Genomic DNA, 57,671 nt, shown 5'->3' with positions numbered 1-57,671 from the left:
CGCGTCGGCGCCGATCAGTTCGGCGTCCAAATGGTGCGAGACGCGGGCGGGCCAGCTCTCCACGCCGACCGGAAGCAGCGTGCGCGGGGCGACCAGCACGACCTCCGCGCCGAGCGTGGCCAGCAGGAAGACGTTGGACCGCGCGACCCGGCTGTGCAGGATGTCGCCGACGATGACGACCCGCTTGCCCTCGATATCGCCCAGCCGCTGCCGCAGCGTCAACGCGTCCAGCAGGGCCTGGGTCGGGTGCTCGTGTGTTCCGTCACCCGCGTTGACGACCGCCGGGCCGGAGGCGCGTCCTGCCGAGACCGCCCACTCGTCCATCCAGCGGGCGATCTGGTGGGCGGCGCCGGACGCCGGGTGTCGCACGATCAACGCGTCGGCGCCCGCGGCGTGCAAGGTCAGCGCGGTGTCGCGCAAAGACTCACCCTTGGCGACCGAGGAACTGCTCGCGCTGACGTTGATCACGTCCGCGCTCATCCACTTGCCCGCCACCTCGAACGAGACCCGGGTCCGGGTGGAGTTCTCGAAGAAGACCGTCATCACGGTGCGCCCGCGCAGCGTGGGCAGTTTGTGCACCTCGCGGCCGAGCAGGGCCTGTTCGAACCGCTCGGCCTCGTCGAGCAGTTCGGTCGCGGCGGCGCGATCCAGCGCGGCGACCGACAGCAGATGCCTCACGCGCATGCCTCCTGCCGCGAGCCGGCGTGGGGCAGTTCCATCACGCCTCCTCCTGGTGCAGGTAGACGCCGTCGCGGCCGTCGTGCTCGGACAGCAGGACCGAGATGTCCTCGGACCGGCTGGTCGGTACGTTCTTGCCCACGTAATCGGCGCGGATCGGCAGTTCCCGGTGACCGCGGTCGATCAGCACCGCCAGCTGCACCGCGCGCGGGCGGCCCAGGTCGCGCAGACCGTCGAGCGCGGAGCGGACGGTGCGACCGGAGAACAGGACGTCGTCGACCAGAACCACCAGCGCGTCCTCGATGCCTCCTTCCGGAACAGAGGTGCGTTCCAGCGGCCGGTGCGGACGGCTGCGCAGATCGTCGCGGTAGAGGGTGATGTCCAGCGAGCCCAGAGCCGGACGGACGCCGGAGAATTCCTCGATTTTCTCGGTGAGCCGCGCCGCCAGGGTGGTTCCCCTGGTGGGGATGCCGATCAGCACCAGCCGCGGCGCGTCCGGCTCACCCGCGTCCAGCGCGGTCTTCTCGATGATCTGATGCGCGATGCGCGCGACGGTCCGCCCGACATCCGAAGCCGACAACAGCTCTCGCCCCGCCGCCACCCACTCCGGGGTATGTCGCTGCGATGTCTCGGCAGCGCCGGACTTGGCGGCCCGCTCTTCGGGCACGGCCATGCCGACCTCCTTCCCCGCCTCACCGGACGGTCCGTTAAAGGATGTCTTACGGCAAGCAGCGTATCAGCGCCGTCAGCCCCGCTTTCACCAGGCATATCACGGTGTGAGCGGGGCCACTGACCGCCGCAGGCGACGCGGTCGCGGCTACCGACGGCCGCGAGAAGCAGTCCGAGATCCCGGCCGCCCAGACCCGCCGGGCGACCGAGCGGCGCCACCGGATCGTCCCAGGCCCGGCAAGTGTTCCGCCATCCGGACCCGGCGAGCTACGGGCGAGATCCGCAACACGACGCTCCGCAACCGTGGCTGAAAACCGCTAGCACATATGTTCGATCAGCGGTACGCTCGGCCGCATGTCCACACCGCTGCAGGGATCGCTGCTCGACGGATTCGGCGACACCGAATTCGCGCCGCTGCGCGATATCCGCCGTACCGTGCTCGACCACGGGGCCTGGGTGGACCTGCTGCCCGGATGGCTCTCGGGCGCGGACGCGCTGTTCGACCGGCTCGTCGACCGGGTGCCGTGGAGAGCCGAGCGCAGGCCGATGTACGACCGCGTGGTAGACGTGCCCCGGCTGCTGCGGTTCTATTCCGAGCACGAACCGCTGCCGGACCCGGCATTGGCCGACGCCCGCACGGCATTGAGCGAGCACTACCGGCACGAACTCGGCGAGCCGTTCCGCACCGCGGGCCTGTGCTACTACCGGGACGGACGCGACAGCGTCGCCTGGCACGGCGACGACATCGGCCGCGGGGCCACACACGACACCATGGTCGCGATCGTGTCGATCGGGGCGCCGCGGGCGCTGCTGCTGCGGCCGCGCGGCGGCGGCGCGAGCATCAAATACGCTGTCGGCCACGGCGATCTACTCGTGATGGGCGGCTCGTGCCAGCGCACCTGGGAACATGCGGTGCCGAAGACACGCAAACCCACCGGTCCGCGGATCAGCATTCAGTACCGCCCACGCGGCGTCCGTTGAGCGGGCCCCGGGCGCTCCGTCGCCCGTCACGTGTCGCCATGTCCGGTTAGCCTGGCAACATGAGCAATCCAGGGGCGGGGGTCTTGGCCGTGATGCCGCTGCACACGATCAGCGAGGTCTACGGCGAAGCCGGGCTGCGGGAACGACTACTACTGGAAATCGCCGAACTTCCGGACACGCAGCGCCTGGCCGCGGCGCTCGATCTCGCGGCCGACCTGCACCGTGACGACCGGTACGGCCGCGAGCCGTACCTCAGTCACCTACTGCGCGTGACGATTCGGATCATCAGCCACTACGAGGTCCGGGATCCCGATGTGGTCGCGGCGGGGCTGTTGCACGACTCGGTCGAGGACCACGCCGCCGAACTGGCCGCCGATCGCCCCGGCCCGGCCGTCGACGCCGCGCTGGACGCCCTCACCGATCGGTTCGGTGCGCGAGTGGCCGATCTCGTCGCCGCGGTGACCAATCCCGAACCGGATCCTGCGCGCGACCGGCAGGCGCAGTACCGCGAACACGTCGCGGCCAACCTGGACCGGGACCCCTGGGCCCGCGTCATCAAACTCTCCGATTTCACCGACAACGGCGTCGGCATCCTCTACGCCACCGGTCCCGCGATGACGAAGCTCGCCGCCAAATACCGCCCGCTCACCGACGTCTATCGCGACCTGGTCACCCGCCCGGACACACCGCTGGCCGACCACGTCCGGCAGCACATCCTCGACCAGCTCGACCGCGCGGACGAACGCTTCGAGGCCATCCTGTCGCGGGACTGATCGCCGCATAGCCCCGGACCGGAAGACATTGCGGCACCACGGAATCGAACATAGGGCATCCCGAGAACGGCCTTTGCGACCCGAACCCGTACCGTTCCGGCGCGGACGAACTCTTGTCGTCGCGCCGACTCGGTCCTCGGCCGCCGCCCCGGGCACACGGGGCGATCAACGCGGAGGGTTGAGCGGTCAGGGCGTGCGCAGCACCGACTCGACCAACTCCCGCACCGCCGCCAGCAACCGATCGGCCTCACCGGCCCGGACCATGGCAGGCACCAACTCGGCGCTCAACGCGCCGAGCAGCAGCCGCCCGACCACTTCCGCGTCCAGGTCCGGACGCGCTTCGCGCAGCAACGTGGTGACGTGGTTGTCCCAGAACGCGTGGAACTCGGCGGTCCGCGGATGCGGCGGCTCGGTGCGATAGGCGACCATCAGCTCGGAATTGTCGATCACCAGCCGCGCCATCGCGTCGAAGTAGGCGATCAAGCGGGCATCGGCGGGCGCACCGGGACCCAGCGGCGGTGGGCCGTTGGTGATCGCGTCCATGAGCGTGAGCGCGCTCTCGGCGACCATCTCGTGCAAGAGCCCGGCGCGGTTGCCGAAGCGATGGAAGATGGTGCCCTTGCCCACTCCGGCGGCCGCCGCGACACGGTCCATGGTGATCGCCTCGGCTCCGTGCTCCGCGAGCAGCGCGCTGGTGGCCTCCAGGATCGCCCGTCGATTACGCGCCGCGTCCGCCCGTTCTCTCGGCCGTCCGTCGCCCATCGCACCCGCCTTCTAGACAAGTTGACCAGCGGTCCATATGATCGAGTAATCAATTGGACCGTCAGTCAACTTATGGAGTTCGTGATGCAGGCAATCGTAATGACGGCAGTAGGAGACCCCGACGTGCTGGTCGCCGAGGAGGTCCCCGCGCCGCGACCGGCCGAGGACGAGGTGGTGATCCGAGCCGAGGCGATACCGGTGCTGTTCCCGGAGACAAAGCTGCGCTCCGGCGAGTTCCCGCTCGCCGCGCCACCGCCGCTGATCTTCGGTTTCCAGGCCGCGGGAATCGTCACGGAGGTCGGCGCCCGAGTCGATTCCGCGCTGCTCGGACGGCGAGTCGTAGTGGCGACCAGAGGTTTCGGTGCCTACGCCGAATTCGTGGCCGCGCCCGCTGATTCCGTGGCGCCCATTCCGGACGGCCTGTCCTTCGTCGATGCCGCCGCGGTGCTGATGAACGGATCGGTGGCGATTCCACTGCTGGAGACCGCCGCGCTGACGGGCGTCGAGACCGTCCTGATCGAGGCGGCCGCCACGGGCGTCGGCAGCGCCCTGACCCAACTGGCCGGAGAATTCGGGGCGGCTCGCGTCATCGGCACCGCGGGCAGTCCCGAGAAAGCGGCCCGGGCGCGCGAGCTGGGCGCCGACGAAGTGATCGACCACAACGATCCCGCGTGGACCACCCGGTTGCGTGAAACGCTCGGCGGCGCAACGGTGGACGTGGTGTTCGATTCGATCGGCGGTGCGAGCGCTTCCGGCCTCCTCGATCTCATGACTCCGCTGCGCGGACGGATGCTGGGCTACGGCTGGCTGTCCGGCGCACCCGCGCAGGTGTCGGCGACCGACCTGATCATGCGCGGGTTGACCTTCACCGGCTGCGCGGGGCCGGACTGGCTGAACCGAGTCGCGCGGGCGCGCGCAGCCGTGCTGGCCCGCGCGGCGGCGGGTGGGCTCGATCCGCTGGTCGAGACGGTCCTGCCGCTCGGCCAGGCGAGTCACGCGCATCGGCTGCTGGAGAACCGGGCTCCGCTGGGCAAAATCGTGTTGCGTCCGGAAGCCGCCACGTCCTGAGAGCGGCGCGAAGCCCGCGCCGCCGTGGCTAGGGTGGGTGCCGTGCGGACTTCTCTGGAATCCCATGTCGGCGCCGCCAACGCCCTCACGGCACGCTGGTGCGCGGCGGCGGGCGAGCGAGACTTCGTGGTGTCCGGCGCGGGCGTCTGGCCGCTGCTGGCCTTGCTCGCCTCCGCGGCGGACGGTCCGGCACGGGACGAACTGTCGACGGCGATCGGCGTACCCGCGGCGAACGCCCGGGAAGAAGCGCTCCGGTTGCTGCACGACCTCCAGCGCGCGGACGCGGTGTCGGCGGCACTGGGCGTGTGGGTGCGCCATGATCTTCCGCTGCACGAAGCCTGGTCGCAGGCGCTGCCCGAGGGAGTTCTCGCCCGGCTGGCCGGCCGGTCCGAGCTCGACAGCTGGGCGGCCCGGCATACCGACGGGCTCATCGAGCGGTTCCCCCTCTCGGTCGATCCCGGCACGCTGCTGGTGCTCGCCACCGCGCTGGTCGCGAAGACCCGGTGGCAGGTGCCCTTCGAGGTCGCGACGCTGACCCCGAAAGACGGTCCGTGGCAGGGGCATCGCGGCCCCGGGTTGTCCCGCGCGAGCACAGACCTGGCGAACGCCGCGATTTTGGACGCGCCGGAGCCGGTCACGCGCGTCGTCGTCGAAGGTGTGGCCGACCTCGACGTCCACCTGCTGCTCGGCACGGGCCGATCCGGGACCGTGCTCGGAACCGGCCTGGCGGCGCTGGCCGGCGCCGTGCCGGTCCGCTCCGACCTGCCGGTCGGCACCGAGGGGCCGGGCCTCGCCGTGCGCACCGAGCAGGTGCCGACCGGCACCGGTCAACTGCGAATCCGGCTGCCGCCCTTCGAGGTCCGATCCACCCATGACCTGCTCACCGCGTCCGGCTTGTTCGGCCTGACCGCCGCGGCAGACTGCACCCAGGGCCATTTCCCGGCGATCTCGCCTTTCCCGCTCTGCGTCGGTCGAGGAGCGCAGGAGGTCCTCGCCCGGTTCAGCCATGAAGGCTTCGAGGCCGCCGCCGTGACGTCCTTCGCGTTACGCGCGGCAGCGGCGGCGCTGCGACACCACCACGCACCCGTCGTCTCGGTGAACTTCGACCGTCCCTTCGGCTTCCTCGCCGTACACCGCCCGACCGGTCTCGCAGCCGTCGCGGGCTGGATCGCGACCCCGCCCGCCTCATCCCCCGACGTTCCGGCCTGAGCGCCCGCCCGGACCGCTACCGCCGGGCGAAGTGCGGAGCGTGCTCCGGCAAGACGCCGCGAGCGAGCAAGTACGGTGGCACGCTGCGGATCACGGGGACGCGGCGCAGGATCCGGACCGGCAGCGGTGCGCGGGTAGCGCTCGCGATGTCGATTCGCCCGTCCAGGGCCGGAGCGATCGCGATGGTGTGCAGGAGCCGCTGTATGCCCTGCGTCACGACGGTCGGGAATCTGCGCCGTCGCTGCACCTTCGCCAGATCCCTGATCCGCAGCGCGCCCGAGAGCAGCGGCGGGGCGAGGATTCTCGCCGCGGCGACGGAGTCCTGAACAGCCAGGTTGATGCCGACGCCACCGGCGGGTGACATGGCGTGGGCGGCGTCGCCGAGGCAGAGCAGGCCGTGGGTGTACCACTGGGTCAGCCGGTCGAGTTTCACTTCCAGCAGCTTGACCTCGTCCCAGCCGGACAAGGCGTCGACCCGGTCGTGGAGCCAGGGCGCGGCCTCGGCCAGGCCGCGCATGATGTCCTGGACCGGTCCGCGGCGGGCGGATTCGTCAGCGCCCTTGGCGATCAACGTCGCGCACTGCCAGTAGTCGCCGCGGTCGAGCAGAACCGCCACCCGCCGGGCGCTGACGATCGGCAGCGCGCCGGCGGGGTCGATCTCGGTGCGCGGCAAGCGGAACCACCAGACGTCCATCGGCGTCGACCAAGTGCGTGCCGACAACCCCGCGGCCGACCGCAGCAGGGAGCCGCGGCCGTCGCAGGCCACGGTGAGGTCGGCTTCGATCGAGCCGGTCGCACCGTCGGCGGTGCGGTAGACGACGCCACCGACCCGTCCGTCGATCCAGACCAGGTCGGTGGCCTCGGTATTCATCCGCAGGCGGAAGGTGGGCTCGGCCGCCGCGGCACGCGCGAGCAGATCCAGCAGATCCCATTGCGGCACCATGGCGACGTATTTGTGCTTGCCCGGCAGGTTCTTCAGCGTCGCGAGGGTCTGTAGGCCGCCCGCGATCGGCAACTGCACCTGATCCACCTTGCGCGCGGGAAGTTTCGCGAATTCGGCGCCGAGACCCAGTTCGTCGAGCAGATCGAGGGTGGTGGGATGCACGGTGTCGCCGCGGAAGTCACGGAGGAAATCCGTGTGCTTCTCCAGCACCGTGACCTCGACACCGGCCCTGGCCAGCAGCAGCCCGAGGAACATTCCGGCCGGTCCCCCGCCGACCACCAGGCATGTCGTGCGTTCCATCGACTGTGCCTCCTCGGTCGCCGCATCCCGCAAGGTCTCGCCTGTCGCGCAAATCCTAGTGCGGTGGGGGCGGCACCGGATCCGGATCGGCTGCGGCCGACCGGATCCGCGGCCGCCTAGCCGATGTCCCTGCGCAGGACGAAGAAGTACGGTTCGGCCATACCGCGCAAATCCATCACGCCGAGCAGGGTGTGCTCGTCGGCGCGGCGGAAGTGATCGATGATCGGCAGGTGGTCGTAGACCATCGCGGCACTCGTCACGCCGCGGTATTCGACCGCACGCAGACGCGCGGTGGGTTTGCGCGTACGCAGCGCGGGAGCGAGGGCAGGCAGCAGTTTGCGCAGGGCGCGCACGCCGGACAGCGGCACCCGCCCGGCCAGGCCGAGCGGGACGCGGCGCGGATCGATCGGGAAAACTTCGCCGCCCGAGGTGAACAGCAGCGGATGCACGCGATCGGGGCCGTCGAACTGCTTGCCGTACCAGCCCGAAGCCACCAGCACACCATCCATCGGATGGCCCGTGTGCAGTTCCTCTCCCCGCCACCGCCCCGTCGTGATCTCCTCGACCGGCGCCGCGGGGAGGCGGTCGAACAGTGCCCACGCCTCCTGCGTGGTGCGGACGTCCGTCACGGTCAGCTCGTTCGTGGCCATGTCTCCTACTTCCCTCGGCGAGGCAACGTTGCGAGAGATACCCTATCGGTCTCTCAGAACGCAACAGACCAGTAGGTCCTGGGCGTGCCTCGCCCGCGTGGTCAGTAAGTCGCCATGAGATAGATCCCGGCGATGATCATGACACAGGCGACGATGCGCTTGGAGTTCACCGCTCGCCGCGGGAAACCCATCAGCCCGAAGTGATCGATCGCGAGGGCACCGAACATCTGCCCCGCGATGATCAGGGCATTGAAGGTGCCCGCGCCCACATCGGAAGCCACCGAGATCATCGCCAGGATCGCGGCGCCGCCGAGGAGACCTCCGAACGGCGCCCACCGGGGCATGCTTCGGATGTCGAGCCGCGTCGGCCATGGCCGACGGGAGGAAACCAGCAGCGCCACGGTGAGAAAGATCGCGAAGCCGGTGAATGCCACGGCGTAGGAGATCACGCCGCACAGCCAGACATTCTTCAGTGCGAGCTTGAGGGAGTTCTGACATCCGGCTTCCACGGAGCGCAGCGCACCTCCGACCAGGATGAATGCGAAGATGAATGCCATCGTGGCGCGGGGCAGGGCGGCACGGGTCTTTTCGGCGGTCTGAACCGTCATCGAGGATCCTCGGAGGGCGCGAAGGTTGGATGGTTGGACCGGCAGCGGTGCGTGTTCTCGGGTCAGGTGACGCTGACCCTGGGCTCGCCGGCCGCGGGCTCGTCGGCCATCAGGTAGATCGCGAGCGTGATCAGCCCGCATGCCAGCAGACGGGGCAGACTGGCGGATCGCTCGTCGAATCCCATCAGTCCGAAGTGGTCCATGATCACGGCGACCACCATCTCGCCGACGATCACCAGCGCGCTGAACGTCGCCACACCGACGTATCGGGCGACGGCGATCATTCCCATCACGGCCGCGCCGCCCAGCAAGCCGCCGAACGGCGCCCACCACGGCATGTTCCGCAGGTCGTCGAGCGTCGGCCACGGCGACTTCGACGACAGTGCGAGGAAAATCGAGAAGCCGGTAAGTGCTACGGCGTAGGAGATCACGGCGCAGAGCCACATGTTCTTCATATGGTCCATCAACGTGTTCTGACAGCCCGCTTCGGCCGACCGTAGGCTGCCTCCGACCAAGATGAACAGAAAGACCAGTCCGATGGCGATGCTCATGGGCAACACATCCTTGATTCGGCGGCGGACGAGAACCGGAGTCGGCTCGGACACCACACCCCGGGCCCCCAAAACGGCCTGAATGTGTTCGAGCCGACATCCGGGCCGACCTGTGACTTGAATAACGTACCATCGGATAACGGCACGTTCAACGGGTAATGCGTGGGGTGTCGACTACACAAGCCGCCCCGGCCGAAAGGGGCGCGAACGAAGGGCTGCGATCATGGCACTCGTGCCCGACCTGGTCGATTCCTCTTCACGCAACTCGCCCTCCGCCCCGGCCACGCCGGCATCGAAGCCGCGGCTGAGCGTCCTGGACCGGGTCCGGCTCGGCTTGCTGGGGGCAGGTCTGCTGTGTGTGCTCACCGGTCTCCTGCCCCGCGCCGAAGCCGTCGCGAACATGCGCCGCGTCGGCCCGTTGCTGCTGTTCCTCGCCAGCGTGATCGTGCTGGCCGAACTGACCAGGCAGGCCAAGGTCTTCGACGTCATCGCCCATCGGCTCGCGATCCTCGGTCGCGGTCACTATCCCGCACTGTTCGGACTCTGTGTCCTGTTCGCCTCCGCCACGACCATCGTGCTGAATCTCGACACCACGGCAGTGCTGATCGCCCCGGTCATGCTGGCCCTCGCCGCGCCCGCCCGCATTCCGCCGCTTCCGCTGGCCATGACCACGCTCTGGCTGGCCAACACCGCGAGTCTGCTGTTGCCGGTCTCCAATCTCACCAATCTGCTCGCCGCCGATCGCGTGGCACTGACCGCGACCGGCTTCGCGGCGAAGATGTGGGCGCCGCAACTGGTTTCGATCGCGGCGACGATGGTGTGCCTGTGGCTGTGGTATTGGCGGCGAGGACGACGGGACGCCGATCGATATGTACCGCCCGAGCCGATTCGCCCCGCGAACTTCCGGGAGCGCTCACTGCTGCTGGCCACCGCGGGCGCCTGTTCGCTGTTCGTCATCGCGATCCCCCTCGTCGGCGACCGGATCGGTATCGCCGCGACGCTCGCCGCGCTCATCGCCGTGGCGGCATTCGCCGTCTTCGACCGCGCCGCCCTGCGGCTCTCGCTCATCCCGTGGCGGCTGCTGGTCTTCGTAGTCGGCCTGTTCCTGGTGGTGCCCACCCTGAGCCGGTTCGGCCTCGCCGACGCGATGCACGCCTTGATCGGGACCGATTCCGGTGCGTCCGGCGCGTTCCGGGCCGCCGCGGCAGGCGCCGGCCTCTCCAACATCGCGAACAACCTACCGGCCTACACCGCGGGCGAGGCGGTGATTCCCCGGCAGAACGGCGATCAGCTTCTAGGGCTGTTGATCGGTACCAATATCGGCTCGATCGTCACGCCGTGGGCCTCGCTCGCGACGCTGCTGTGCTTGGAGTTCTGCCGCATGCACGATGTGCGCGTTCCGATGAAGCGATTCGTCCTGACCGGCCTCGTCCTCGCGGTGACCGCCACCGCCGGCGCGGTCGCGGCGCTGTTGATCACGGGTTAGCCCGCCGAGACAGCGGTCGCCGATCAGTGCCTGCGACGCCCGCTTGACCTCGAGTGCGGTCGAGGTACGAGGATCGGTCGTGCTCCCGCTGGTCATCCGTACACCCACCAGCGGGAGTTCCATCTTCGAGACCGGGTCGAGGCGCTGGGCGGCGTCGGAACGACCGCAATGAAAACGGGCATCGCCTTCGGCTTCGGGCGGTGAGCGGAGCTGGACCTGCGACCGCCTATACCGGGACCGAAACGAGGATGCGGCGCCTCAGTTCGGTGTGGTGATTTCCCACTCGTAGACGGTCAGTTCCGAGGCGCCGGTGGTGTGCACGGGATCGGTGAACGCTATTTCACGTGCGGCGTCGAGATTCTCGGCGAGAATCACGTACGCGCCACCGGTGCCGTCGGTGAAGCGGCCGCTCTCCTGCAACTGCCCACGGTCGTGCAGCGACCGCAGGAACTGCCGGTGCGGCTCGGTCACGGCGGCGTCGAAGCGCGGGGTACGCATCACCAGGACGAGGTACTTGTTCACGGCTCGGGCTCCGGGCGCGGCGCCCTTGTCGCGGCCGCCGCGGCGCGCACCTGCGGCGCCACCAGGACGACCTGCCCGAGCACGCCGTTGAGGAAGGACGGGGAATCGTCGGTGGACAGCTCCTTGGCCAGCTCCACCGCCTCGTCCACGGCGACGACCGGCGGGACGTCGCTCGCGTGGAACAGTTCCCAGACCGCGATGCGCAGGATCGCGCGGTCCACGGCAGGCAGACGCGCGAGAGTCCAGTCCTGCAGGTACGACTCGATGGTGCCGTCCACCCGGTCGAGGTCGTCGGCTACGCCACCGACCAAGGTGCGGGTGTAGGGGTGCACCGGCGCGACCGACTGGTCGCGGGTGGCGAGTTCGGCGCGCTCGTCGAGCAGGTCGGCGGCGTCGACGTCTCTGGCCTCCGCCTCGAACAGCAGGTCGACCGCCCGGCGGCGGGCCTTGTGCCGTGCGCCGAGCTTCTTGTACGCGGACTTCTTGTCCACGGGCTGTTCAGCCACGGTCACATCATCCCGGATTCGCAGGCCCGGGCGCTCAGGCGTTGACCCGGCCGAGGTAACTGCCGTCGCGCGAGTCGATGCGCAGCTTGTCGCCCGTGTTGATGAACAGCGGGACCTGCACCTCGGCGCCGGTCTCCAGGGTGGCGGGCTTGGTGCCGCCGGTGGAGCGGTCACCTTGCAGGCCGATGTCGGTGTGCTGGACCACGAGCTCGATCGAGACCGGGAGCTCGACATACAGCGGCGCGCCCTCGTGCATCGCGACCTGGACGTTCATGTTCTCCAGCAGGAAGCGGGCGCCGTCGCCGATGGTGGCCTCGGAGATGGAGATCTGGTCGAAGGTCTCACCGTCCATGAAGACGTAGTCCGAGCCGTCGTGGTAGAGGTAGGTCATGTCGCGGCGGTCGACGGTGGCGGTCTCCACCTTCACACCGGCGTTGAAGGTCTTGTCGACGACCTTGCCGGACACGACGTTCTTCAGCTTGGTCCGCACGAACGCGGGGCCCTTGCCCGGCTTGACGTGCTGGAACTCGATGATCTGCTGGAGCTGACCGTCGATCTTCAGCACAAGGCCGTTCTTGAAGTCGCTGGTGTCCGCCACTGTCTTCGGATCTCCTCGTTCTACCGCTTGGTCTCGGGCAGACCGGCGTCAGGCGACGACGGTCAGGTCTTTGCTGGTGTGGGTGAGCAGCTCAGGGCCCCCTTCGCGCACCACGAGCGTGTCCTCGATTCGGACCCCGCCGCGGCCGGGAAAGTACACACCTGGTTCGACGGTCACCGCCACGCCAGACAGAAGTGTACCGGTTCCGGTTTTCGCGATTCCGGGCGCTTCGTGGATCTGCAGACCGACCCCGTGGCCGAGTCCGTGCACGAACAACTTCCCGTGCCCGGCGGCCTCGATCACTGCCCGCGACGCCGCGTCCACGTCGGCCACCGGAATCCCCGGCCGCAGCGCCTCGCACCCGGCCCGCTGCGCCGCGGCGACCAGCGCGTACACCTCGCGCTGCCAGTCGCTCGGCGTGCCGAGCACGAAAGTACGGGTCATGTCGGAGTGATAGCCGCCGACCACCGCCCCGAAGTCCAGCTTGACGAAATCACCCGCCGTCAGCACGGCATCGGTCGGACGATGGTGTGGGACAGCCGAGTTCGGGCCGGTGGCCACGATGGTCTCGAACGACACCGCTTCCGCGCCGTGCTCGAACATGGCCCATTCCAGATCCCGCGCCACCTGGCGCTCGGTGCGACCGGGCCGCAATCCGCCCCGCTCCAGCAGCGCGGCCAGACCGGCGTCGCCCGCCGCGCACGCCGCGCGCAACTGCTCCACTTCGTAGGCGTCCTTCACCATGCGCAACTGCTCCACCAGTCCGGGCGAGGCGACGAACTGCAGGCCGGTGCGCTGTTCGAGGAAACCGCGATGCTGCTCGACCGTGACGACATGGCTTTCGAAGCCCACCCGGCCGACCTGCCACTCCCCCGCCAATTGCACGATCCGCCGGGAGGTGGCCCGCGCGATCTCCGCCCGCAGGTCGGGAACCTGCTCGGCGACCTGGGTCCGGTACCGGCCGTCGGTGCCGATCACCGTGCGTTCCTCGGCGGTGCGCGTGTCCCAGGAGTGCACGAGCAACGCCGCGTTGGAGCCGGTGAACCCCGTCAGATATCTGATGTTCACCAGATCGGTGACCAGCAGGGCGTCCACCCCGTTCTCCACCAGCAGGCTGCGCAGCGCGCCACGCCGCGCCGCGTAGTCCGGCACATGACCCTGGTGATCTGCACACATACCTCAAAACTACCGCCGAGGCACCGCACGCCGACAGTCAACACGTGCTCGCCCGCCGTCCGCCGCGTTCGCCGCGTGAGGGCTTTCGCGAAAACCGCTGGCAGGCAATGTTTCTCACGATCTATGACGACTGCTGAACAACGACCTCTTCACATCCGACCATGTTGTGCACATTCCGGATCGGCCCAGCGTTCCCGCGCCTGTGCCGGGTGAAGGTGGAGGCATGACCCTTCTCGCATGCGCCGTCCTCACCGTGTGGTGCGCGGTTCTGACAGTGTTCGACATGCGCGAACGCCGCCTACCGAACGGACTGACCGGTACGGGCGCGCTGATCGTCCTCGGATACGCCGTGCTCACAGGGCAATTCACCACGGCACTGCTGGGCGCACTACTGCTGTCCACGCCGTACCTGCTGGTACATCTCGCCGCACCCGCCGCGCTGGGTGCCGGCGACGTCAAGCTCGCGGTGATGCTGGGCGGGGCTGCCGCACTCGGCGGTGCGCGGCCGTGGATGTGGGCGACACTCGGAGCACCGGTGCTCACCGCGTGTGCCGCGCTCGGCGCATCGGCCTGCCGGAGCGTACTCACCTCTCGTGCCGCCGGGCCGGGCAACCGCGCGGTCACCGTGCCACACGGTCCCGCGATGTGCCTGGCGACTTTGCTGGCCTTGCTGTCGTCGGCCCTGGATTCGACCTGAGTTCGTCCGCCACTGGCGTCGGCGCGTCGCCACACCACACAGCCCGCTATCACGAAGCCAGCAAATACACCGCAATTCATCGGTAGCATCAGTCGCGGGCAACGACTTTCCGAGCAGCCACCGCGGCGGCATTCGTGGGGGCCGGCAGTTCGGCGAGTCGCCCGGTCTGAGTCGCCAGGACAGCGGAAGCGGCGTCGGGAAGGAGCCACCCAGTGCATCCGAGGCATTCGTCGCGGAGACCGATCGTGGTGGGGACCGACGGTTCGGACCCATCGATCGTCGCGGTCCGCTGGGCGGCGCAGACCGCCGCGCTGCACGACGCGCCCCTGCACATCGCGCTGGTCGTCGAGGCGCCGCTCGCCTCCGACGACGATGATCCGCCACGCCCGGCGGCATTGCTGCGGGTGCGTGAAGCGGACGAGGCGATCGAGCGCGCCGCGAACGCCGCGGTAGCGGCCGCGCGTACCGTGCGCGACATCGCCATCGGCACCGAGATCCGCACCGCGCACATCGCCACCGCCCTGATCGAGCGTTCTCGCAGCGCGGCGATGCTCGTGGTCGGCACCCGCGGTATCGGCCGCGTCCAGCGAGTCCTGCTCGGCTCGGTCAGCACCGCCGTGGCCCGGGACGCCGATTGCCCCGTGGCAGTGGTGCCTGCCGAAACGCCGCTGTTGGACCGGGCCGGCACCGGGCCGGTGATCGTCGGGGTGGACGGCTCCGCCGCCGAGCAAGCCGCCATCGAGGTCGCGGCCACCGAAGCCTCGCTGCGCGGGGTCGAACTGGTGGCCGTGCACACCTGGGGCGAGGTCGAGCCGCTCGGCGCGATCGGCACCGACTGGACCGCGCTGCGCCGGACCGAGGAAGCGTTGCTCGCCACGAGCCTGGCCGGTTGGCAGGAGCAGTACCCGGAGCTCACCATCCGGCGCGAGGTCGTCCGCGACCGGCCGGAGCGGCAGTTGCTCGAACGCTCCCGCGACGGGCAACTGCTGGTGGTGGGCAACCGGGGCCGCGGAGCCCTGGGACGGCTGCTGTTCGGTTCGGTGGGTGACGCGCTGCTGCGCTCGGTGGATCGCCCCATCGTCATAGCCCGCTGAGGCGTCGGCGGGTGGTATCGCCCCTCCTCCGGCGTGCGCGTCGTCACGGCGGGCCACGTTCCCGAGCACCGGCGTCGACATGGGAAGATGAACGACGTGCTGCGTTGGATAACTGCTGGAGAATCCCATGGTCCCGCTCTCGTCGCCATCCTCGAGGGGATGGTGGCAGGCGTCGAGGTGACGTCGGACGAGATCTCCACGCAGCTCGCGCGCCGCAGGCTGGGCTACGGCCGCGGCGCGCGGATGAAGTTCGAGGCAGACAAGGTCACCGTCGTCGGCGGAGTGCGGCACGGGCGCACGATGGGCGGCCCGGTCGCCATCGAGGTGGCCAACTCCGAGTGGCCGAAGTGGACCACCGTGATGTCCGCCGACCCGGTCGATCCGGCCGAACTCGCCGAGCTGGCCCGCAACGCACCCCTGACCCGCCCCCGGCCCGGGCACGCCGACTACTCCGGCATGCTCAAGTACAACTTCGACGACGCCCGCAACGTGCTCGAGCGCGCCAGTGCCAGGGAGACCGCCGCGCGCGTCGCGGCGGGCACCGTCGCCCGCAACTTCCTGCGCCAGGCGTTCGGCGCGGAGGTCGTCTCGCACGTCGTGTCGATCGGCACGGCGCAGAACACCTCCGGCATCGTGCCGACCGCCGCCGATCTCGCCGCGGTGGACGAGAGCCCGGTGCGGGCGTTCGACAAGGACGCCGAAGCCGCGATGATCGCCGAGATCGAGGCGGCCAAGAAGGACGGCGACACCCTCGGCGGCGTGGTCGAGGTGGTCGTGGAGGGACTTCCGGTCGGCCTCGGCTCGTTCACCAGCGGAGAGAACCGGCTGGACGCGCGGCTCGCGGCCGCCCTCATGGGCATCCAGGCCATCAAGGGCGTCGAGGTCGGTGACGGTTTCGAGACCGCGCGCCGCCGCGGCAGCCAGGCGCACGACGAGATGCGGCCCGGCCCCGACGGCGTGCTGCGCTCCACCAATCGCGCCGGTGGCCTGGAGGGCGGCATGACCAACGGCGAGGCGCTGCGTGTGCGTGCGGCCATGAAGCCGATCTCGACGGTGCCGCGCGCGCTGTCCACCGTGGACATGACCACCGGAGACGAGGCCGTCGCCATCCACCAGCGTTCGGACGTGTGCGCCGTTCCCGCGGCGGGCGTGGTGGCCGAATCCATGGTGGCGCTGGTCGTCGCGCAGGCGGCGCTGGAGAAGTTCGGCGGCGATTCGCTCACCGAGACGGTCGAGAACATCACCAGCTACATCAAGCGCATCAGCACTCGCCCCCACGTGCCCGCGGACAGTCGGTCGCAATGATCGTGCAGACCGATCCGCGCGCCCCGCGCGTGGTGCTGGTCGGACCGCCGGGGGCGGGCAAGTCCACGATCGGCCGCAAGCTCGCCAGGGAACTCGGCGTCGAGCTGTACGACACCGATGCGGGTATCGAGCGGGAGACCGGTCGCACCATCCCGGAGATCTTCGCCGAAGACGGTGAGCCCGAATTCCGCAGGATCGAGGAGCGGGTGGTGCGCCGCGCCGTCCTCGCCGAGCGCGGTGTGGTCTCGCTGGGCGGCGGCGCCGTGCTGTCCGCCGACACCAGGGCCCTTCTGCGCGGCCGCACCGTGGTCTACCTGGAGATCAGTGTGGCCGAGGGTCTTCGGCGCACCGGCGCGAGCACCCAGCGGCCGCTGCTCAACGGCGCCGACCCCGGCGCGAAGTACCGGGAGCTGATGCGCGCCCGCAGGCCGCTCTACCGGGAGGTGGCCACCGTCCGGGTCCGCACCGACGGTCGCAGTCCGGGCCGGGTGGTACGGATGATCATGACCAAGCTCGGGATTGAGCCGGTCGAGCACGCCGAAACGGACCTCCGGCCGCCACCGAGCGGAATTCCGCAGGGCAGCAGCCGATCCCGGTCCCGGCGTCGCGCCAGGGCCAGGGCCGCGGCCCGGCGCACGACCGCCGATCAGGGCGAGAGCACCGCCACCGAAACCGGCGCCACGAAGGAATCGGCGGCGACCACCACCGCTCGATCCCGCCGTACGCGCAGGGGCCGCACGAGCGAACCCGACGCCGCGAGCGGAACGAGCGACAGCGAGACCGCGGCCGGCAACCGATCCAGGCGTGCCCGCGCACGCCGTGCCCGCGCCCGGGCGCGTCAGCAGTCGACAACAGCAACAACAGAATCGGAGCAAGCCACGTGACAGAGCCGAGTCGTCTCGAAGTCCGGACCGCCGACCCGTACCCGGTGATCATCGGTCGCGGCTTGCTCGGCGAACTCGTCGAGTCGGTCAGCGGCGCGACCAAAGGCGTGCGCACCGTGGCCATCTTCCATCAGCCGCCACTCGCCGAGACGGCCGAAGCGGTGCGGAAGGCGCTGGCCGACACCGGCATCGACGCACATCGTGTCGAGATCCCGGACGCCGAGGCGGGCAAGGACCTGGCCGTCGCCGGGTTCTGCTGGGAGGTGCTCGGGCGCATCGGCCTGACCCGCAACGACGTCGTGGTCAGCCTCGGCGGCGGCGCGGCGACCGACCTGGCCGGGTTCGTCGCCGCCACCTGGATGCGCGGGGTGCGCATCGTGCACGTGCCCACCACACTGCTGGCCATGGTCGACGCGGCGGTCGGCGGCAAGACCGGCATCAACACCGAGGCAGGCAAGAACCTGGTCGGCTGCTTCCACGAGCCCGCCGCCGTGCTGGTCGACCTGGCCACGCTGGAGACGGTTCCGCGCAACGAGATCGTGGCGGGCATGGCCGAGATCATCAAGGCCGGTTTCATCGCCGACCCGGTGATCCTCGATCTGGTGGAGCGCGACCCCGAGGCCGCCCTCGACCCCTCCGGCGAGGTGCTGCCGGAGCTGATCCGCCGCGCGATCCAGGTGAAAGCCGACGTCGTCGCCGCCGATCTGAAGGAGTCCAGCCTCCGCGAGATCCTCAACTACGGTCACACCCTCGGGCACGCGATCGAGCGGCGGGAGCGCTACCGGTGGCGGCACGGCGCGGCGGTCTCCGTCGGGCTGGTGTTCGCCGCCGAACTCGGCCGTCTCGCGGGCCGTCTCGACGACGAAACCGCCGACCGTCATCGCGCGATCCTCACCGCCGTCGGGCTGCCGACCAGCTACGACGCCGACGCACTTCCGCAACTGCTGGACGCCATGCAGACCGACAAGAAGACTCGCTCCGGCGTGCTGCGCTTCGTCGTGCTCGATGGTCTCGCCAAGCCGGGCCGACTCGAGGGACCCGACCCCACGTTGCTGGCCGCCGCCTACTCCGCCGTGGCGCGCGAAGGCAAGCCCGACACCGGTGGCATCCTGCTGTAGAGCCATGACACGTCCGGTGCCGGACGACGTGTTCGACCGAACGAGGAACGGCGGACCCTCCAGGAGGGTCCGCCGTTTCTCGTCTCAGTGGGACGGAACCCAGAGGTCGTACCTACCACTGCCGTCGTTTCGCGGAACGCACTCCGCGTGATCGTTCCAGAGCGGCGCGTCCTTCATGCAGCTCGCCAGTGAGACGTTCGACGCCGACGACACGCATTGGAACCCCCACTTGGGTTGCGCCGAGGCGCAGCCATCGGCTTTCGCCGCCGCCTGACCGCCGAACACGAACGCGGACGCGGCGATCGCCATCGCCGCGGTAACCCCGAATCGAATCAGCACAACGCTTCCCCTCCCGTTGAAATGCATTGCACAGCAGCATAACCGGCGGCGTCGGCAGCGAAAAGGGGAGGTACGCACCGGCGCTGCCGGTCGGCTGCATCACCACCTATGGCAATGCGTCAGCAAATGACGCGGACGAGCAACTTCATGCGCGGATCACCCGCCGTCCATCCGATTGCGTCGATGCGCGAGCCGGGTCAGGCGAGGGTGGACTGTTTGCTTGCGGCGCGGTCGGCGAGAGCGCGCCCGATGCCCACGCCGATGAGGGCGAAGATGAAGATCAGCAGGACGATGAACGCCGCGGCCGCGGTGAGTTCGAAGAGCAGGCCGTTGTCTCCCAGGTCGAACTTGGGCAACCAGTCGAGCAGCCAGGCGGCGAGACCGCTGCCGACGCCGGCCACCACCGCGGCCTTCAGCCACAGCAGTGTCAGGTCGGTGCCGCGGTCGGGATCGGGCTGGGCCGCCCTGTCCTTGCGTCCGTCCAGGAAACCCCAGTACAGGGCGGCTGCGACCAGCACGATCAGTGCGAGCGCACGCATCCACGCCCCGTGGGTCGGCCAGTACACCATCGCGAACCCCAGCGCGGCGCGCAGCACGACGACCAGCGCACCGAGCACGATCGCCCGCAACACCCAAGCATTCATGCGCACCACCCTAACCCCGCGTCGCGCTCAACAAAACTAGAACCGGTATCAATTCCGGGGCCGGTGCCCCTCGTCCAGCGCCGCCGCCATCTCCGCGCGCGGCGCGGGCTGCCCGGTGAACAGCTCGACCTGCCCGTAGGCCTGGTTCAGCAGCATCTCCAAACCGCTGACCACCGTGTGCCCGGCCCTCCACACCGCCTCGGCCAGCGGTGTCGGCCATGGGTTGTAGATCGCGTCGAGCACCACCGGAGCCTCGGCCACCGCGGGGGCGACGACCGCGGCCGCCGTGGCGGGAACGGTACTGATCACAGCGCCTGCGGCCGCGCAGATCCCCTCGAGCGGCCCGGCCTCGAATGCGGCCAGCGCGGCAACCATTCCGAGCCGCTCGGCGAGTTCGAGCGCACCGCGCGCCCGGTTCGCGTCCCGCGCGACCACGGTGACCGACTTCGCGCCCAGTTCCGACAGCGCCAGCAGAGCGGGCCGTGCGGTACCGCCCGCGCCCAACACCACGCCTTCGGCCAGTTCTCCGGCCCCGGCGCCGCGCAGCGCACCGAGCACGCCGTCGACGTCGGTGCAGTCGGCCAACCAGCCTGCGCCGGTGCGGACCAAGGTGTTGGCCGATCCGACCAGCACGGCACGCTCGGTGCGCTCGTGCGCGTAGGCCAGTGCCGCTTCCTTGCCGGGCATGGTCACCGAGAGCCCCACCCATTCCGGGCCGAGCCCTTCGACGAACCCGGGCAGTTGCTCGGCCGAGCATTCGATGCGCTCGTAGCTCCAGTCCAGCCCGAGCGCGCGGTATGCGGCCAGGTGCAGCTGGGGCGATCGCGAGTGCGCGATCGGCTTACCGAGCACCGCCGCCTTGCGACTACCGGCCACCGCTGTCCTTGGAACTGTCGAGAATGCCGCTGCGCTGCGCACGTGCGATCAGGCGCAGATGCTCCTGGTAGTCGTCGGTGAACAAGGTGGTGCCCTGCTTGTCGACGGTGACGAAGTACAGCCAGGGCCCCACTTCCGGATTCTCCATCGCACGCAACGCGTTCAACGACGGCGCGGCGATCGGAGTCTTGGGCAGGCCCTGCATCGCGTAGGTGTTCCAGGCGGTTTCCTGAGCGCGGTCGGCGTCGGTGGTCGCCACCTCGGTGCGATCCAGGGTGTAGTTCACCGTCGAGTCGAACTGCAGCATCTGATCGACCCGCAGCCGGTTCACGATCACCCGTGCCACTTTGCCCATGTCCTGTGGTTTCGCCTCACGTTCCACCAGCGAGGCGGCGACCAGCGTCTCATAGGGCGTCAGTTTCGTGTCGGCGCCGGACTGCAGCAATCCGGTGGATTCATAGCTCTTCGCGCTCGCGGACACCAGTTGCCGCAGGATCTGTTCCGGTGTGCCGCTGGGATCGAAATCCCATGTGCCCGCTGCGATCAGGCCCTCCAGCTGTCTCGCCCGGTCCGGGCAGTCCTTGACACCCTGCATCGCCCACGCCGGCACCCCGAGCGAGGCCAGGTCCAGGCTCGCGCCCGCGGCATCGAGCTGTTCGTAGGTCACGCACTTCTGGTTCGCGCCGGTGCCGATGCAGCTGGCCTCGGCGATCTTGCGGTAGATGCCGTCGTACCGCCCGCCGGTGCTCATGTCGTGCTGGTCGTGCAGCAGACGTCCTTCGGAAACGACCAGGTTGCCGACCCTGGAGTCCTTGCCGACCAGCGCGGCGACCGCCTGCGCGGCGGGACTGCGGCTCGCGATCGCGTAGAAGCCCGGCTGCACCGAGTTCATGTTCGAATTCCGCACGGCCGCTTCGATGAACGCGCCGGTGCTGGCGACGACGCCCTTGTCGTGCATGGTCGCCGCGATCTGCGTCGAGGTGTCGCCGTCGTGCACTTGCACGATCACCAAGGGTCCGGGCGGACCCGCGAAGTCCTCCGGCGGGCCGAAACTGGCGACCAGCTTCATGCCCGCGAAGACGACAGCGCCGGCGAATATCAGCGCGAACACGCCGCCGACGATCCATATGGTCCGGCGGCGCCGCTTGCGCTCGGCGGCTTTGCGCGAGGCCACCCGGGATCGCTTGCCACGTCTGCCAGGGCGCTCGGAACGCTCCGGCTGCACGCGCTTCGCGCGGCGCGGCACCTGCTCGCGAGTCGCGCTCGCGCGCTGCCCGCCACGCCGCGGGGCGGGCGGAGCCGGCGTGGGCGGCTCCTCCTCCTCGTCATCGACGTAGCGGGGGATGACGGTCGTATCGTCGTCGTAGTAGTCGTCGCCGTCGTCGTGTTCGCCCCAGGCCCGGTCGTCTCTCCGATACCGCCGATCAGCTTCGCGCTGTCGGAACAGTTCCTCGGCCCGCGCCCACCGATCCGTCATGCATCGTCCCCGGGCGACGCGGGACGTCCCGCTTCCACCGACCTCAACACCGCACTCCGTTCGTCCAACCATCCTTGCAGGATCGACACGGCCGCCGCCTGATCGATCACCTGCCGCTGGCCACGCGCGCGAACTCCACTGTCCCGCAATGCACGTGCAGCTGACACCGTAGTCAAACGTTCGTCGGAAAGCCGGACCGGTACCGGCCCGACGGCAGCCCGCAATCGCTCAGCGAATGCGCTGGCCAGCGTAGCCGCAGTCCCCTTCTCCCCGCGTAATGTTCGCGGCAATCCGACGATTACCTCGACTGCCTCGTACTCCCGCACAATTTCGGCAATTCTTTCGATATCGGGTGCGGGAGCCGAACGCCGTGACGATTTCGCGCGCGGTACGGTCTCCACCGGCGTGGCGAGAATGCCGTCGGGATCGCACGCGGCGACCCCGATCCGGACACTGCCGACGTCGACGCCGATCCGCCTGCCCCGGCCGGGGTCGGTGGCGGGATCCGGCCGGTCGGCGCCGCGCTGCGCCGACCTCTCCGATTCCGCGGGCTCGCCCATCACCCGGCGAGTTCGGCCACCCGCGCGCGGACCGCGGCCAGGCCCGCCGGAATGCCGGACGGATCCGACCCCGCGCCCTGGGCCATCTCCGGCTTACCGCCGCCGCGTCCGGCGATACTCGGGCCGAAGCTGCCGACCAGATCACCCGCCTTGATGCCGAGTTCCTGCGCAGGCTTGTTCACGGCGACCACGAACGGCACCTTGCCGTCGGCGTTGCCGAGCAGCACCACCACGGCGGGCTCGCTGCCGAACCGGCCGCGGATGTCGGTGGCGAGGGTGCGCAGATCTCCCGCGGGCACGCCCTCCGGCGCGGCCACGGCGACCAGCAGCAGGCGGCCGATCCGCTCGGCTTCCTCGACGAATGTGGCCGCCGACGACAGCACGGCCGCCATCTTCGTGCGCTCGAGTTCTTTCTCGGCCACCTTGAGCCGCTCCACGAGCTGCTCGACGCGACCCGGCACCTCTTCGGAGGGCACCTTCAGCGCGGAGGCGACACCGGCCAGCAGCGCGCGCTCCTTGGCCAGGTACTTGTAGGAGTCCAGGCCGACGAACGCTTCGACGCGCCGCACACCGGAGCCGACCGACGACTCGCCGAGCACGGTGATCGGGCCGATCTGCGAGGAATGCTGCACGTGCGTACCGCCGCACAGCTCCATGGAGAACGGGCCGCCGATCTCCACGACGCGGACCTCGTTGCCGTAGTTCTCGCCGAACAGCGCCAGCGCGCCCATCTGCTTGGCCTTCGGCAGATCGGTGAGGAAAGTGTTCACCGGGAAGTCGGCGCCTACCGCGTCGTTGGACACGGCCTCGATGTCGGCCTTCTGCTGCTCGGACAGCTGGCCCTGCCAGTTGAAGTCGAAGCGCAGGTAGCCCGGCTTGTTCAGGGAACCGGCCTGCACGGCGTTCGGGCCGAGCACCTGCCGGAGGGCGGCGTGCACCATGTGCGTGCCGGAATGGCCCTGCGTGGCGCCGCGCCGCCACGCGGGATCGGCCTGGGCGAGCACGATATCGCCCTCGGTGACCTGGCCGTGCTCCACGGTGGTCTTGTGCACCCACAGCTTCTTGGCGATCTTCTGCACGTCGTTGACGCGCAGCTTCAGGCCCGAGGAGGCGGTGATGGAGCCGCGGTCGGCGATCTGGCCGCCGGACTCGGCGTAGAGCGGGCTGCGGTCCAGGATCACCTCGACGTCCTGTCCGGCGGTCGCGGCGGGCACCCGGACGCCGTCGGCGATCAGGGCGAGCACGGTGGCCTCGGAGGTGAGCTCGTCGAAGCCGGTGAACTCGGTGGCGCCCCGGTCGACCAGCTCCTTGTAGATCGTCAGGTCGGCGTGGGCGTGCTTACGGGACTGCGCGTCCTCCTTGGCGCGCTTGCGCTGCTCGGCCATGAGCGAGCGGAAGCCCTCCTCGTCGACCGACAGCCCGGCCTCGGCGGCCATCTCCAGCGTCAGATCGATCGGGAAACCGTAGGTGTCGTGCAGGGTGAACGCGTCCGACCCCGCGATCGTGCTGCCGCCCCCCGCCTTTACCGCGGCGGCGGTGTTGTCGAACAAGGTGGAGCCGGTGTTCAGTGTCTTCAGGAACGCCGTCTCCTCGCCGACGGCGACGGTCTCGATCCGGCGGAAGTCGGTGGCCAGCTCCGGGTAGGACGGGGCCATCAGGTCGCTGACGACCTTCATGAACTCGCTCATCACCGGCTTCTCGGCGCCGAGCAGGCGCGCCGAGCGCACGATGCGGCGCAGCAGGCGGCGCAGCACGTAGCCGCGGCCGTCGTTGCCGGGGTTCACGCCGTCGGCGATGAGCATGGCGGCGGTGCGGGCGTGGTCGGCGATCACGCGGAAGCGGACGTCGTCCTCGTGCTGGACGCCGTAGGAACGTCCGGTCAGCTCCTCGGCCTTGTCGATGATGGGGCGCAGCAGGTCGGTCTCGTAGACGTTGTCCACGCCCTGCAGCAGCAGCGCGATCCGCTCGACGCCCATACCGGTGTCGATGTTCTTCTTCGGCAGCGACCCGACCGGCGGATGCCCCAGCTTCGGGCTCAGCTCACCGCGGACGTCCTGCATGAACACGAGATTCCAGATCTCGAGGTAGCGGTCCTCGTCGGCGACCGGTCCGCCGTCGCGGCCGTGCTCGGGCCCGCGGTCGTAGTAGATCTCCGAGCAGGGTCCACCGGGGCCGGGCACGCCCATGTCCCAATAGTTGTCCTTGCCGTCGCGGAACTGGATGCGCTCCTCGGGCATGCCCGCGACCCGCTTCCAGATCTCGGCGGCCTCCGGGTCGTCCTGGTAGACGGTCACCCAGATCCGCTCGGGGTCGAAGCCGTAACCGCCTTCGTCCTGCGGCTTGGAGATCAGCTCCCAGGCGAGCGTGATCGCCCCCTCCTTGAAATAGTCACCGAAGGAGAAGTTCCCCGCCATCTGGAAGAACGTGTTGTGCCGCGTGGTGACGCCGACCTCTTCGATGTCGCCGGTCCGCACGCATTTCTGCACGCTGGTCGCCCGCGGGTACGGCGGCGCCTCCTGACCCAGGAAGTACGGCTTGAACTGGACCATGCCTGCGTTGACGAACAGCAGGTTCGGGTCGGCCAGGATCAGCGAGGCACTCGGCACCTCGGTATGGCCGGCACGGAGAAAGTGGTCCAGGAAACGCCGTCGAATCTCGTGGGTCTGCACGAATACCCAGCCTACCGGTGCCGCGCACGCGAATTTTCATCGACCGTGCACCCGTCGCGTCCCCGCGATCGCTCAGCGAACCCAGCCCAGCAGCGGTTCTGAGCGGTCAGCCTCGGACGATGCGGCGCAGCTTGTCGACCCGCGGACCGATCTCGCGTTCGTGCCCGTGGTCGGTGGGACGGTAGTAGTCGACGCCGACCAGTTCGTCGGGCGGATACTGCTGGGCGAGCACGCCGTCTTTGTCGTCGTGGGGGTACCGGTAACCCTGCGCGTTGCCGAGTGCCGCCGCACCCGCGTAGTGACCATCACGCAAGTGCGGCGGGACCGGGCCCGCTTTACCCGCCGCGACATCAGCCATGGCCGCTCCGATCGCGGCCACCACGGCGCCGGACTTCGGGGCGGTCGCCAGATGGATCGTGGCCTGCGCGAGCGCGAGGCGGCCCTCGGGCAGGCCGACCAGCTGCACCACCTGCGCGGCGGCGGTCGCCGTCTGCAACGCCATCGGATCGGCCATGCCGATGTCCTCACTGGCGTGGATCATCAGCCTGCGGGCGATGAAGCGCGGATCTTCGCCCGCGCTGAGCATGCGTGCCAGGTAGTGCAAGGCGGCATCGACGTCCGAGCCGCGGATGGACTTGATGAACGCGCTGATCACGTCGTAGTGCTGGTCGCCAGCGCGGTCGTAGCGGACGGCGGCCTTGTCCACGCTGGCCTCGACCAGGTCCACGTCGACGGTGCCGTCGAGCGAGGATTCGGCCGACGCTTCCAGCGCGGTCAGCGCGCGGCGGGCGTCGCCGCCCGCGATCCGGACGATGTGCTCGAGCGCGGCGTCGGTGACGGTGTACTCGCCCGCGAGCCCACGCGGGTCGGCGATCGCGCGGCCGAGCACTTGGCGGATGTCGGCTTCGGTCAGCGACCGCAGTTGCAGCACCAGCGACCGCGACAGCAGCGGCGACACCACCGAGAACGACGGGTTCTCGGTGGTCGCGCCGACCAGCAGGACGATGCGGTTCTCCACCGCGGCCAGCAGCGCGTCCTGCTGGGTCTTGGAGAAACGGTGCACCTCATCGATGAACAGCACGGTCTGCTCGCCCGCCGACAGCCTGCGCCGCGCCATGTCGATGACCGCGCGCACCTCCTTGACGCCGGCCGAGAGGGCCGACAGCGCCTCGAACCGCCGTCCGGTGGCCTGCGAGATGAGCGAGGCGAGGGTGGTCTTGCCCGTTCCGGGCGGCCCGTACAGCAGCACCGAGGCGGCTCCCGATCCCTCGATCAGCCTGCGCAGCGGCGAGCCGGGGCCGAGCAGATGCTGCTGGCCGACCACTTCCTCCAGTGTGGCCGGACGCATGCGCACGGCCAGCGGCGCACCCGCGTCCCTGCGCACCACGGTGTCGATCGAATGCTCCGGGGGCACCGCGGCACCGGGCACGTCGAACAAACCATCGCTCACCAGACGAACGTTACCCAGCCGCACCGACAGCGCGACATGCCGTTCCCCCGGTTCTCATTGCGCGGCGGAGCACTGCGCGGACCGGCGCGGCGGCGAACCGAGTTGCGCGTCGCCGGTACTTCGGATGGGATCGGTACCCGTGCCTGAAAACGCATTCGTTTCAGATCCATCGTCCGCCGCCCGCTTCGCTCGGCGCACCCTGCTGAAGGGCAGCGCGGCCGCCGCCACCGCCACCGCGGTGGCGGGCGCCGGACGCGCGCAAGCCGCGACACCGGCATTCCGGCACGGCGTCGCCTCGGGCGACCCGCTTCCCGACGGCGTCATCCTCTGGACCCGCGTCACCGTCTCCGACGACGCGACGCCCGGTTCGGGCGTGGGCGACCCGGCGACCGTGCGGTGGGAGATCGCCGCGGACGAGCGGTTCCTCTCGATCGCCGCCTCCGGAACCGTGACGGCCGCGGCGGAGTCCGACCACACCGTCAAGGTCGACGTCTCCGGCCTCGCGCCGAACGTCGAGTACTTCTATCGCTTCAGCGCCCTCGGCCAGACCTCCCCCATCGGCCGCACCAAGACCGCGCCCGCCACGACGGACACACCGGACCGCCTTCGATTCGGCGTGGTCTCCTGCTCGAACTGGGAGGCGGGCTGGTTCGGCGCCTACCGTCACCTGGCCGGCCGCACCGATCTGGACGCGATCGTGCACCTGGGCGATTACATCTACGAATACGGTCGCGGCAAATACGGCGGCCGCAACGGCACCGTGCGTGCGCACGAACCGGCGAACGAGATCGTCAGCCTGACCGATTACCGCATCCGCCACGCCCAGTACAAGACCGACCCGGATCTGCTCGGTCTGCACGCCACGCTGCCGTTCATCTGTACCTGGGACGACCACGAATCCGCGGACAACTCCTGGTCCGGCGGCGCGCACAACCACGATCCCGCGACCGAGGGCAGCTGGATCGACCGGCGCGCCGCCTCCGCGCAGGCCTACTTGGAATGGATGCCGGTCCGCGCATCCGGGGCCGGCACCGACGTGCGGATCTACCGCAGGCTGCGCTTCGGCACCTTGGCCGAGCTCAGCATGCTCGATCTGCGCAGCTATCGCGACGAGGAGGCGAAACCGGGAGCGAACTGGCGGGAGGCCGACAACCCGGCGCGCACCATCACCGGTAAGGCGCAGATGGAGTGGCTGACCGCGGGCTTGGCGTCCGCGCCGGTGCGGTGGAAGCTGGTCGGCAACTCGGTGATGATCGCTCCGCTGGTCTTCCCGCCGCTGGAGCCTGCCACCACGGCGGCGATCACCAGTACCTTGGGCGTCCCGGAGTCCGGCCCGGCACTGAACGGCGACCAGTGGGACGGTTACACCGCCGACCGCACCCGCCTCTTCCGCGCCATCCTCGATCAGCAGATCTCCGACGTGCTGTTCCTGACCGGGGACATCCACTCCTCGTGGGCCGCGGATCTCCCGGTGGACGCGGCGAGCTACCCGGCCGGGGCGACGGCGGGCGCCGAGTTCGTGGTGCCGTCGGTGACCTCGTCCAGCATCGGCGACCTGCTGCGGACGAATTCCGCGCCGATCGCGGAATCGCTCGGGGCGATCAACCGTCATCTGCGGTACGTGGAATTGGATTCGCACGGCTACGGCGTGCTGGAGGTCACCGCGGAGCAGGCACAGATGGACTGGTTCTACCTGCTGAACGTCACCGATCCGAATTCCGGTGTGCGCCACGGAGCTTCGTTCGCCGTACGTTCCGGGGGCCGGGTCGAGCCGCGCCCAGGGCCGCTCGGCTGATCGTCGGGCGGTAGCTCACTCTCCGCCCGCGCATCCGCCACCGCATCCACCGCCACCGCTGCTGCTGTTGTCGTCCGACTTGCCATGGGACCGGTTCCGCCATTGATAGGCGCGAACCTCTTTGCTGAGCTGCGCCCCGGCCGCGCGGGCACGCGTCGCCGGGTCGCCTTCGATCCGGCTCCGGCCTCTGTTTCTTCGCAGGAACACGCCGCCGACCGGCGCGGCGACGAGAACGAGCGCAAGCAATACCAGCGGTAGGTGACCCATTCGGCACTCCCTCTCCCCGCGCCCGTGCCCCTGAACCGAGCGCTCCCGACCTCTCATCATGCAGGTCCCGCAGGCCGATTCGCATCCGTACGCGTATTCGGCTCTGCGACGGCCGCAAGCCGTGCAGCGCTATGGGCTTTCCTAGGGCCGATCCATCCCGGTGGCGATCGGCCACCGGGATGGATCGCCTCGGCGCGGTCGCGGGCATCGACGGCGCGGTCGTGGTGGCGGTCGGAACCGCTCGCCGCCCTGGCCGATCTCCTCGCGGCTGCGGGCCGCCACAGTGAGTCCCGCACCGCGGGCAGCAGGTCGCATCACATGGGTGTCACGCGAGCGCACCCAGCGCTGGAATGCGGCAAAGGCACCGGCGAATCTTTCTGCTCATGCCTGCGACGCGGTCAGGAGGTAGGCCCGGGATGCGCTGGACGCTTCCCAGCCCGGTAGAAGACCGCCGGAGCGGCGACAACAGAGCTGACGGCCGAATTCGCACCGCTGAGGTCCAGCACAGCCCACGCCCAATTGCTCGAACGCGGTGCCTTACTCCGACCAGCGCTCTTCCAGCATCGCCGACACGTCCTCGGCGAAATCGCCCACGATGTCGTCCCCCGTGCACCGCGCGTCTTCGGCGAGCGCGGCCCAGCGGTTGATCAGGGCCGCCGAGCGCGGCACCGACAGCCCGTGCTCCCGGGCAGCCGCGATACGCGTGTGGTCGGCGGGCAGGAACCAGTAGGTGGACAGCCACACCCAGATCAGCCGAGCTTCCAAGATGCGTTCGGCCAGCTGGTCGTCGTCGGCCAGCGCGGGCCACACGCCTACGACTTCCGCGCGCCACGCCTCGACCATCTGGTTGGCGCGTTCGCGGGAGAGCTCGAGGTCGCACAGGCACCCCGGGAAGGACACCAGCGCGTAGGCGATGTCCAGGGTGGCGTCGCGGAACCCGCCCCACTCGTAGTCGAGGAAGCGGGCGCCCTCCTCGTTCAAGATCACATTGTCCGGGCAGAGGTCCGACGGGCTGAACGCCCGGAAGCGCCCCGCGGAGTACAGGCGGTTGCCGCGCACGATCCGCTCGGCGATCTCGCCGGGCACCTCGATGCCCAGTTCGCGCTGGAGCATGCCGGGCACCTCGGCGATCGCCGACTCGGCCTGCTGGGCGATGCCGTCCACCCGGTGCACCACGTCCACCCGGCGCAGCAACGCGACGAAGTCCGCCTCGCGCCCGACGGTGGCGGCGTGCATCCGGCCCAGCGCCTGGGCGAAGGCCATGAGGGCATTGCGGGTGGCCGGCTCGGCGCCGGAGCGCAGCACGGCGGTGAGCAGTGAGTTCTCACCGAGGTCGCTGAGGATCAACAGCCGGTCGGGGAGGCTGTGCGCGATCAGGTACGCGCCCGGGCGGTGTTCCCGGCTCAGTGCGGTGGTGAACTGGTAGGACACCGTCTCGCGGAGGAACGCGGAATCGATGCTGGCCACCCCGGGCGCCAGACCACCGGTCCGGCGATCCTGGGCGGCGCCACGGACCTGCTTGATTATCAGGGTTCGCGGCAACGAGAAGGCGTTCTCCGCTACTCGCACACGTAGGACGGTCGTCCTACCACTACCGCTGAGTTCGATCGGATCGCTCAGCTTTACCGGAGCACCCATTCGCTTTGTGAGCAACTGTTGCGCTGCGGACACGACTTCGGCGGCGCGTTCGGCCAATAGTGCGGTCATCGCCTCTCAAAGTACTCGCATGGGGTCACTTCTAGCGAGCGGTTACACAACCTTTCCGCGTCGCCCGGCGTGTCTCCGGCCAGGCCGGAGGGTGGCCGCCGGTCGCTTGACACCTGTGCACCCGTCGGGTTTTCTCATCGTGAACTGCCGTGCGCCACACCGCAAACCAGTTGAGTGGAAAGGTCTACGCATGACCGAAACACCGCCCCCCGCACCCAAACAATCACCTGGTGGCGCTTCCTCCCCGAACGACGAGGAGCGCTTCGCGGCACGGCCGGGGCAGCACGAGAACCCCGATCCGCGAGGCGGCACCCCCGCAACCGGCCAACCCCGCCACGAGATGGCCGGTTCGTCAGCATACCCGCAGTTCGAAGGTCCCGGCGCGGCGCACTACGGCAGCGAACCGGTGCAGCCACCCCCGCCCGTGGGCGCGCCGCACCCCAGCTACGGCCCACAGGGAACCGGCCCGGGCTGGACGCCACCGCCCGGCCCGGCGCCCGCCCAGGAGCCGGTCTACGGCTACCAGCAGGTCACCACGGGACCGGGCACGCTGGACGTGGGCCAGGCGCTCAGCTACGGCTGGGCCCGTTTCCGGGCCAATCCGGGCCCGTGGGTCGGGGTGACCGCGGTGGGCCTGGTCATATATCTGGCGTTCGTGCTCGTCGTCCAGCTCACCGACCCGACGACGATGCTGCCGCTGCTGCTCGTCTTCCTGGCGGTCATGGCCGGTATATGGCTGCTGCAGGCGGCGATGGTGCGCGGCGCCCTGTACGAAACCGACGGCACCCCGCCACCTTTCGGCGCCTACTTCCGATTCGTGAACGCGGGCAATGTGCTGCTCACCGCGCTGCTGGCGTTCACGCTGACCTTCCTCGGCTCGGCGATCTGCCTGATCCCCGGGCTGATCGCCGGCTGGCTGTGCATGTTCTCGCTGCATTTCGTCGTCGATCAGGACCAGGGTCCGTTCGAGGCGCTGAAGTCCAGCTTCACCCTGGTGGTCGCCAACGCCGGGCAGATGCTGCTGCTCGCGCTGGCGGTGCTGGTGGTCACCTTCCTGGGGCTACTGCTGTGTGGTTTCGGCCTGCTGATCGCGGGCCCGGTCGCCGTCATCGCCGTGACCTACGCCTACCGCGCCCTCACCGGCGGTCCCGTCGCCGCGCTGTGAAACCCGCCTCACTTCTCGATCGGTGAGCGCATGCCGATCAGGCGTTTGAACCGTTCCACCGGCCCGGCCTCGCCGCCCGCGCGAGGCCGGAGCGCGAGCACGATGATCCCGGCCACGATGATGCCCCCCATATTCACCGCGAGCTGACCCGCGGACAGGAACGCCACCCGCCACTCCCCCAAAGTCGCCGCCACCACGGCGAATCCGGCCGCGGGCACGGTGGTCACCGAGATGAACACGCCGACCAGCGCGGCCGATTTCGCGGTCACCAGCGACAACATGCCCGCCGCGCCCGCGAGCAGGGCGACGACCAGAGAGAACGGGCCGACCTGGTAAATGAAGTCGACCTGTTCGATACTGCCCACCCCGTCGATGGTGATCCAGCCGACCTGCTCCCACACCAGCGTCGCCAGCAGCGTCACCACCATCGCCACCGGAAAACCGACCGCGAGCGCGACGGCCGAACGGCGGGCGAGCCGGAAATCCCTGCGCACCAACGCCACCGCGAACGCGGCCAACGGACCGAACTCCGGACCGACGACCATCGCGCCCACGATCGTCACCGGCGAATCGGTCGTGACGCCCACGGCGGCGAGCAGGCAGGCGATCGTCAGGAACGCGAGGAACGTCGCGTTGAGACTCGACTCCTCGTGCGTCTGCGCTACCAGTTCCTCCCACACCACCGCGTCGCTCGGATCGCCGGGCGCCTCGTGCACCGCGCGTTCACCCGCGTCCGACAAGACCGTCTCGACCGGTGTGAGCGTCAAGCCGCCGGAACGGCAGATCCCCAGCGCCGTGAGGTCCTCGATCACGGCGTTGGCGGCCTCGCGAGCCACGTCGGCCTGGACGAGGTCGCCCTTCGGCTCCAGCGCCGCACCGCGTGCCAGGGTCACGTGCGTGACCCCGGGATCGGCGGCGAGTACCGTGAGCACCTCGTCGGTGCTCTCCGGCGGGCTGATCATGCGCAAGTGCAGCAACGGGTTTCCTCGTGGTCGGCGTCAGCTGGCACGGACGCGGCTGACCAGAAAATACCGTTCGCGGCAGCGGCCGCTACGAGGCGGGCGCGTCCTTCTTCTGCTCCGGCTTGACGTCCAGTCCCGCCTCTTTGCGCTGCTGCGCGGTGATCGGCGCGGGCGCGTCGGTCAGCGGGTCGACGCCGCCACCGGTCTTCGGGAAGGCGATGACCTCTCGGATCGAGTCCTCCCCCGCCAGCAGCGCGGTGACCCGGTCCCAGCCGAAGGCGATGCCGCCGTGCGGCGGAGCGCCGAAGGCGAAGGCGTCGAGCAGGAAGCCGAACTTCTCCTGGGCCTCCTCGTGTGTGATGCCCATCACCTCGAAGACCCGTTCCTGGACGTCGCGGCGGTGGATACGAATCGACCCGCCACCGATCTCGTTGCCGTTGCAGACGATGTCGTAGGCGTAGGCCAGCGCCGAGCCCGGGTCGGTGTCGAACGTGTCCAGCGACTCCGGCTTCGGCGAGGTGAACGCGTGGTGCACCGCGGTCCAGGCGGAATGGCCCACCGCCACGTCACCGCTCGCGGTCGCCTCGACGGTCGGCTCGAACAGCGGCGCGTCCACGATCCACACGAACGACCAGGCGTCCTCGTCGATCAGGCCGACCTTGCGGGCGATCTCGACGCGCGCCGCACCGAGCAGCGCGCGCTGCGCCTTCGGTGCGCCCGCGGCGAAGAACACACAGTCCCCCGGCACCGCGCCGACATGCTTGGCCAGGCCCTCGCGCTCGGCTTCGCTCAGGTTCTTGGCGACCGGGCCACCCAGCGTGCCGTCCTCGTTCACCAGGATGTACGCCAGTCCCTTGGCGCCGCGCTGCTTGGCCCATTCCTGCCAGGCGTCGAGCTGGCGCCGCGGCTGGCTCGCGCCGCCCGGCATGACCACCGCGCCGACGTAGGGCGCCTGGAACACCCGGAACGGGGTGTCCTTGAAATAGTCGGTGCACTCGGTGATCTCCACGCCGAAGCGCAGATCGGGCTTGTCGCTGCCGAAACGGCGCATGGCCTCGGCGTAGGTCATGTGCGGGATGGGGGTCTGGATCTCGTAGCCCACCAGCTTCCACAGCGCGACCAGGATCTCCTCGGCCAGCAGGATCACGTCCTCCTGGCGCACGAAGCTCATCTCGATGTCGAGCTGGGTGAACTCCGGCTGCCGGTCGGCGCGGAAGTCCTCGTCCCGGTAGCAGCGCGCGATCTGGTAGTAGCGTTCGATGCCGCCGACCATGAGCAACTGCTTGAACAGCTGCGGGCTCTGCGGCAGGGCGTAGAAGCTGCCCGGCTGCAAGCGGGCGGGCACCAGGAAGTCGCGAGCGCCCTCGGGCGTGGACCGGGTCAGCGTCGGAGTCTCGACCTCGACGAACTCGTGGTGGGCGAGCACCTCGCGGGCGGCCGCGTTGACCTTGGAGCGCAGCCGGATGGCGTGCGCGGGGCCTTCCCGGCGCAGATCCAGGTAGCGGTGCTTCAGGCGCGCTTCCTCACCGGGCTGCTCGTCCAGCTGGAAGGGCAGCGGCGCGCTCTCGTTCAGCACCTCGAGCTCGGTGACGTTCACCTCGATCGCGCCGGTCGGCAGTTCCGGGTTCTCGTTGCCGCTCGGACGCGGTTCCACGGTGCCGGTGACGCGCACGCAGTACTCCGCGCGCAGCCGGTGCGCCTGTTCGGCGGGTTCGCCCTCGCGGAACACCGCTTGGGCCACGCCGGACGCGTCGCGCAGATCGATGAAGATCACCCCACCGTGGTCACGCCGCCGGGCCACCCAACCGGTGAGAGTGACGGTCTGACCGGCATGCTCGCTTCGCAGCGAACCAGCCAAGTGGGTGCGCAGCACGGGGTTCCTTTCGACGACGCTGACACCGGGCGCGGGGTGACCAGGTGCGAGTCCATCGTAGTGAGACACATTCCCCGAGAGGAAACCGATATCGACGCGCCCATGCCAAGCTGTATCCGAGGGAGAGCGAACCGGGGCCGTACGACCGAGGGCTGCGTGTTCCCCGGGGACGAGCGAGAAAGCGACGACGATGACCTTCAACGAGGGCATGCAGATCGACCCGGACCGGGTTTCCTCCGGCGGTCCCGGCATGGGCGGCAAACTCGCGCTGGGCGGTGGAGCGGGCGGACTCATCGTGCTGGTGCTGGCGCTGCTGCTGGGCGGCGACCCCGGCTCCATACTCGGCAACTTCACCGGTACGCCGGAGGAGAGCCAGACGCAGCCGGGCACGGAGGGCACGCCGAGCCACTGCAAGACCGGCGCGGACGCCAACAAATACGTCGACTGCCGGGTGGCGCTCACCGCGCAGAGCCTGGACGCCGTGTGGTCGGCCGAACTGCCGAAGCAGGCGGGCAAGCGCTACTCGCAGCCGAAGGTCGTGCTCTTCTCCGGGGCCACCTCCACCGGATGCGGCAACGCCACCAGCGACGTCGGGCCGTTCTACTGCCCGGCCGACCGGACCGCCTACTTCGACACCAGTTTCTTCCAGGAACTGGTGGATCGCTTCGGTTCCAGCGGCGGCCCGCTCGCGCAGGAATACGTGGTGGCGCACGAGATCGGCCATCACATCCAGAACATGCTCGGCGATCTCGGCCGCGCGCAGCGCGATCCGCGCGGGCCGGAGTCCGGCGCGGTACGCACCGAATTGCAGGCCGACTGCTACGCGGGTATCTGGGCCCACTTCGCGGACAAGCAGCCTGCGCCCGGCAGCGACCAGCCGTTCCTGAAACCGCTGTCGGACAAGGACGTCGACGACGCGCTGTCGGCGGCCGCGGCGGTCGGCGACGACCGTATCCAGCGCGCCGCGCAGGGCCGGGTGAATCCCGAAGCATGGACGCACGGTTCGTCCGAGCAGCGACAGAAGTGGTTCCTCACCGGCTACAAGACCGGCCAGGTCCGGGCTTGCGACACGTATTCGGCGCAAGACCTGAACACTCCGTCGGGCCTGCGATAGACCCGGATCCGATCGATCCAGCGCGCCGGTTCCTCCCGAAAGCCGGCGCGCTGTCATGATCTACGGCAGTTCACCTGTGTCGCGGGTGGACACGGACAGCACCGGAAGATGGGATCGATGCGAGTAACGAAAGCTGTTGTGCTGGTTGTGCTGCTGATCGTCGCGGCGGGCTCGGGCGCCGCCACGGCCGACCCGGGCCTGGATCGCCCCAGCGCCCTACCGCCGATCGCCGCGCCGCTGGCGTTGTTCACGCTGACCACCATTCCGGACGGGTGGCAGGCCCGCACGGACCTGCGTCCGCAACTGGAGATCTTCGCCGACGGCCGTGCGGTCAGCAGCCCCGACGCCGTGGCCGCCGAGCGCCGGCCGGAGACCCCGCCCAAGCGGATCGACGGCCACATTCCGCCCGACGTGCTGAGCGCGGCGCTGGCGGAGACCAAAGCGCTCGCCACGGTGGACCTCGGCGTGCCGGCCGCCACGGATCAGAGCAGCCGGATCATCGACTTCATGCCGCAGTCGCCGTCGGAGGACGTACATCTCGTGGTGTATTCGCCCGACACCACCGAGGGGCTCGGCGCCGAGCAGCAGGCCGCGCGCAAACGCTTCGCCGACCTGTACCGGAAACTGCTCGACGCGTTCGCGCAGGACAACTGACCGTCGCTCGTCATCCGGCCCGAACGGTGATGATCCCCGTTCGGGCCGGATGCCGTGCGTGGCCTCCCCCGCGACGCGTCAGAACTGGTCTTGCTCGTAGTCCGAACTGATGATCTCGTCCGAGTGCGTGGCACCGATGACGTCCGGCGTGGACTCGCCCAGCGGGCCGGTGAGGTCGTCGTTGCCGGTGGGACTCAGATACGGCTGCACGGAGCGCGAGTGTTCATCGTCATTGCCGCGCTGCCCCGCCGCGCCGGCCGGGCCACCCATGAAACCGTTCGACCCGGCAGGTGTGGTGCTCGCGGGCGAGCCGGTACCGAAGGACGTGCCCGGGACGCCGGCGACCGAGCGGATCGGGGGAACCGTGGTGCCGGGCAGGCCGGTGGCTTTCGGGACCGATGGCGTGCTCGGACTTCCGGGCCTGCCGGGACTGCTGCCGAGCAGTCCGCTCGGCGTGCCGTGGCTGGTACTCGGACTGTGCGTGGTGTGCACCGACGACGGCGTTGTCGAGGGGGTCGAAGTCCCGGGCGTGGCGGAGTCCAGGCCCGCCGCCTTGGTCGCGGTATCCGAGGCGGTCGACTGCGCCTGCTCCAGGATCGGCTGGCCGACGTTCTCCGCCAGCGCCTGCGCGACCTCCTGCGGCGCCGGACCGCCGCCCGGCGCGACCAGTTGCTGCACCATGCCGCTGAGTTCGGCGGTCTTGCCCGCCAGATCACCGCGGGTGGCGTTGACCACGCCGACGGCGTTGCCCAGGTGTTCGGTGGCCGAGGCGATCAGCGTCGCCTGGGCCGGCGGGGTCAGGATGACCGGCGCGAGCGCGGTCGCCTGGGTGGCGAACGACGACGCGATGCCGAGCAGCTGCGCGTTGCCCTGCTGTACCACCGTGGCGGCACGCTGGGTGAGCTCGGAGATGTCGATACCGCGCTGGCCGGTCTGCTGCCCCTCCACGTTCGCCTGCTGACTCGCGGCCTGGGCGTTGCGCGCGGCCTGGCTCTGCCACAGCTGCTCGACCGTGCTCATGCTGCCTTTGCCCACCTGCATGGCCATCTCGATGACCTTGGAGGACTGGCTCAGGATCGCGGTCGGATCGAACGCGCCGATGACGCCGGTGCCGAAGCTGCTCAGCAGGTCCAGGATCGGCTTCATCAGCAGATCGACGCCGGGGAGCGCGGGCACCGCGACACCCTGCATCAGCGCGGCGACCGGGTCGGCGGGCAACGGGGGCAACGCCGCGGCGGCGGCCGCCGCCTGGTTCACCGTGCCCGCGACCGCGCTCGACGCGTCGGCGAGTGCCCCGTTCAGCACGCCGGGGGCCTGATCGAGCGCCGCCTGGACCGCGGGCGCCGCGACGTGGTCGACCGCCGTGTTCATGTCACCGAGCAGCGCCGACGCCTCGTGCGGCGCGCCGAGTACGTTCTCGGCGCCCGGTGCGCCGTTCAGACCCGGCAGACCGGAGGGCATGGCGCCGACCGACTGCTGATCCTCCGCGATCTTGCGCGACAGCACGAAAGCGGGCGGCTCGATGGGCGGCAGATCGTCGGGCAGCTGCGGCAACGGCAGGTCCAGCACCGCCTGCGCGGGTGCGTTCTGCAGCGTGTCCAGCACGGACTGCTGGCCGATCGCGACGTTCTGCTCGGCCGCGTGCGCGACGGCGTGGTCCTCCGGCGCGATGACGCCACTGTCGAGCGGCCTCATACCGCGCCCCCGATCTGGCCCGCGATCGATCCGAGCGCGCCCGCGTTGGACCAGTCGACCGCGTCGTAGGCCGCGGCGGCGCTGAACGCCGAGTCCGAGAGCTTGGCGTACTTGGCCGACAGATCGTTGATGTCCTTGGCCTGCAACACCTGTGCCGCCGCGAACATCGCCAGGTAGTCGGCCCCGATCAAGCCGAACACCGGAACGAGCGCGGAAACGTTCTTCACCGCGTCGAAATTGCCCGCCCCCGCGAGATCACCGGCGATACCGGCGTTCGTGGCGGCGAACGCCCGGACCGCTTCGGTCTCTACCGAGAGATCACTCATCGAGTTGCCCCCCAAATCGTCGTACAGATCTGCGTCATGAAGTTGTCGTGATCCGCCAGCTCCCTGCCGAATCGGCAAGGGCCGCTACGGTTGCGCTCAATATAGCCGACCCGACCGGCAAGTTTCGAGCCCGAACGCGCCGCACGGCAGGGCGAAAGGGGCAGAATTGGAACGTGTTGCAAATTAGAACAAGTTCTATATTCTCTGTCCCATGAAGGTCGCAGTGACCGGCGCAGCCGGCTATCTTGGCACGAATCTGCTCCGCCTCCTCACCGAGCGCGGCCACCAGATCACGGCCATCGATCGGGCGATTCCCGCCGAGCAGGCCGCGCCCGGCATCACCTGGGTGCGGGGCGATGTGCTCGACCCGGCGTCCATGCGTGCCGCACTGGACGGCGCGGAGGTGGTCTACCACCTGGTCGCGGTGATCACCCTGGCCGACAAGAACGACCTCGCCTGGCGGGTGAACACCGAGGGCGTGCGCGTGGTCGCCGAGGCGGCGCTGGCCGTCGGCGCGCGGCGGATGGTGCACGCCAGCTCGATCCACGCGTTCGACCAGTACAGCTGCGGTGGCCGGATCGACGAGAACGCGCCGCGGTCGACCGACCCAGGCCTGCCGGTCTACGACCGCTCGAAGTGGGCGGGCGAGGTGGCGCTGCGCAAGGTGATCGATCAGGGCCTGGACGCGGTGCTGTGCAACCCGACCGGCGTCTTCGGCCCACTGGACTTCGGCAAGCCGCTCTCGCGCATCAACCGGACGCTCAGGGACGCGGCGCTCGGGCGCGTGCCCGCCATGATCGGCGGGGGCTTCGACCTCGTGGATGTGCGCGATGTGGCCGAAGGCCTGGTACTGGCCGGAGAGCACGGCCGCACGGGTGAGAACTACCTGCTCGGTGGATCGATGATCTCGATGCTCGAATTGTGCCGCGTCGCCGCGACCCACGGCGGCAAGCGGGGGCCGAGGTTCGCCATCCCCGCCAGGTTCGTGTCCGGCGTCATCCCGGTGCTCGCGCCGATCGGCAAGCTGTTCAACTCCGACATCGTCTCCAAGGCGGCGCTCGGCGCGCTCATCTCCGCGCCCGTCGTCGACCACGGGAAGGCGGAACGCGAACTCGGCTACCGGCCGCGTTCGCTCGACGACACGGTGCGCGATCTGGTCACCTTCTTCGCCGACCCGGCCCGGCTCACCCCGCCGGACACCCGGCAGATCGCTTGACAGCTTCTAGAACACATGTTCGACTGAGAGGGTGCGGTGGCAAAGCCAGACCCTGGACGCCGAGGACGGTGCCTTGCCCGGGCTGTCCCGGGCGGGCCTGGTGCGAACCGTGCGGACGCCGGAGTTCGAGGGCATCACCTTCCACGAAGTGCTGTGCAAGAGCGCGTTGAACAGGGTGCCCGAGGGCGCGAACGTGCCGTTCCAGTGGACCGTCAATCCGATGCGCGGTTGTTCGCACGCGTGCCGCTACTGTTTCGCGCGCGGCACGCACGAGTATCTGGACCTGGACGCGGGCCGCGACTTCGACTCGCAGATCGTGGTGAAGACCAATGTCGCCGCGGTGCTGCGCAAGGAACTCGGCAGGCGGTCCTGGCACCGCGAACCGGTCGCGCTCGGCACCAACACCGATCCCTACCAGCGCGCCGAGGGTCGCTATCGCCTGATGCCGGGCATCATCCGCGCGCTGGCCGAGTCCGGCACCCCCTTCTCCATCCTCACCAAAGGCACCTTGCTGCGCCGGGATCTACCGCTGCTCACCTCGGCAGCGCGCGAGGTGCGGGTCAGCCTCGCGGTGTCCATCGCGATCCTCGATCAGGATCTGCACCAGAGCCCGGAACCCGGCACGCCGTCGCCACGGGCCCGGCTCGACCTGGTTCGCGCGCTCACCGACGCGGGCTTCGCGGTGAACGTGCTGGTCGCCCCGGTCATCCCCTGTCTCACGGACGGACAGGCACATCTGGACGCGATCTTCGGCGCCATCGCCGAGGCCGGGGCGGCGTCGGCCGTCGCGTTCCCCATGCATCTGCGCGGCAGCACCAGAGGCTGGTTCCTGTCCTGGCTGGCCGAGCACCATCCGGCGTTGCTGCGCCGGTACCGTCAGCTCTACCGCCGCGGCGCCTACGTGACGCCGGAGTACTCCGCCTGGCTGCGCGCGCGGGTCGCTCCGCTGCTGGCCGAGCACGGTTTGACGGCGCGTCGACATGCCGAACCGGAGACACGACCCGAAACCGCGCACACGACCGCCGCGCAACTGGCATTGTTCGCCTGACGCCACCGTCGCCGGATCTCACCGGTCCGCGCGCTTCGGGGGCGCGCACCGCACTCGACGGAGTAGTTTGGCGATGGCACCTCTCAGCGACGAGGAAGTGAAGCAGGCATATGGTTTCACACCAAAACGATGTCGGCACAGCGAAGTTGGAAAAGGTCGTCATTCGGTTCGCCGGGGACTCCGGCGACGGAATGCAGCTGACCGGCGATCGCTTCACCCATGAGGCCGCCGCGTTCGGCAACGACCTGGCCACCCAGCCCAGCTTCCCCGCCGAGATCCGGGCGCCGCAGGGCACCCTGCCGGGCGTCTCGTCCTTCCAGATCCAGATCGCCGACTACGACATCCTCACCGCTGGTGACCAGCCCGACGTGCTGGTCGCGATGAACCCCGCCGCGCTCAAGGCGAACCTGGAGGATCTCCCGCGCGGCGCCACCGTCATCGTGAACACCGACGAGTTCACCAAACGGGCCCTCGCCAAGGTCGGCTACGCCGCCGATCCGCTGGCCGACGAGACGCTGTCGGACTTCGTGGTCCACCGCGTCCCGATGACCTCGCTCACGCTGGGCGCGACCGAATCGACCGGGGTCGGCAAAAAAGACGCCCAACGTGCGAAGAACATGTTCGCCCTCGGCCTGCTGTCCTGGATGTACGGACGCCCGATCGGCGGCACCGAGCAGTTCATGCGGGAGAAGTTCGCCACCAAGCCGGACATCGCCGAGGCCAATATCCTGGCGTTCCGGGCGGGCTGGAACTACGGCGAGACCACCGAGAGCTTCGCCACCACCTACGAGATCGCGCCCGCGAAACTGCCGCCGGGCACCTACCGCCAGATCACCGGCAACACCGCGCTCGCCTACGGCCTGATCACCGCGGGCCGGCTCGCGAAGCTGCCGGTATTCCTTGGTACCTACCCCATCACGCCCGCCTCGGACATCCTGCACGAGCTGAGCAAGCACAAGAACTTCGACGTCACCACCTTCCAGGCCGAGGACGAGATCGCCGGAATCGGTGCCGCGCTGGGCGCTTCGCTCGGCGGCGCCCTCGGTGTCACCAGCACTTCGGGCCCCGGACTCGCGCTCAAGAGCGAGACCATCGGCCTGGCGGTGATGACGGAGCTGCCGCTGATCGTGATCGATGTGCAGCGCGGCGGACCGTCGACCGGACTGCCCACCAAGACCGAACAGGCCGACCTGTTGCAGGCGCTCTACGGCCGCAACGGCGAATCACCGGTGGCGGTGCTCGCGCCGCGCTCCCCGGCGGACTGCTTCGCCACCGCGGTGGAGGCCGCGCGGATCGCCCTGACCTACCGCACCCCGGTGCTGCTGCTGTCCGACGGCGCGATCGCCAACGGCTCCGAACCGTGGTCCATTCCGCAGGTTGCGGAACTGGAGCCGATCGACCCTGGATTCGAACCGGACGGCGACGACGCCGACCCGTTCCAGCCGTACGCGCGCGATCCCGACACGCTCGCCCGACCGCTGGCCGTCCCCGGTACGAAGGGCCGCGCCCACCGCATCGGCGGTCTCGAGAAGGCCGACGGCAGCGGCAACATCTCCTACGACCCGGCCAACCACGAACTCATGGTCCGCCTGCGCCAAGCGAAGATCGATGGCATCGCCGTCCCCGAACTCGCCGTCGACGATCCGGACGGCGCCGCCGAGCTGCTGCTGATCGGCTGGGGCAGTTCCTACGGCCCGATCGGCGAGGCGTGCCGGCGCGCGCGGCGGCGCGGAGTCCCGGTCGCGCAAGCGCATCTACGCCATCTGAATCCGTTGCCCGCCAATCTCGGTGACGTGCTGCGCCGCTATCGCCTCGTGGTCGCGCCGGAGATGAACGGCGGCCAGCTGGCCACGCTGCTGCGGGCGAAGTACCTGGTCGACGTGCGGCCGTGGACGAAGATCGCGGGCACCGCGTTCTCCGCCCAGGAACTGGTCGGGGTGATCGACGCGGCGCTGGACGGGTCGATCGAGGAGATGGAACAGAACAAGGTCTTCGCCGCACGGGCGCGGGCTACTCATCGAGCGCTGCCGGACGAAGTCCGACCACAACCCTGCGCCGGGCCGAGCGCAGGCGAGGCAGCCGCAGATCGAGCGCTGCCGGACGACGTCCGACCACAACCCTGCGCCGGGCCGAGCGCAGGCGAGGCAGCCGCAGATCGAGCGCTGCCGGACGACGTCCGACCACAACCCTGCGCCGGGCCGAGCGCAGGCGAGGCAGCCGCATACAGCATCGCTGGGGGTAACGCATGACCATCGTGGAGACCTCGCTGATCGGTACCGATCTGGGACTGACCGGTGTGTCCGGGGTGCCGACCGCGGACGGGCCGCAGAAGGTGAAGGAGTTCACCTCCGATCAAGAGGTGCGCTGGTGCCCGGGCTGTGGCGACTACGTGATCCTGGCGACGGTGCGCGGCTTCCTCGCAGAACTCGGATTGCGCAGGGAGAATCTGATGTTCGTGTCCGGAATCGGCTGCTCGAGCCGCTTCCCGTACTACTTGGAGGCCTACGGTATCCACTCCATCCACGGTCGTGCTCCCGCCATCGCGACCGGATTGGCGGTCAGCAGGCCCGACCTGTCGGTCTGGGTGGTGACCGGTGACGGCGACGCGCTGTCCATCGGCGGCAATCACCTCATCCACGCGTTGCGCCGCAACGTGAACATGACGATCCTGCTGTTCAACAACCGGATCTACGGTTTGACCAAGGGGCAGTACTCACCGACCTCGGAGCAGGGCAAGGTCACCAAGTCGACCCCGATGGGCTCGGTGGACCACCCGTTCAACACGTTGTCGGTGGCGCTGGGAGCGGAAGCGACCTTCGCGGCTCGCGCGCTCGACTCCGATCGCGCGGGTCTCACCGAAGTGCTGCGCGCCGCCGCCGAGCACCGCGGCACGTCGTTCGTGGAGATCCTGCAGGACTGCCCGATCTTCAACGACGGCTCGTTCGACGTGCTGCGCCGGGAGAACGCCGCGGACCATCTCATCCCGTTGCGCCACGCCGAACCGATCCGGTTCGGGGCCGAGGGCGAATTCGCCGTCGTCCGCCGGGGTTTCGGGCTCACGGTGGCTCGCACAGACAGCGTCGCGGAGTCCGACATCGTGGTGCACGACGCCTACGCCGACGACCCGGAGTACGCCTACGCGCTGTCGCGGTTGTCCGATCAGGGACTCGAGCATGTGGTCACCGGCATCTTCCGCAGCGTCTCGCGGCCGACCTACGACGACGGGGTGCGCTACCAGACCGAGACCGCGCGCGAGAAGAAACCCGTCGGCCCCGAATCGCTCCAGTCCCTGCTCACCGGGACCGAGACCTGGACAGTCGGATAGGGCGACCGGGCGGACGTCCGCGAGCCGGTCAGGCGCGCTTGGCGAAACCGAGGTCGATGACGGCGTCGCGCTCCTGCTCGAGTTCGGCGACCGAGGCGTCGATCCGGGGACGGGCCAGTTCGTCGATCGTCAGATCGGGCACGATCGTGTACTCACCGTTCGCGCAGGTGACCGGGAACGAGCTGATCAGACCTTCGGGCACGCCGTAGGAGCCGTCCGAGGGAACGGCCATCGAAACCCAGTCACCGTCCCGGGTGCCGTGTACCCAGTCGTGGATGTGGTCGATCGCGGCGCTGGCCGCGCTCGCCGCCGAGGACGCGCCGCGGGCCTGGATGATAGCGGTGCCGCGCTGCTGCACGGTGGGCACGAACTGCTCGGTCAACCACGCGGGATCTCCGATCAGATCGAGGGCGGGGCGTCCCGCGATGGTGGCGTGCGCGATATCCGGGTACTGCGTCGCCGAGTGATTGCCCCAGATGGCGACCCGCGCGATGGCCGGGGCGGGCGCGCCGGTCTTCTCGGCCAGTTGCGCGATGGCGCGGTTGTGGTCCAGGCGGGTCATGGCGGTGAAACGCTCGGCGGGCACGTCCGGCGCGTTGCTCATGGCGATGAAGGCGTTGGTGTTGGCCGGGTTGCCGATCACGAGCACCTTCACGTCGTCCGCGGCGCTGGCGTTGATCGCGGCGCCCTGCTCCGTGAAGATCGCGCCGTTGGCGGCGAGCAGATCCGAGCGTTCCATCCCGGCCGTGCGCGGCCGCGCGCCGACGAGCAGGGCGATGCTCGCGCCGGCGAAGCCGATCCACGGGTCGTCGCTGATGTCGATGGAATCCAGCAGCGGGAACGCGCCGTCCTCCAGTTCCATCGCGACGCCCTCCAGCGACGCCACCGCTGCGGGAACCTCCAGCAGCCGCAGGCGCACGCGCGTGTCCGGGCCGAGCATCGCGCCGGAGGCGATCCGGAACAGCATGCCGTAGGCGATCTGACCCGCGGCTCCGGTCACGGTGACGGTCACGGTCCCAGCGGGGGTGCTCACGGCGAACTCCTTGCGATCGGCGAATTCCTGTAGCCCACCCTAGCCACTCTCACCGCCGCCGATGGCGCACGGTGAGCTACGCGACAGTGACCCGTGCCGCCCGCACCGGTTCTCCGGCGACGTAGGTCAGGCGAGCGCGGCGACCTCGGTGTCGGTCAGCACGATCGGCGACACCACGTCTTTGGCCCGCGCCAGTCGCACCGCGCGGTACAGCGGCCGTTCCTCCAGCCCGGCATCGCGTGCCTCGGCTCGCAACTGGTGCACCAGCATCTCGGAAACCGCTACGGCCGCGGCCAATTCGCTGGCGGCGAGCGCGTCCGCGAGTTTGCGCAAACCCAGCAGATGCAATTCGCGGCCGCTGCCCGCGTCGGTGTACATGGCCAGCGGAACGACCTGCGAGATCTCCCCGGCGGTGACCCGCAGGGCGATCCGGCTCAACCGGGCCGGGAACACCAAGACCTCGACCCCGGTGGCCGCCGACATCTCCACCCGTCGTTCACCGAGCAGCCTGCGGGCGTGGATCGTCGTGCCCGTCACCCACATTCGCCGCCGGCGCAGCGCGACGGCGTACACCACGGTGGGCGCGCCGACGACGACGCCGATTGCCGCCGCGATCGGCCAGCTCACCACGGTCGCGGCCAGCAGCGCCGCGCCGATCCCGATGCCCGACGCGGCCAGCGCGAGGCGGCGCAACATCGGCGCGTACAGCTCGGGCGCGACCAGATCGAGCCCCACCGGCGCGTGCGCCTGCTGGTCATCAGAATTCGTGGACACTACTCCGCCTTCTCGCGACTCCGGCGCCGCTGATGTGCGCGCCGGTCACGCTACCGCCCCCGCACCCCGCCCGCGACGGGTTCGGCGCACAGTATCGCGTGCCCGGCGGTCGCGCGGCGGAACCGGACAGCCCCGGCCACCGCACTACCCGGACAGCGACTCCCGGATCACGCCGACCACCTCGGGCAGCGGAATCTGCCGCTGATCACCGGTCGCCATGTCCTTGAGCCCGACGGTGTTCTCCGCGAGGTCACGATCGCCGAGCACGAGGGTGAACCTGGCCCCGGAGCGATCGGCCGCCTTCATCGCGCCCTTCACACCGCGCCCGCCGTAGGCCAGATCCACCCGGATGCCCGCCGCCCGCAACTGCGCGGCCACCACCACCAGCCGCTGTTTTGCGGCGTCGCCCAGCGGCACGCCGAAGACCTCGCAGCGCGCCGGGCTGTCCGCCGACCTGCCCTCGGCCGCCAGCGCCAGCATGGTGCGGTCGACACCGAGGCCGAACCCGATACCCGACAGCGGCTGGCCGCCGAGTTCGGCCATGAGACCGTCGTAGCGACCGCCGCCGCCGATGCCGGATTGCGCGCCGAGACCGTCGTGCACGAACTCGAACGTGGTCTTGGTGTAGTAGTCCAGGCCGCGCACCATGCGCGGGTTCACCACATACGGCACACCGAGCGCCTCCAGGTGGCCGAGCACCTGCTCGAAGTGCGCCTTGGCCGACTCCGACAGGTGATCGATCATCAGCGGCGCGTCCGCGGTTATCGCGCGCACCTCTGGCCGCTTGTCGTCCAGCACGCGCAGCGGGTTGAGCTGGGCGCGCCGCTTCGTCTCCTCGTCCAACGGGAGCCCGAAGAGGAATTCCTGGAGCAGTTCGCGGTACTGCGGGCGGCAGGTCTCGTCACCCAGCGAGGTGACCTCGAGCCGGAATCCGTCCAGCCCCAGGCCGCGGAATCCGGCATCGGCGATGGCGATGACCTCGGCGTCCAACGCCGGATCGTCGACGCCGATCGCCTCGATGCCCACCTGCTGCAACTGCCGGTACCGGCCGGCTTGCGGGCGTTCGTAGCGGAAGAAGGGACCCGCGTAGCACAGCTTCACCGGCAGCTGGCCCCGGTCGAGGCCGTGTTCGATGACCGCGCGCATCACGCCCGCGGTCCCCTCGGGGCGCAGCGTGACGCTGCGATCGCCACGGTCGGGGAAGGTGTACATCTCCTTGGTGACCACGTCGGTGGACTCGCCGACCCCGCGGGCGAACAGGCCCGTGTCCTCGAAGACCGGCAGCTCGATATGCCCGTACCCGGCCAGTCGGGCGGCGCGGAGCAGGCCGTCGCGCACCGCGACGAACTCGGCCGAGCCGGGTGGCACGTAGTCCGGTACCCCCTTCGGGGCGGAAAAGCTGCTGGTCTTGGTCACGATGCTCCAGTTTCCACCACTACGGCCCCGCAAGTCCAACCGATTCGCCGAACCGCCTCTCAGGAAGGTTGCGGAGCAGTCTCAGAAAGAAATGGCACACTCTTATCCCGATGTAACCGGATACGGGAGGAACGTGGTAGTGCCGACCAACGAACAGCGACGAGCAGCGGCGAAACGCAAGCTGGAACGTCAGCTCGCCAATCGGGCCGAGCGGGCGCGCAAGCGCAAGCAACTCACGATCGCCGGATCGGTACTCGGTGTCGTCCTCGTGGTCGCCGCCGTGACCGGGGTGTACTTCTTGACCCGCGGCGACGACAGCGGCAGCAACTCCGACGCCGCGGACGCCTCGCTGTCGAGTACCCCCGCCGCGGCCGCGCCGCCCTCCGCGAAGGCCAAGCCCGCGACGGTCGACTGCGCCTACCGCGACAGCGCCAAGCCCGCGGACAAGCCGGTCGGCAAGCCGAAGGCCGACGGCATCCCCACCACCGGCGTCGACGCGAAGGTCAGCGTCAGCGTGGAGACCACCCAGGGCCCGATCGGGCTGACCCTGAACAACGCCGAGTCGCCGTGCACGGTGAACAGCTTCGTCAGCCTGGCGGCACAGAACTACTTCGACGGCACCAGCTGCCACCGCATGACGGCGGGCGAGGGCCTGAAGGTCCTGCAGTGCGGCGATCCCACCGGCACCGGAATGGGCGGACCTGGTTACGAATTCGACAACGAGTACCCCACCGATCAGTACGCCCCGAACGATCCCGCGGCGACCTCCGAACCGATCGCGTACAAGCGCGGCGTGCTGGCCATGGCCAACGCGGGCCCGGGAACCAACGGCAGTCAGTTCTTCATCGTGTACTCGGATTCGATGCTTCCGCCGCAGTACACGATCTTCGGCACCGTGGACGACAACAGCCTCGGCACGCTCGACAAGATCGCCGAGCTGGGCCAGGACGACTCCAACGGCCCCGGCGACGGGAAGCCCAAGCAGCCGGTCACGATCCAGTCGGTGCGTATCGACCGCTGAGCGCGCACTCCGGGCCCGCCGCCGCTCTCCGGCCGCGGGCCCGAGTCGTGTCCGCCCCCATCCGGCCGACGCGAGGATAGTCGAACCTTTCTTCGGTTAGGGTGCCCTCAGTTCGAAGATCATCCGGCGCGCCCGGAGACACGCCGGAAATGTGCGATATATGCTGATAAACCGGCATGCTCGTTCGATTGTGCCGACCTTTGTCGGGTAATCTCGATACAAGGAGTTCTTGCGGCGTAGTACGGCCTCGGCCGGGCGATCCCCCGGACAGGAAGTGCCGCACCACAAGTTCTCCGGGTGTCCACGTTTGCAGGCGGGACCCGCTGCACGGGACTACAGTTCGCGTGGCGGCGTCCGTAACGAAGCACCACATCATCCATAGTGATCACTGCAGCATCGGGGAGCAGCCATGTCCGAGGAACTGGACGACATCGGCCGGGAAACCGCGGCCATGATGAGGACAATGTTGCAGCTTGCGACGCTCGTCGCCTTGCGGACCCGCGAGCGTGGTCAGAAGGAAGCCGAAGCGCGCGTCAAGCTCACCGAGGCCCGGCTCAAAGAGGCCAAGGAATTGCAGCTGCGTGAGGCGCGCGACGCGAAGGCGAAGGATCCGCGCAACACCGAGCTGGCCCGGCTGATCGAGAAGCCGATCGCGGACAAGGGCGTGTCGCTGGAGAAGGACCGCTTCTCCGCGCAAGCCGAGGCATCCCGGATGGCGGCCAACGCCGCCGCCAAGCCGGCTTTGCAATACGACTCCCAGGAACGCCGCATGGCGATCGCCGCCCACCTGGCCAAAATGGGTGTCGCACCGGAGCTTGCCGCGGTACGGATGCTGATCGAAGTAGGGCAGGCACAACCGCCGGGTGAGGCCGTACGCTCCCGCCCGGGCGAGGCCCCGTCGGTCACCAGGGGCGGGCGGGAACAGGAATCCCGCGGCTTGGAGCGCACGCGGTAGCAGAAGACGGACGAAATGCCCGCTGGATCATTCAGCGGGCATTCGTCTTACTGCCTATACCGCGAGAGCACGCGGTGCGATCGACTAGGTAGAAAAGTCCCCCATTGTGGGATCGCCGAACATCCCATGCTGCGGCGATTTCGTCGGGAGCGGGCTGAGCATGTCCTTGTGGCCGTTGCGCACACTGCAATATTTGAACGGGCCTTTGGGGTCGAACAATTTCGCCATGTGCGGATCGGCATGATCCAGGAACCAGACGCTCAACCCTGTCGACGGGTTTTGCCGGTAGTGCTCCCACGCGCGCCACAGCGCGTCCAGACGGGCGACCGCTTCGGCGTGCTGCCACCATTCGGGGCACCACACCGTGTCACTGAGATCGGTGACCTGCCGCCGATAGACCACGCTCAGGTATTCCTCGACGAATGCCACCACGCTCGCGTAGATCATGTTCTGCTGCTGTTCGGTCACAGCGGCCGGACCTCCTCGACTTGGCCATACTCCGGCGGTGGCGTCGACTTGCTCAGCGACGGCGAACCGATCACGTCCGCGATCTGCGTCTTGCGCTGTGGATCATGGTGCGAGATGGACTGTTTCACGTCCGCAGCGTACTCACCCTCCCACCAAGGCACCGTACGGATGAGCACCGGCGGCGCACCGGAGGGGAACAGGATGGCCCGGCCACGCGGCAGCGTCGCGAGGGCGTTGACCGAGAACGTCTTGGACGAGCCCAGCGAGCGCGAATAGCTCTTGCCGCCCTTGGATTCGGAGACCGACTGCGAGATCGCGTCGTATTCGCCGAGCACGTCCGAACGCTCCTGCAGGAACTTGGTGTCGTCCACGCCGCTGCCGAGCACTTTGATGTTCGCCGCCGACCACAAGGCGTTCATGCCGCTCTCGCCCCAGCAGCGGGCCCCCTGCGCCCAGGATTGCAGCACCGTCATCACGACGATGCCGCGTGAGCCGAAGTGGCTGTACTGCTTGGGCAGGTCCTTCCAGCGCACCACGTTGGCCGCCTCGTCGAGCACCGCGAGCATCGGAATCGCCAAGCGCCCACCGGCCGACTGCGACGCCTTGCGCATTGCCACATCGACCACCGCCTCGGTGAGCGCGCTCACCAAGGGCGCCGCTGAACCGCGGCCTTCCAGCGACAAGCTGTAGAGCGTGCCGTTGTTCTCCAGGAACTCCAGTTCGTCGAACTCCCTGCGATCGCCGCCACGGGTGATCCACGGGTGCACATTCGACAATTTCAGGCACCGGATCATCTTCTTGGCGGTGCCGAAGATGCCGCTGCGGGTGCGTGGATCGGCGTTGTACTGCGAGGACAGGCCCGAGGCCGTGTAGTGATGGCGGGCGGCGCGCAGGAGCTCGATGGGCTCGGTGTCCTGCGGATTGGTCACCCACTCCCACACCTGCACGATCGGCCTGCTGCCGTTGCGATCGCCGACCGCGGCGGCGAGGAACAGTCCGGCCAGCAGATCCTCGGCCTCGGGATCGAAGAACGCGTCGTGGTTGCTGTCGCTGCCGTCGTCGCCGTCGGCGAAGTGCCCCGCCAACCGCGCCGCGCGCATCTCGCACCCTTCGCGCTTGGCATCCACCCAGGACAGCGGATCCCAGAACCAGGTCGGCTCTTCGCCCGCGACACCCTGCGGATCGAAGACGAAGGTAGGACTTCCCTTCGACTCACGGACATCCCGGGTCGCGTCCACCACGTCGCGCTTGTTCGAGGTGGCCAGCACGGGGCCGATCGCGGTGAGGATCGCGGGGATCACCCGGGACGTCGACTTGCCCTGGCGCGGACCCCAGATGTCCAGGTGCAGATCCTCATACGAGCCGTAGAGCATCACGCCGTCGGCCACACCGACACCGATCGGCACGCCGGGAGCGTCGTCGTAGCCGAGTCTCACGCCCAGCTGCTGGGCCTTCTCCCGGACGCCTGCCTCGGTGAGCATCGAGATCGCGCCGCCGTTGCCCATCACGTCGGCCTTGTCGTCCACCGGCAGCCTGCCCTTGGACCGGCGCTTCTGCAACTCTTTGCGGATCACCAGGTACGCGACCACGCTCAGGATCACCAGCAACACGATCGCCGTTGCCGCACCAGGCCATTGCAGCTTGCCCCGCGCCAGATCGGCCGCGATGGCGATCGGATTGAACGGGACTTTCTGCGGGCTGCCTGCGAGCATGTTGCCCAGATGCAGCGCGAGCCAGAGGGTTCCGAAGATCGCGAAGCCGGCGTAGGTCAGTAGCAGGCTGACGTCGGGTCCGGGTACGGCCGGATCCGTCACCTTTTTCTTCTTCGCCATGTGTGCCTCCTGGGTCGGCCGTCCGGTACGGAAAGCGGGTGGTCAGCGGAATGCGTCGAGCCGCCAGCCGTCGGGTGTGCGCACGACGGTGGCGATCACCGTCGCGGGCGGCAGCGGCTCCTTGCGTCCGTCCGGATAGACGACGGTCTGCTCGATCCCGATCTTGAACTGCTGGATGTTCGGGTCGCTGAGGGCGGGCGCCTTCTCACCGGACGCGAACGTGAACGCCTCCACGCGTGCCTCCTCCCTCGCCCAATCCGCCCACTGCAGCGTCGACTTCGGCGTCTCCACCGCGGTCGGCGCCGCATCCAGCATACGAATCAAGCTGGGGCCGAGAAACTTCCGCGCCCGGCCCAGCGAAGCGCCCTGGGTCTCGGTAGCGGGTTGCCAGCTGTAGATCTCCCGCAGCGCCGCGACCGCGACACCGTCGGGGGTCACCGGGTCGGGGGCGGGCACGCCCTCCAGCAACCGGGGCGTGGACGTAGCGGGGTGCGCCGCATCGGATCCCGTGTCCGCGCGGTCCGCACGGCCACAGGCCGCACCCAGCACCGCGACGCTCACCACCAGCATCACCACCAGTTTCGCGCGTGCATTCGCTCTATCCATCCAGGCTAGCCGCACTGCGGGGTGTCGCGGCAGTCCCGCCGCCGCGTGTTCGGACCCGGCACCGCTCACAGCACCCTCCTCGCCCGTCCGTCCCCTGGCACCGCGACTTCCGAAACGCCGCCCGCCGAGCGGGCGTTCGCACCGGGCACGGACTGGATCATCCGACCGTTGCCGACGTAGATGCCGACCTGCGCAGGCCCACGGGGACCGAACGAGCTGAACACCAGATCGCCCGGCTGCGCTTTCCGCATCGGCACTTCCGCACCCGCCTCCCACTGCTGTTCGGCTGTGCGCGGCAGCGTCACCGCGCCGGAGGACGCCGCGAACACCGCCGCCGCGGTCAACCCCGGTCCGTCCAATCCCCCGCCGCTCGGCCCCTGCGGCCCGCCACCGCCCCAGACGTACGGGGTGCCGAGCCACTCGTTCGCGGCCTCGACGATCTGGTCACCGGCCGAACCCTGCCCGGGAGTGAACCGGCCGAGCGAACCCGGCGCTCGGTATTGCGCTTCCATCGTGAGGATATTGCGCACATACGGCTGGGTCTCGGCGTAATGCGCGGCAACCTGGTTCGGCATGCCGCCGGACGCCAGGACCGCGCCCTCGCCCGCGTTGTAGGCCGCCAGCGTCAGCGCGACGATGTCGCCCTGCACCCTGCCCTCGGCCTGCCACTGCTGGATCTTGTGCGCGATCGCGCACATATAGCGCCCTTGACCGATGATCGCGTCACCGTCGTCCCACACACTGGCCACGCCGTTGCCGTCGGCGTCGATCACATACGGCCTGCCGTCGTCGGGATCGATGCTCACCGCGGTCGTCGGCAGGAACTGCGCCAAGCCTTGGGCCCCGGCGGGCGAAGTCGCCCCGCGCCGGAAACCGGACTCCTGCCTGCCCTGCGCGGCCAGCAGCGAGGGCGTGATCTGCGGACAGAGGGAACCCGCACGGCGGTACCAGATCTCCAGTTCTTGCGGCACCTTGCCCGCGGCCAGCGCACCACCGACGGTGCCGAAGCCGAGGCTGCAGCGTGGATCGCTGGAATAGGCGCGCGCACCGCCGACGTCCGGGGTCGGCGCGCCGTCCAGCCAGGGCAACGGGTCGATCTGACGACCGCCGGTGAACCGGCCGCCCGGAACGATCTCGAAATGCAGATGGGGGCCGCTGGATTCACCCGCCGAGCCGACCGCGCCGATGTGCTGCCCCGCGGTCACCGTGTCGCCCGGCCGGACCAGCACGCCGGAGTCCCACATGTGGCCGTAGACCGCCGAGTACGAGCGACCGTTGGTGTCCACCGAATCGACGACGATCCAGTTGCCGAATCCCGACGCCGGACCGGCGGCGACGACGCGGCCGTCGGAGACCGAGAAGATGGGCGTACCGTCCGGCGCGGCCAAGTCGACGCCCTTGTGCGCGCCGCCCCGCGCGCCGAAGGTGTCCGAGACGGTGAAGGTTCCGGTGGCCATCGGCAACGTGCGGCGCAGCGGGCCTACGCCCGCGGCGAGCGAGGGCGTGGCGGTCGCGGCCGGGTTGGTCTGTGTGGCGCCGGGACCGGTGGTCGCGGCGGCGCGCCGATCGCCCGGCGCGTAACCGCCCAGCGGCGGAAGCGCCGACTGCGAACCGAGCACCGAGCCGCCCTCGCAGGCGTCCTCCACGGAGGGCATGACGATGACCAGCACGATGGTCATCAGGCCGAGCACCGCGCCCAGCGCCGTCCACAACGCCGTTTTGCCGCTCATCGCCGCACTCCGGCATCGTGCCGCGCGCAGCCCGGGTTCACGTCCGGCGCCGAGCTTCGTTGAGAGTGTCGGCCAACGTGCGGTTCATCTCGGCGGCGGCCGCCAACTGCTGTTGCAGCAGTGCCACTTTGCGCCGCAGCGCGGTCGCGTCCATCCGCTCCAGACCGGGGCCTTCGGCCGCGCGCACCCAGTTCCGCACCGAGTTGGTGTGCACACCGATCTGTTCGGCGACCACACGGCAGGCCTCCGATTCACTGCGCAGCTTGCCGGTCAGGGCGATGACCTGTTCGACCGCCGCTTGGCGGACCTCCGGCGAAACGCGACGGTAGGACCGGTGCGGCATCATGCGGCACTCCCCGGTGAATCCGTTCCGCGCGAGGTCGACTCGGTGAACTCGCTGAAGCGCTGGTTCGTGTCGTGGATCCCGCTTTCCTTCTCCGACAGCGTGAATTCCATGTGGAACGGGATGCCGGGCCTGCGGTCCTCACCGATCTTCAGCAGGAATTTACCGGTGCCGGGCGGGGACGGCCGCTGCTGTCCCGGTTTGAGCGCCTCACCGGTCAGCGCTTGCGGTGCGGACCATCCGGTCACCATCTCCTCCTCGGCCGATGTGAACGGAACCGTGCTGTCCAGCCGTTTGATCTCCTCGGCGGGAAGCGCGCCGAAGATCTTGGCGCGCGCCCGCTCCAGGAAACCGAGCGCCTTCGCGATGGCGGCTTCCGAGCCGAGCGCTTGCAGGTCCTTGATGGTGTGGCTGATCATGATCAGCGCGGTGGCGATACCGCGCTGCAATCGGGTGAGCTCGTCGACGCGGTCGACCATGAAGTCGCCGAGGCCCAGCACCTGCCACAGCTCGTCCATCACCACCTGGAAATAGCGCTGCGGGCCGAGCTTCGCGTCGGCGAGCACGTGCGCGGCCTCGACCGAGGCGAACCCGTCGGCCCAGCAGGCCAGCATGACGGCGGCCTTGAGCTTCTTGTCGCCGGTCGGGATGTGCGAGACGTCCATGCACACCGCGACCGCGCTGGTGTCGATCGGCACCGTGGTCTGGCCGTTGAAGACGGCGCCGAACGGCCCCTGGGTGAGCGCGCGTAGCGAGCGGCGCAGCCCCTTGATCGCTTCCATGTACTCCGCGAGGTCGTCGGCCCCCGCGTCCAGCATCAATTCCTCGCCGCCGCCGACGATCACCTCGAGCAGGTTCTCCATGATCGGCGGCTTGTCCGGCGTGTATCCGCTACCCGGCCGGTAGAGGATGCGCAGCGCGGTGGCGATCAGCGTTTCCTCGTAGTCGCGCACCCGGTCGCCGCGCACCAGTTCGACCAGGCCCGCGATCAACGTCACCTGCCGTGCCCGCAGGTCCTGCAACACCTGCAGTTGCAGGGCCGGGAACTCTTCCAGCCGTGGAACGACCGCACCGAGAACGCCCGCCGCCAGCGGGTTGAGCTTGCCGTGCCCGTAACCCAGGTCGATCACCTGGCCGCCGACGAGCTCGACCATCTTGCGGTAGTCCGGTTTCACGTCGGCGAGGATCAACGGGGTGATCCCTTGCGCGATGCCGCCGAGCACGATCCGGCGAACCAGCGAGGATTTGCCGAAACCGTTGAGGCCGAGCACGAACAGGCTGGGCGCGGTGATGAAACTGCCGCGCATGAACCAGTTCATCGGGTCGAAGCACACCGGCGCCCCGGTGTGCAGATGCGAACCGAGGGGCGTGCCGATCAACGGCGCGCCCGCGCCGACCGACCAGGGCCACAGGCCGGCGACCTGAGCGGTGGTGGCGCGGTACTCGACCGGGCGGCCGACCACGTTCATCCGGCCGCCGCCCGCGCCCGCGTAACCACGATCGGTGAGTTGCGCTGTGCTGCGGTCGAAACCGTCCTCGATCGTCTGCTCCGCGCGCGCGGCGTAGTTGCGGCGGCGGATGTCGTCGGTGCGGACACGGAACTGCGCGAACGCCGCCCGCAGGCCACTGCCCTCCCGGGCGATCATCTCCAGCTTGGCGCGCGTGGCGTCATCGAGCAGCGGTGGCCCGGACTGCTTGCGCCTATCCGCCTTCGCCTTCGCGCGGCGGGCGGCCTTGTCCGTGTTCGGTGCGCCCATGGCGCGGTCGGCGGTGTAGTCGACCTTCGCCGGCCGGGCCACGCGGCCGTTCCTGGCACCGTTGCGATCCGGCCGAGCGGCGATGCGCTCGGTGACCGCGTCGCGGGACATGCGCGAGTTCCGCTCGCCGCGAGACCGTTCGGCGTGCGCCCGGTCGGCGCGCGCGCCGTCGGGCCTGCCCACGCCCGACCGCGCGCGCCGCTCGGCCGCCCGCCGGTCGGACGCGTCCACGCCCGACCGGTCCTCGCCGTTCACCCGCGCCGAATCCCGTGCGGGGCGCCGCCGCTCGGGCCGCTGTCCCCACTCGTCCCGGCCGGATTGCTCGAGCCGCCTGCGGCGTGCGTCCTCGTCCCGTTCCCGTACGGGTGGCTCGTAGTCCCGTGCCATGAATCGCTCACCCCGCCAGTGCCTTCGGAATAGTCGCGTGTTCCGGCAGGATCACTCCGCACCCGAGGGAGGCCGCGAAGGCCGCCGCCTGGTAGCGGTAGCACCGCCGAATCTTCAAGCGCGCCTGGGTCGACAGGTCGCGCGTGATGGCTTCGATGCGCGGCAGGTCACCGCGCAGGGGCTCGGTGATGGTCACCAGCGCCCCGAAGCGGGTCACACCGTGACCCCTGGCCTGCTCTTCGCGGGCCTGCTGAGTCGCGCCCACCCGCAGCGTCGCCGCCGCGGATACGACCCCGCGTTCGCTCTGTTGGGCCACCAACGCGTTCTTGAAATCGTCGTCGACGATTTCGGCGGCGTCGGCGGCTGAGTGCGGACGGTACACGATCGCGATACGTTTGCGCGGGACTTCGGGATTCGGCGCGAGCAGCCGCTGCAACACCCGCTCGTCGACCGCGCCCTCCGGCGCCGCGTCCATCTCCCAGGTGACCGAGCGGCCACCGTCGTGCACCAGGTGATCCCACTTCTCGTCATGGGACACCGGGCCCGCGTCCGCCCAGTCGAGGCCGTGCCCCTCGGGTTCGCCCGCGGCCACTTCCAGGTCGGCCTGCGAAGCGGGGTCGTAACTGCGGCGGATGAAGGAGATCACCTCGTCGGCCGACATCGGCTGGGCGCGCACGCCGGCTTCCGCCAGCGCGGCGCAGATGCCGGGCAGGCGACGGCCGATCTCGACGGCCTCCTCCGCCGGGTTCTTGCGGCGCTCGGCGGTGGTGGCCTTGAACGTGATCGCCACCCGCGGCAGCAACTGCACCCGTTCCTGCGGCAGCTCGGTGGCCAGCTCGTACATCACCTGCTGGGCCAGCTCCGGCGCCTCCGGCCTGGTGATCGTGGAAACCTCGGTGAGCAAACGGTTTCCGGTCTCCGGCACGGTGTCGATGACCGGCACCACGGCGACGATGTCGCTGGTCTGGCCCACCGAGGCGAGGAAGGTGCCCCACGCCGAGACCCAGCGGTCGATCACCGGCTGGTCCACCGCCTCGTGGCCTTGCGGCCACGCGCGAAGCACCACCGTGTACTGGGCGAACTGCGGGAGGTGGATCATGCCGAAGCTGTAACCGCCCGCGTCGATGCCCTCGTACAACTTCGACGGCGCCAGCAGTCCGGGCAGGCGGGTGACGCCGCCGGGGATCCGGGAGAAGCGGCCGCCGCGGTACACGTGCTCGCCACGACTGCGCGAGCGCATCCAGTTGAACATCATCAATCCCGTCTCGTAGCCCGAACGACCTCCGGTCCGCCACACCAGCGGGACCATCACGACGACACCGATGCCGCCGACGATCACACCCCACTGGAAGCCGCCGACCATCGCGGTGATCAGCGCCGTGATCACGACCGCGAAGCCGAGCACGGTTTCCTCCCAGCGCAGGCCGAAAAGGCCCGCGCTGCGCGGCTTCTGCCAGAGCCCGTACGAGCGCCGCTCGTAGGTGTCGGTGAGTGTCATCGCGGAATGGTGCTCCTCCCGAGGTCGGGTGAACGGTTCGTCCAGCGGTCGCCCGCGACGTCACCCATGGCTTGGTCGGCCCGGTTCAGCCCGCCGCTCGCGGCGCGCGCC

General features: G+C 69.4%; 52 protein-coding genes and 1 pseudogene (1 of these 53 running past the window's edge). 20 read left to right on the top strand and 33 right to left on the bottom strand.

Translation table 11 applies throughout. The features are described from left to right. On the bottom strand, positions 1-678 hold the 5' portion of the coding sequence (locus NG1_RS21830) for an aspartate carbamoyltransferase catalytic subunit (RefSeq protein WP_062973704.1). Its footprint begins 282 nt before the window's first position; the window shows 678 of its 960 coding nt (coding positions 1-678); the start codon lies at positions 676-678; its stop codon lies beyond the left edge, outside the window. 40 nt (positions 679-718) lie between these two features. Next, positions 719-1,351: a bifunctional pyr operon transcriptional regulator/uracil phosphoribosyltransferase PyrR gene (pyrR, locus tag NG1_RS21825; RefSeq protein ID WP_040867564.1), complete on the bottom strand. Its 633-nt coding sequence runs from the start codon at positions 1,349-1,351 to the stop codon at positions 719-721. Between the two features lie 350 nt (positions 1,352-1,701). Here pyrR and NG1_RS21820 point away from each other — a divergent pair, with 350 nt between their 5' ends. Next, positions 1,702-2,328 carry an alpha-ketoglutarate-dependent dioxygenase AlkB gene (locus NG1_RS21820; protein WP_062973590.1) on the top strand — a complete coding sequence of 209 codons (627 nt, stop codon included), beginning with the start codon at positions 1,702-1,704 and terminating at the stop codon, positions 2,326-2,328. A gap of 59 nt (positions 2,329-2,387) precedes the next feature. Then, positions 2,388-3,101, top strand: coding sequence for an HD domain-containing protein (locus NG1_RS21815; RefSeq protein WP_062973589.1), 714 nt, complete (start codon positions 2,388-2,390; stop codon positions 3,099-3,101). Positions 3,102-3,287: 186 nt separating this feature from the next. Here NG1_RS21815 and NG1_RS21810 read toward each other — a convergent pair whose 3' ends face one another. Continuing rightward, a complete protein-coding gene (locus NG1_RS21810; protein ID WP_062973587.1) occupies positions 3,288-3,863 on the bottom strand; it encodes a TetR/AcrR family transcriptional regulator in 576 nt (191 codons plus the stop codon). A gap of 84 nt (positions 3,864-3,947) precedes the next feature. Between NG1_RS21810 and NG1_RS21805 the strand changes: the two genes are divergently transcribed. Both NG1_RS21805 and NG1_RS21800 read left to right on the top strand, forming a co-directional pair. Further along, a complete protein-coding gene (locus NG1_RS21805; protein ID WP_062973702.1) occupies positions 3,948-4,931 on the top strand; it encodes a quinone oxidoreductase family protein in 984 nt (327 codons plus the stop codon). Positions 4,932-4,973: 42 nt separating this feature from the next. After that, positions 4,974-6,140, top strand: coding sequence for a serpin family protein (locus tag NG1_RS21800; RefSeq protein WP_062973700.1), 1,167 nt, complete (start codon positions 4,974-4,976; stop codon positions 6,138-6,140). A gap of 16 nt (positions 6,141-6,156) precedes the next feature. Here the strand turns inward: NG1_RS21800 and NG1_RS21795 are convergent, their stop codons facing one another. The 4 genes from NG1_RS21795 to NG1_RS21780 form a co-directional block, all read right to left on the bottom strand. Then, positions 6,157-7,383, bottom strand: a complete 1,227-nt coding sequence (locus NG1_RS21795; protein WP_062973585.1) for an FAD-dependent oxidoreductase — start codon at positions 7,381-7,383, stop codon at positions 6,157-6,159. Between the two features lie 116 nt (positions 7,384-7,499). After that, a complete protein-coding gene (locus NG1_RS21790; protein ID WP_062973583.1) occupies positions 7,500-8,033 on the bottom strand; it encodes a DUF4334 domain-containing protein in 534 nt (177 codons plus the stop codon). Positions 8,034-8,134: 101 nt separating this feature from the next. Further along, on the bottom strand, positions 8,135-8,641 hold the full coding sequence (locus NG1_RS21785; protein ID WP_062973581.1) for a DMT family transporter: 507 nt from the start codon (positions 8,639-8,641) through the stop codon (positions 8,135-8,137). A gap of 62 nt (positions 8,642-8,703) precedes the next feature. Beyond that, positions 8,704-9,192, bottom strand: a complete 489-nt coding sequence (locus NG1_RS21780) for a DMT family transporter (protein ID WP_157114169.1) — start codon at positions 9,190-9,192, stop codon at positions 8,704-8,706. Between the two features lie 223 nt (positions 9,193-9,415). On the opposite strand from NG1_RS21780, the gene NG1_RS21775 reads away from it, so the two are divergent. Then, positions 9,416-10,678, top strand: coding sequence for an ArsB/NhaD family transporter (locus NG1_RS21775; protein ID WP_084499091.1), 1,263 nt, complete (start codon positions 9,416-9,418; stop codon positions 10,676-10,678). A gap of 258 nt (positions 10,679-10,936) precedes the next feature. Here NG1_RS21775 and NG1_RS21770 read toward each other — a convergent pair whose 3' ends face one another. Genes NG1_RS21770 through NG1_RS21755 form a run of 4 tightly spaced genes read right to left on the bottom strand, consistent with a single transcriptional unit; the run spans position 10,937 to position 13,480 of the window. Then, positions 10,937-11,200: a YciI family protein gene (locus NG1_RS21770; protein ID WP_040867575.1), complete on the bottom strand. Its 264-nt coding sequence runs from the start codon at positions 11,198-11,200 to the stop codon at positions 10,937-10,939. Continuing rightward, positions 11,197-11,706 carry a transcription antitermination factor NusB gene (nusB, locus tag NG1_RS21765; protein WP_040867601.1) on the bottom strand — a complete coding sequence of 170 codons (510 nt, stop codon included), beginning with the start codon at positions 11,704-11,706 and terminating at the stop codon, positions 11,197-11,199. Before nusB ends, NG1_RS21770 begins: the two co-directional genes overlap by 4 nt. Positions 11,707-11,740: 34 nt before the next feature. Then, positions 11,741-12,304: an elongation factor P gene (gene efp / locus NG1_RS21760; RefSeq protein WP_040867576.1), complete on the bottom strand. Its 564-nt coding sequence runs from the start codon at positions 12,302-12,304 to the stop codon at positions 11,741-11,743. 48 nt (positions 12,305-12,352) lie between these two features. Next, positions 12,353-13,480, bottom strand: coding sequence for a M24 family metallopeptidase (locus NG1_RS21755; RefSeq protein WP_210750726.1), 1,128 nt, complete (start codon positions 13,478-13,480; stop codon positions 12,353-12,355). Between the two features lie 223 nt (positions 13,481-13,703). On the opposite strand from NG1_RS21755, the gene NG1_RS21750 reads away from it, so the two are divergent. The 5 genes from NG1_RS21750 to aroB all read left to right on the top strand — a co-directional run bounded on the left by NG1_RS21750 (position 13,704) and on the right by aroB (position 18,578). Beyond that, entirely contained in the window at positions 13,704-14,177 is a 474-nt protein-coding gene (locus tag NG1_RS21750) for a prepilin peptidase (protein ID WP_062973575.1), read from the top strand. Between the two features lie 245 nt (positions 14,178-14,422). Then, the gene (locus NG1_RS21745) at positions 14,423-15,271 is read left to right on the top strand and encodes a universal stress protein (RefSeq protein WP_168434200.1); all 849 of its coding nucleotides are present in this window, start codon (positions 14,423-14,425) and stop codon (positions 15,269-15,271) included. A 96-nt stretch (positions 15,272-15,367) separates the two neighbouring features. Beyond that, positions 15,368-16,576: a chorismate synthase gene (gene aroC / locus NG1_RS21740; protein ID WP_062973691.1), complete on the top strand. Its 1,209-nt coding sequence runs from the start codon at positions 15,368-15,370 to the stop codon at positions 16,574-16,576. Beyond that, the gene (locus NG1_RS38460) at positions 16,573-17,460 is read left to right on the top strand and encodes a shikimate kinase (RefSeq protein ID WP_062973571.1); all 888 of its coding nucleotides are present in this window, start codon (positions 16,573-16,575) and stop codon (positions 17,458-17,460) included. Before aroC ends, NG1_RS38460 begins: the two co-directional genes overlap by 4 nt. Continuing rightward, positions 17,457-18,578, top strand: a complete 1,122-nt coding sequence (gene aroB, locus NG1_RS21730; RefSeq protein ID WP_062973568.1) for a 3-dehydroquinate synthase — start codon at positions 17,457-17,459, stop codon at positions 18,576-18,578. Before NG1_RS38460 ends, aroB begins: the two co-directional genes overlap by 4 nt. Positions 18,579-18,662: 84 nt before the next feature. Here the strand turns inward: aroB and NG1_RS21725 are convergent, their stop codons facing one another. From NG1_RS21725 to NG1_RS21695, 7 genes are all read right to left on the bottom strand, one after another. Then, positions 18,663-18,944, bottom strand: a complete 282-nt coding sequence (locus NG1_RS21725; RefSeq protein WP_245659988.1) for a hypothetical protein — start codon at positions 18,942-18,944, stop codon at positions 18,663-18,665. Positions 18,945-19,114: 170 nt separating this feature from the next. Beyond that, entirely contained in the window at positions 19,115-19,561 is a 447-nt protein-coding gene (locus tag NG1_RS21720) for a B-4DMT family transporter (protein ID WP_084499101.1), read from the bottom strand. 48 nt (positions 19,562-19,609) lie between these two features. After that, a complete protein-coding gene (locus NG1_RS21715) occupies positions 19,610-20,437 on the bottom strand; it encodes a shikimate dehydrogenase (protein ID WP_062973562.1) in 828 nt (275 codons plus the stop codon). Continuing rightward, positions 20,427-21,914 (bottom strand): endolytic transglycosylase MltG, encoded by a 1,488-nt coding sequence (locus NG1_RS21710; RefSeq protein ID WP_062973560.1) that lies wholly within the window; start codon positions 21,912-21,914, stop codon positions 20,427-20,429. Before NG1_RS21710 ends, NG1_RS21715 begins: the two co-directional genes overlap by 11 nt. Next, positions 21,911-22,474 carry a Holliday junction resolvase RuvX gene (gene ruvX / locus NG1_RS21705; RefSeq protein WP_062973558.1) on the bottom strand — a complete coding sequence of 188 codons (564 nt, stop codon included), beginning with the start codon at positions 22,472-22,474 and terminating at the stop codon, positions 21,911-21,913. Before ruvX ends, NG1_RS21710 begins: the two co-directional genes overlap by 4 nt. Beyond that, positions 22,474-25,143 (bottom strand): alanine--tRNA ligase, encoded by a 2,670-nt coding sequence (gene alaS / locus NG1_RS21700; protein ID WP_062973556.1) that lies wholly within the window; start codon positions 25,141-25,143, stop codon positions 22,474-22,476. The genes ruvX and alaS overlap by 1 nt, the downstream gene beginning before the upstream one ends. Positions 25,144-25,249: 106 nt before the next feature. After that, positions 25,250-26,593 carry a replication-associated recombination protein A gene (locus NG1_RS21695; RefSeq protein ID WP_157114168.1) on the bottom strand — a complete coding sequence of 448 codons (1,344 nt, stop codon included), beginning with the start codon at positions 26,591-26,593 and terminating at the stop codon, positions 25,250-25,252. Between the two features lie 124 nt (positions 26,594-26,717). On the opposite strand from NG1_RS21695, the gene NG1_RS21690 reads away from it, so the two are divergent. After that, positions 26,718-28,388, top strand: coding sequence for an alkaline phosphatase D family protein (locus NG1_RS21690; RefSeq protein WP_062973552.1), 1,671 nt, complete (start codon positions 26,718-26,720; stop codon positions 28,386-28,388). Positions 28,389-29,192: 804 nt separating this feature from the next. On the opposite strand, the gene NG1_RS21685 is transcribed toward NG1_RS21690, so the two are convergent. After that, entirely contained in the window at positions 29,193-30,362 is a 1,170-nt protein-coding gene (locus NG1_RS21685; protein ID WP_040867617.1) for a phosphotransferase family protein, read from the bottom strand. A gap of 190 nt (positions 30,363-30,552) precedes the next feature. On the opposite strand from NG1_RS21685, the gene NG1_RS21680 reads away from it, so the two are divergent. Further along, positions 30,553-31,527 carry a hypothetical protein gene (locus tag NG1_RS21680; protein WP_062973550.1) on the top strand — a complete coding sequence of 325 codons (975 nt, stop codon included), beginning with the start codon at positions 30,553-30,555 and terminating at the stop codon, positions 31,525-31,527. A gap of 8 nt (positions 31,528-31,535) precedes the next feature. On the opposite strand, the gene NG1_RS21675 is transcribed toward NG1_RS21680, so the two are convergent. Both NG1_RS21675 and aspS read right to left on the bottom strand, forming a co-directional pair. Then, the gene (locus tag NG1_RS21675) at positions 31,536-32,504 is read right to left on the bottom strand and encodes a DUF389 domain-containing protein (protein WP_063910401.1); all 969 of its coding nucleotides are present in this window, start codon (positions 32,502-32,504) and stop codon (positions 31,536-31,538) included. A 73-nt stretch (positions 32,505-32,577) separates the two neighbouring features. Then, entirely contained in the window at positions 32,578-34,362 is a 1,785-nt protein-coding gene (gene aspS / locus NG1_RS21670; RefSeq protein WP_040867620.1) for an aspartate--tRNA ligase, read from the bottom strand. Between the two features lie 190 nt (positions 34,363-34,552). On the opposite strand from aspS, the gene ypfJ reads away from it, so the two are divergent. Next, positions 34,553-35,476 (top strand): KPN_02809 family neutral zinc metallopeptidase, encoded by a 924-nt coding sequence (ypfJ, locus tag NG1_RS21665; protein WP_062973548.1) that lies wholly within the window; start codon positions 34,553-34,555, stop codon positions 35,474-35,476. A gap of 117 nt (positions 35,477-35,593) precedes the next feature. Continuing rightward, positions 35,594-36,130, top strand: coding sequence for a hypothetical protein (locus NG1_RS21660; protein ID WP_062973686.1), 537 nt, complete (start codon positions 35,594-35,596; stop codon positions 36,128-36,130). Positions 36,131-36,208: 78 nt separating this feature from the next. Here NG1_RS21660 and NG1_RS21655 read toward each other — a convergent pair whose 3' ends face one another. Continuing rightward, positions 36,209-37,825, bottom strand: coding sequence for a hypothetical protein (locus NG1_RS21655; RefSeq protein WP_062973546.1), 1,617 nt, complete (start codon positions 37,823-37,825; stop codon positions 36,209-36,211). Continuing rightward, the gene (locus tag NG1_RS21650; protein WP_040867626.1) at positions 37,822-38,151 is read right to left on the bottom strand and encodes a type VII secretion target; all 330 of its coding nucleotides are present in this window, start codon (positions 38,149-38,151) and stop codon (positions 37,822-37,824) included. Before NG1_RS21650 ends, NG1_RS21655 begins: the two co-directional genes overlap by 4 nt. Before the next feature lie 211 nt (positions 38,152-38,362). Between NG1_RS21650 and NG1_RS21645 the strand changes: the two genes are divergently transcribed. The 4 genes and pseudogenes from NG1_RS21645 to NG1_RS21630 all read left to right on the top strand — a co-directional run bounded on the left by NG1_RS21645 (position 38,363) and on the right by NG1_RS21630 (position 43,740). After that, entirely contained in the window at positions 38,363-39,367 is a 1,005-nt protein-coding gene (locus NG1_RS21645; RefSeq protein ID WP_062973544.1) for an NAD-dependent epimerase/dehydratase family protein, read from the top strand. 31 nt (positions 39,368-39,398) lie between these two features. Beyond that, positions 39,399-40,415, top strand: a complete 1,017-nt coding sequence (locus tag NG1_RS21640) for an Rv2578c family radical SAM protein (RefSeq protein ID WP_062973542.1) — start codon at positions 39,399-39,401, stop codon at positions 40,413-40,415. Between the two features lie 110 nt (positions 40,416-40,525). Then, positions 40,526-42,427: pseudogene (locus NG1_RS21635) on the top strand (2-oxoacid:acceptor oxidoreductase subunit alpha); the annotation flags it as partial. A gap of 233 nt (positions 42,428-42,660) precedes the next feature. Further along, a complete protein-coding gene (locus tag NG1_RS21630; RefSeq protein ID WP_062973540.1) occupies positions 42,661-43,740 on the top strand; it encodes a 2-oxoacid:ferredoxin oxidoreductase subunit beta in 1,080 nt (359 codons plus the stop codon). A gap of 28 nt (positions 43,741-43,768) precedes the next feature. Here NG1_RS21630 and NG1_RS21625 read toward each other — a convergent pair whose 3' ends face one another. The 3 genes from NG1_RS21625 to hisS form a co-directional block, all read right to left on the bottom strand. Continuing rightward, positions 43,769-44,773 carry a malate dehydrogenase gene (locus NG1_RS21625; protein WP_062973538.1) on the bottom strand — a complete coding sequence of 335 codons (1,005 nt, stop codon included), beginning with the start codon at positions 44,771-44,773 and terminating at the stop codon, positions 43,769-43,771. Between the two features lie 126 nt (positions 44,774-44,899). Then, positions 44,900-45,547 (bottom strand): hypothetical protein, encoded by a 648-nt coding sequence (locus NG1_RS21620; protein WP_084499089.1) that lies wholly within the window; start codon positions 45,545-45,547, stop codon positions 44,900-44,902. Positions 45,548-45,691: 144 nt separating this feature from the next. Continuing rightward, entirely contained in the window at positions 45,692-46,963 is a 1,272-nt protein-coding gene (gene hisS, locus NG1_RS21615; protein WP_062973536.1) for a histidine--tRNA ligase, read from the bottom strand. Positions 46,964-47,102: 139 nt separating this feature from the next. On the opposite strand from hisS, the gene NG1_RS21610 reads away from it, so the two are divergent. Both NG1_RS21610 and NG1_RS21605 read left to right on the top strand, forming a co-directional pair. Beyond that, positions 47,103-47,984 carry a peptidylprolyl isomerase gene (locus tag NG1_RS21610; protein ID WP_062973534.1) on the top strand — a complete coding sequence of 294 codons (882 nt, stop codon included), beginning with the start codon at positions 47,103-47,105 and terminating at the stop codon, positions 47,982-47,984. Positions 47,985-48,393: 409 nt separating this feature from the next. Continuing rightward, the gene (locus NG1_RS21605) at positions 48,394-48,939 is read left to right on the top strand and encodes a hypothetical protein (RefSeq protein ID WP_062973532.1); all 546 of its coding nucleotides are present in this window, start codon (positions 48,394-48,396) and stop codon (positions 48,937-48,939) included. Positions 48,940-49,023: 84 nt separating this feature from the next. Here NG1_RS21605 and NG1_RS21600 read toward each other — a convergent pair whose 3' ends face one another. The 7 genes from NG1_RS21600 to NG1_RS21570 all read right to left on the bottom strand — a co-directional run bounded on the left by NG1_RS21600 (position 49,024) and on the right by NG1_RS21570 (position 57,560). Further along, positions 49,024-49,407 carry a DUF4913 domain-containing protein gene (locus NG1_RS21600; protein WP_245659987.1) on the bottom strand — a complete coding sequence of 128 codons (384 nt, stop codon included), beginning with the start codon at positions 49,405-49,407 and terminating at the stop codon, positions 49,024-49,026. Further along, positions 49,404-51,239 carry a type IV secretory system conjugative DNA transfer family protein gene (locus NG1_RS21595; RefSeq protein ID WP_062973530.1) on the bottom strand — a complete coding sequence of 612 codons (1,836 nt, stop codon included), beginning with the start codon at positions 51,237-51,239 and terminating at the stop codon, positions 49,404-49,406. The genes NG1_RS21600 and NG1_RS21595 overlap by 4 nt, the downstream gene beginning before the upstream one ends. A gap of 42 nt (positions 51,240-51,281) precedes the next feature. Beyond that, complete coding sequence (locus NG1_RS21590) at positions 51,282-51,845, bottom strand: hypothetical protein (RefSeq protein WP_062973680.1); 564 nt, start codon at positions 51,843-51,845, stop codon at positions 51,282-51,284. A gap of 65 nt (positions 51,846-51,910) precedes the next feature. Next, positions 51,911-53,575 (bottom strand): peptidoglycan DD-metalloendopeptidase family protein, encoded by a 1,665-nt coding sequence (locus NG1_RS21585; RefSeq protein ID WP_062973528.1) that lies wholly within the window; start codon positions 53,573-53,575, stop codon positions 51,911-51,913. Between the two features lie 37 nt (positions 53,576-53,612). Then, positions 53,613-53,921 carry a transposase gene (locus tag NG1_RS21580; protein WP_040867646.1) on the bottom strand — a complete coding sequence of 103 codons (309 nt, stop codon included), beginning with the start codon at positions 53,919-53,921 and terminating at the stop codon, positions 53,613-53,615. Further along, entirely contained in the window at positions 53,918-56,062 is a 2,145-nt protein-coding gene (locus NG1_RS21575) for a putative type IV secretion/conjugal transfer ATPase (RefSeq protein WP_084499088.1), read from the bottom strand. Before NG1_RS21575 ends, NG1_RS21580 begins: the two co-directional genes overlap by 4 nt. A gap of 7 nt (positions 56,063-56,069) precedes the next feature. Further along, the gene (locus NG1_RS21570) at positions 56,070-57,560 is read right to left on the bottom strand and encodes an SCO6880 family protein (protein WP_062973526.1); all 1,491 of its coding nucleotides are present in this window, start codon (positions 57,558-57,560) and stop codon (positions 56,070-56,072) included. Between the last annotated feature and the right edge of the window lie 111 nt (positions 57,561-57,671).

It is taken from the genome of Nocardia gamkensis NBRC 108242, assembly GCF_001612985.1.
GTDB lineage: Bacteria > Actinomycetota > Actinomycetes > Mycobacteriales > Mycobacteriaceae > Nocardia > Nocardia gamkensis.
Note: the sequence above shows the minus strand (reverse complement) of the source record. Positions and strands in the feature narration are given on the sequence as shown.

Bases quoted from the DNA above. Each gene is read 5' to 3' on its own strand.
- NG1_RS21820 (WP_062973590.1), top strand. From the start codon at position 1,702: ATGTCCACACCGCTGCAGGGATCGCTGCTCGACGGATTCGGCGACACC.
- NG1_RS21650 (WP_040867626.1), bottom strand. From the start codon at position 38,151: ATGAGTGATCTCTCGGTAGAGACCGAAGCGGTCCGGGCGTTCGCCGCC.
- ypfJ (WP_062973548.1), top strand. From the start codon at position 34,553: ATGACCTTCAACGAGGGCATGCAGATCGACCCGGACCGGGTTTCCTCC.
- pyrR (WP_040867564.1), bottom strand. From the start codon at position 1,351: ATGGCCGTGCCCGAAGAGCGGGCCGCCAAGTCCGGCGCTGCCGAGACA.
- NG1_RS21630 (WP_062973540.1), top strand. From the start codon at position 42,661: ATGACCATCGTGGAGACCTCGCTGATCGGTACCGATCTGGGACTGACC.
- NG1_RS21780 (WP_157114169.1), bottom strand. From the start codon at position 9,192: ATGAGCATCGCCATCGGACTGGTCTTTCTGTTCATCTTGGTCGGAGGC.
- NG1_RS21645 (WP_062973544.1), top strand. From the start codon at position 38,363: ATGAAGGTCGCAGTGACCGGCGCAGCCGGCTATCTTGGCACGAATCTG.
- NG1_RS21570 (WP_062973526.1), bottom strand. From the start codon at position 57,560: ATGACACTCACCGACACCTACGAGCGGCGCTCGTACGGGCTCTGGCAG.
- NG1_RS21805 (WP_062973702.1), top strand. From the start codon at position 3,948: ATGCAGGCAATCGTAATGACGGCAGTAGGAGACCCCGACGTGCTGGTC.
- NG1_RS21775 (WP_084499091.1), top strand. From the start codon at position 9,416: ATGGCACTCGTGCCCGACCTGGTCGATTCCTCTTCACGCAACTCGCCC.
- NG1_RS21680 (WP_062973550.1), top strand. From the start codon at position 30,553: ATGACCGAAACACCGCCCCCCGCACCCAAACAATCACCTGGTGGCGCT.
- NG1_RS21810 (WP_062973587.1), bottom strand. From the start codon at position 3,863: ATGGGCGACGGACGGCCGAGAGAACGGGCGGACGCGGCGCGTAATCGA.
- NG1_RS21590 (WP_062973680.1), bottom strand. From the start codon at position 51,845: ATGGATAGAGCGAATGCACGCGCGAAACTGGTGGTGATGCTGGTGGTG.
- NG1_RS21720 (WP_084499101.1), bottom strand. From the start codon at position 19,561: ATGAATGCTTGGGTGTTGCGGGCGATCGTGCTCGGTGCGCTGGTCGTC.
- NG1_RS21785 (WP_062973581.1), bottom strand. From the start codon at position 8,641: ATGACGGTTCAGACCGCCGAAAAGACCCGTGCCGCCCTGCCCCGCGCC.
- NG1_RS21580 (WP_040867646.1), bottom strand. From the start codon at position 53,921: ATGATGCCGCACCGGTCCTACCGTCGCGTTTCGCCGGAGGTCCGCCAA.
- NG1_RS21605 (WP_062973532.1), top strand. From the start codon at position 48,394: ATGTCCGAGGAACTGGACGACATCGGCCGGGAAACCGCGGCCATGATG.
- NG1_RS21655 (WP_062973546.1), bottom strand. From the start codon at position 37,825: ATGAGGCCGCTCGACAGTGGCGTCATCGCGCCGGAGGACCACGCCGTC.
- NG1_RS21795 (WP_062973585.1), bottom strand. From the start codon at position 7,383: ATGGAACGCACGACATGCCTGGTGGTCGGCGGGGGACCGGCCGGAATG.
- NG1_RS38460 (WP_062973571.1), top strand. From the start codon at position 16,573: ATGATCGTGCAGACCGATCCGCGCGCCCCGCGCGTGGTGCTGGTCGGA.
- NG1_RS21660 (WP_062973686.1), top strand. From the start codon at position 35,594: ATGCGAGTAACGAAAGCTGTTGTGCTGGTTGTGCTGCTGATCGTCGCG.
- NG1_RS21685 (WP_040867617.1), bottom strand. From the start codon at position 30,362: ATGACCGCACTATTGGCCGAACGCGCCGCCGAAGTCGTGTCCGCAGCG.
- NG1_RS21755 (WP_210750726.1), bottom strand. From the start codon at position 13,480: ATGTGTGCAGATCACCAGGGTCATGTGCCGGACTACGCGGCGCGGCGT.
- NG1_RS21690 (WP_062973552.1), top strand. From the start codon at position 26,718: ATGGGATCGGTACCCGTGCCTGAAAACGCATTCGTTTCAGATCCATCG.
- NG1_RS21595 (WP_062973530.1), bottom strand. From the start codon at position 51,239: ATGGCGAAGAAGAAAAAGGTGACGGATCCGGCCGTACCCGGACCCGAC.
- NG1_RS21815 (WP_062973589.1), top strand. From the start codon at position 2,388: ATGAGCAATCCAGGGGCGGGGGTCTTGGCCGTGATGCCGCTGCACACG.
- NG1_RS21575 (WP_084499088.1), bottom strand. From the start codon at position 56,062: ATGGCACGGGACTACGAGCCACCCGTACGGGAACGGGACGAGGACGCA.
- NG1_RS21725 (WP_245659988.1), bottom strand. From the start codon at position 18,944: ATGCATTTCAACGGGAGGGGAAGCGTTGTGCTGATTCGATTCGGGGTT.
- NG1_RS21585 (WP_062973528.1), bottom strand. From the start codon at position 53,575: ATGAGCGGCAAAACGGCGTTGTGGACGGCGCTGGGCGCGGTGCTCGGC.
- NG1_RS21790 (WP_062973583.1), bottom strand. From the start codon at position 8,033: ATGGCCACGAACGAGCTGACCGTGACGGACGTCCGCACCACGCAGGAG.
- ruvX (WP_062973558.1), bottom strand. From the start codon at position 22,474: ATGGGCGAGCCCGCGGAATCGGAGAGGTCGGCGCAGCGCGGCGCCGAC.
- NG1_RS21710 (WP_062973560.1), bottom strand. From the start codon at position 21,914: ATGACGGATCGGTGGGCGCGGGCCGAGGAACTGTTCCGACAGCGCGAA.
- NG1_RS21750 (WP_062973575.1), top strand. From the start codon at position 13,704: ATGACCCTTCTCGCATGCGCCGTCCTCACCGTGTGGTGCGCGGTTCTG.